A 54,827-nucleotide genomic window follows, 5' to 3' on the forward strand; every position below is an offset into this window, starting at 1 on the left:
TCTGGTGGCCTTAGCGAGGTGGTCCCACGCCTTCCCATCCCGAACAGGACCGTGAAACGCCTTAGCGCCGATGATAGTGTGGCATTCGCCATGTGAAAGTAGGACACCGCCAGACGCCCCATATGCAGAACCCCAGCTCAGACGAGCTGGGGTTTTTGCTTTGCGCGCCCCGCGCGCGACTCCCCAGCCCCGACCGGACCCCGGCGGGGCTTTGGCGTTTATGGGGTATGTCGGCGTAGTGTGAATTCTTGGACAGATTGTCCAGCTTATGTCGTTGCGGGAGATCTGCATTTTTGCAAAAATGCGCGGCAGATATTTTATGCAGCACATATTATTCAAAATGTCGAATGAACCCCTAAGGCGGAAGTCTTGAGCAAATTCAAGGGCGGCGGATGGCTGCTGTTCGGCGCGGTCTGGCTTGCCTGCACGCTGTTTGTGACGGCGCAGTGGGGAGTGAGCGAATATCGCCGCTTGCAGGATGGCTTCGAGCTGGCCGCGCATCAGGCGTACGCCGGCGTGGCCAGACGGCTGGACCAGAACGAATCGGTGCTGACGGCGATCGATGCGCTTCTGTTGTCGCGCGAGCCTTTCGACGCGTCGGCGGTCGGCGCCTTTTCCCGCGAGATGCTTCCCCGCTATCAGCAGTTGTACGCCATCCAGTTTCTCCGCAATGTCGCCGCCGATAATCGGACGGCCTTTCTTCGCGAGATGGAGCAGCGTTTCGGCGAGACTTTCTATATCCGCGATTTCGACGTGGAGGGCCGGCGCAGCTGGCAGCCAGCTCCCGCGCGAGCCCAATCTCTCGTCGTGTCGATGATCGAACCGGACTTGCCGGCCGCCAGCCCCGTCTATGGCTACGACATGCTTGGCGATGCCTATTTCGCTCCCGAGCTGCGGCGGGCGATCTCCGGCGGGCAGAAGGTGTCTTCCCGTCCCTTCGAGCTATATGACGGCAGTGGGCGGGCCTATTTGCTGATGCAGCCCTTGTTCCGGGATTCCGAATCGCCGGGCAGGAGGCGGCTGGCCGGCATGGCGGTGCTGGTGGTGTTCTGCGATCGATTGCTGCAATTGCCGGTCGATGCCAGCCTGCCCAATAGCCTGGATTTGGCTCTGCTGGCCAAGGAGGGGGGGCATGAACTGCTGTATGAGCGGGTTCATCGCGTCGCCGAGCATGATTGGTGGCCGGTCGTCACTAGGCTTGAGGCGAAGCTGCCGCTGAACAGCGAGGCGCAGCCGTTCGTGCTGGGCGTTGCCCAGGATGTCCGCGTCAGCGATCTGGCGCTGCTGCCGTTGTTGCTGAGAGAGCTGTTGCTGACGCTGCTGCTGGCCGCCGCTGGCCTGATCTACTCCCAGCGCATGGCTTTGCGCCGCCAGCGCAGCCTAGCGGACGAGGAGCTGTTTCTGCAGAGCGAGCGAGCATCCGTGACCTTGAACGCGATTCATGACGGGGTGGTGATCCTGCGCCAGGATCGCAGCATCGAAATGGCGAATCCCATCGCCTTGCGACTGGTGGAGATGCCGGCCGACGAGGTGCTGGGCCAGCCTTGCCATGAGGTGTTCCGCCTGCTGGGGGAGCTGGCCTCGGAGTTCGCCGAGGATCCGATAGCCGAATGCTTCCGCACCGGCCAGCCGGTGGAGCTGCAGGAGCGGATGCAGTTGACCACCGCGCGCGGCAAGGTGCACTTCGTCGAGGGCGGGGTCGCGCCGCTGCTGTCCCGCGACGGCGTGCTGATCGGCGTGGTGTGCGCGCTGCGCGACATGGGGCCGCTGCGCCAACGCACGGCCGAGGCGCTGGAGGCCAGCGAGACTCGGGTCAAGGAGCATCTGGAGAAGCTGTCGCACGTGGCGCGGCTGCATACGATGGGGGAGATGGCTTCGGGCATCGCCCACGAGCTCAATCAGCCGCTGACCGCGATTTCCAATTATTGCCAGGCGGCGATGCAGATGCTGGAGGGCGTCGACGACGCGCCGCCGCAGGTGCATTCGGCGCTGAAGCTGGCGGTGGCGCAGGCGGGCCGGGCCGGCGAGATCATCAAGCGGCTGCGCGCGCTGGTCAGCAAGCGGGCGATCGAGACGCGGCTGATCGACATCAACCAGGTGGTGGGCAATTGCATGTTCCTGGCGGAGTACGATCTGCGCGAGCGAGGCATCGAAGTGGTGCAGCTGCTGTCCGGTTACTCCATCCCGGTGATGGCGGACAGCATCCAGCTGGAGCAGGTGGTGTTGAACCTGCTGTCCAACGCGATGGACGCCTTGAAGGATGAGCCGCCGATGAAGCGGCATGTGATCATCCATACCCGGCGCGAGGGGCGGAAGGGAATCCTGGAGGTCAGGGATACGGGGCGGGGCATTACGCCTGACTTGCTGGAAGTGCTGTTCCACCCGTTCTTTTCCACCAAGCCGCACGGCATGGGCTTGGGCTTGTCGATCTGCCAGACCATCGTCGAGCAGTACGGCGGGCTGATCTCGGCCGAAAACATACCGGCCAGCGGCGCCTGCTTCCGGATCGAGCTGCCGCTGGCCCTGCAGGCGGAGCGGCAGCTGAGCTAGCTCAGGATGCGCGCGTCAGCGCGCCGGGGAGGGCGCGCTGGGCGCGCTCTTCGCGCGGCGTGATGTTGAAGTGGTTGCGGTAGGTGCTGGAGAAATGAGGTCCGCTGGAGAAGCCGCAGGCCAGGCCGATCTGGACGATGGATTTGCTGGTCTGCTGCAGCAGTTGCCTGGCGCGGCTCAAGCGCAGCTCCAGATAGTATTTCGACGGCACGGTGCCCAGGTATTGCTTGAACAGCCGTTCCAGCTGGCGCCGGGACACGCCGACGTAATAGGCGATGTCGTCGGTGGACAGCGGCTCCTCGATGTTCGCCTCCATCAGGCTGACCGCCTCGGTCAGCTTGGGCTGGCTGCCGCCGATGCGGGTGGCCAGCGGGATTCGCTGGCGCTCGTTGCCGGGACGGATCCGTTCCATGCTGAACAGCTCGGACAGCTGGGCGATGAATTCGTGGCCTTGCTGCTTTCCCACCAGATCCAGCATGAAGTCGAAGGTGGCGGCGCCCCCGGCGCAGCTCAGGCAGCGGCCTTCGCTCTCGTACAGATTGGACGTGACGATCACGTCCGGGAATTCCTCGGTCAGCCGCGCGATTTCGCGCCAGTGTATCGTCGCGCGCTGTCCCGCCAGCAGGCCGGCGCGCGCCAGCCAGTAGCTGCCGCAGCCTAGGCCGGCCAGGGTCATCTTGTCGGCGTTGCCGCCCCCAAGGGCCTTGCTCAGGTCTTCCAGCGCGAAATCGCTGACGATCTCGTCGGCCAGGATCAGCAGGTAGTCCAGCTTGGGCGCATAGGACAGCGGCAGGTCCACCGCCAGCTTGATGTCGTTGGACAGCTGCACCGGCGCGCCGTCCAGCGACAGCAGCAGCGTTTCGTACAAGCGTTTTTCCGCCAGCAGATTGGCGTGCGTCAGCACCTCGGAGGCGCTGGCGAAGTCGGCCATCGAGGCGTGGGGTAGGAGCAGGAAGCCAAAGCGCAGGGCTTTGCCGGTTTGGGGCGGGTGACCCATGGTGTGATTGTCTGTGTCAGTTGGCAAAAATGCCGCCATGGCAGGCAAGCCTGGCATGGCGGCGTTATCTCGCCCTGCATTGTACGATTTATTTCGGCGGGCCGGCACAAATTGTTGCCGGCCCGCGCGGCCTCATTGCTTGCGGGGCGCGAGGAAGGCCAGATAGCGGCGTTCGGCCCGCTTCATCAGCCAGACCAGGCCGAAGGTGAGGGCCAGGTAGATCAGCGCGGCGGTGAGGAAGGGCTCGAACGGCATATAGCTTTCGCTGTAGATGCGACGGGCGACGCCGGTCAGGTCGGCCAGCGTCACCAGGCCGGCGATCGCGGTGCTCTGCAGCATCATGATCACTTCGTTGCTATAGGCCGGCAGCGCGCGGCGCAGCGCCGACGGCAGCACGATGCGGCGCAGCATCAGCCAGTGGCTCATGCCCATCGAGCGGGCTGCCTCGATCTCGCCCCAGTGGGTGGCGCGGATCTGGCCGGCGATGATCTCGGTGGTGTAGGCGGCGGTATTCAGCGTGAAGGCCAGGATCGCGCAGACGTAGGCGTCCTGCAGATATCGCCAGGCCCAGCTGTCGCGCACCCAGTCGAACTGGGCGAGGCCGTAGTAGATGATGAACAGCTGCACCAGCAGCGGCGTGCCGCGGAACACGTAGCCGAACAGCCAGACCGCGCCCGCCAGCGCGCGGTTCTTGGAGACGCGGGCCACCGCCAGCGGGACGGCCATGGCCAGGCCCAGCAGCAGGGACAGGCCCAGCAGCTCCAGCGTCAGGATCAGGCCGTCGGTACTGGACAGCATCGGGCCGCCGTCATGGGCGCCGAAGAACTCGGGCAGCCGCTCGATAATCAGTTGGGGATCGATCACAGTCCGCTCTCCTTGGCGCCCATCGAATAGCGTTTTTCCAGCCAGTGGAGCAGCAGGTTGGATACGCCGGTCACGGCGAGGAACAGCGCGCCGACGACGACATAGACATCGAACGGCTGCTGGGTGGCGGATTTGGCGGCGTCGGCGCGGTACATCACGTCATTGAGGCCGATCACCGACACCAGCGCGGTGGACTTCACCAGCACCAGCCAGTTGTTGGAGAAGCTGGGCAGCGCGTAGCGCACCATCTGCGGCAGCTGGATGCGGAAGAACACCCGCAACGGAGACATGCCGTAGGCGAGGCCGGCTTCCATCTGGCCCTTGTGCACCGCCATCATCGCGCCGCGGAAGGTTTCCGTCATGTAGGCGCCGAAGATGAAGCCCAGCGTGGCCACGCCGGCGGCGAAGGGGTTGATGTCCGGGCTCTGCCAGCCGAAATAGCCGCAGATGTCGTTGAGCGCCATCTGGGCGCCGAAGAACAGCAGGAACATCCATACCAGGTCGGGAATGCCGCGCACCACGGTGGAGTAGAATTCGGCCAGCAGAGTCAGCGGGCGGGAGTGGCTGGACTTGAACAGCGCGCCGACCAGGCCGAGCGCGACGGACACGACCAGCGAGGTGCCGGCCAGTTTCAGAGTCAGCACGCCGCCTTCGAGGATGCTGGGAAGGTAGCCTTGAAGCATGAAGCAATCTCGGAAAAGGGGATTGCCGACGCCGGCGCGCGGGAGGCGCGCCGGCGTCGTATCGGGTGGTTCAGTTCAGGGCTCAGCCGCCGTAGATGTCGAAGCTGAAGTACTTGTCCTGGACTTTCTTGTAGGCGCCGTCCTTGCGGATCTGGTCGATGGCCTTGTTCAGGCGTTCGACCAGCGCCTTGTTGCCCTTCTTGACGGCGATGCCGCAGCCCGGGCCGAAGTATTTGACGTCGGAGTAATTGGGGCCGACGAAGGAGTAGCCCTTGGCCTGGGCGGTCTTCAGGAATTCCTGCTCGCCGACGGCGCTGTCGACGAACACGGCGTCCACGCGGCCGGACTTCAGGTCCAGGAAGGATTCAGGCGACTTGGCGTAGGACACGATGGCGGCGCCGTTCTTGCCCCAGTTGTCCTTGGCGAACTTCTCCTGGGTGGAGGCGCGCAGCACGCCGATCTTCTTGCCCTTCAGGCTGGCGGCGTCCACCTTGGTGCCGTCCTTGGCCACCATGCGGCTGGCGATGTTGTAGTACTTGTGGGAGAAGTCCACCGCCTTCTGGCGTTCCGGCGTGATCTGCATCGAGGAGATGATGGCGTCGAACTTGTTGGCGTTCAGCGCCGGGATCAGGCCGTCCCAGTCCTGCGGCACGATCTGGCAGGTGACTTTCATCGCCGCGCACAGCGAATTGGCGATGTCGATGTCGAAGCCTTGCGGCTTGCCGTCGGCGCCTTGCTTGGAGAACGGCGGGTAGTTGAGATCCACGCCGATGCGCAGGGTTTCCGCCTGGGCGGACAGGGAGGCGAGCAGGGCGAGGCCGGCGCTTGCGATCAGGGCTTTTTTCATGATGTTGCTTCTACTTCTCTCTCGTTGGCCGCTGGCGCGATGCGCAGGCGGCCGGCTTGTAAACCCCGCACCGGAGGCGACGTTAATGTTCCGATCCGGGCCGTTTTGTGTTCTGAATTGACCAACGGTTTTTGCGATAGCCAACAATAAGCGGCTGATTTGGTCAATCCCCACAAGCAAGTGCGCACATTCTACCTTACTTTTGCGAACAAATGGAAATATCATAAAAATCAACAAGTTACGCGATAATTGTTTGATGATCTACAATGCGTGCTGTTACGAGATTTGTGTAATTGTCCGTCGCTTTGCTGTAAGGTGTCGGCTGGATTTTCGGGCGGCTTATGCGCCTGCGTTGTTGCCTCTGGGATAGGCATGGCGCTTTTTGTGTAAGTGCATGTCGCATTAAGGAAATCCGGCCGGGGTGGCGCTATCTACAATGCCCCGACAACCTCCCTGCTCACAACAAGAGAAGCTAAATGTCGCTTACCAACAAGACCGAACTGGCCAGCCTGATCGCTGATATTCAGGCAGTGGCCGAGAGCAAGCTTTCTTCCAAGGAGACCCAACGACTCGCCGCCTTCTTCCCGATCTATTTCGAAGAGACCGAACACGCCGACCTCAGGCAGTTCTCCTCGCTCGATCTGTTCGGCGCAGGGATGGCGCACTACGAGTTCGCCGGCAAGCGCTCTGCCGGACAGGTCAAGTGCCGCATCTACAACCCCGATTTCGAACGCGACGGCTGGCAAAGCACCCACACGGTGATCGAAGTGGTGAACGACGACATGCCGTTCCTGATCGATTCGATCTCCATGCTGCTGTCGCGCTACAACCTCAATCTGCATCTGCTGGTCCACCCGGTGTTGGCGGTTGCCCGCGACAAGAGCGGCGTGCTGGCCGAGGTGAAGCGCACCGAGGACCGCAGCCTGCCGCTGGAGTCGTTCATCCACGTCCAGATCGACCGCATCAGCGACGCCGAGCTGCTGGCCAAGCTTGAAGCCGAACTCAAGCGCGTGCTGGCCGATATCCGCCTGGTGGTCAGCGACGAGCCGAAAATGCGCGAAGTGCTGGCCGGCATCGGCAAGGACCTGGCCAAGCTGAAGGGCGACCGCGCCGCCGAAGCCAAGGAGGCGGTGGCCTTCCTGGACTGGATGGCCGGCCGCAACTTCCTGTTCATGGGCTATTGCGATTACGACCTGGTCAAGCGCGATGGCAAGGACAGCCTGAAGATCGTCAAGGAATCCGGGCTCGGCATCCTGAAAGAGCAGGGCGACAAAGAATACTCCGCCAGCTTCGAACAACTGCCGCAGGAGCTGCGCGAACTGGCCCACCTGCCGCAATTGATCATCCTGAACAAATCGCAGACCCGCTCCATCATCCATCGTCCGGCCTATGTCGACTTCGTCGGCATCAAGCGTTTCAACGACAAGGGCCAGGTGATCGGCGAGCGCCGCTTCCTGGGCTTGTATACCGCCAGCGCCTACCAGATGTCGCCGAAGGATGTGCCCATCCTGCGCCAGAAGGTGTCCACCGTCGTCAAGAACTGCGACTTCGTCGATGACAGCTACAAGTCCAAGACCCTGGGCTTCGTGCTGGAAAGCTATCCGCGCGACGAACTGTTCGAGATTCCGGCCGAAGTGCTGGCGCCGATCGTCGAAGGCATCGTCAGCCTGCAGGAACGTCCGCGCGTGCGGCTGTTCGTCCGCGCCGACCGCTACCACCGCTATGTCAGCAGCCTGGTCTATGTGCCGCGCGACAGCTTCAGCACCGAAGTGCGGCTGAAGATCGAAAAGGTGCTGATGAACGCCTTCAACGGTGCCAGCGCCGAGTTCAGCGTGCAGATCGGCGACGGCACTCTGGCCCGCGTCCATTACATCATCCGCACCAACGCGCCCAAGCTGCCGGAATTCCACGCGTCCGACATCGAGGCTGAAATCGCCCGCCTGGTGCGCGGCTGGAGCGAAGAGCTGCACCAGCAACTGGTGGAAGCCCACGGCGAAGAGCGCGGCAACGGCCTGTTCAACCGCTACAAGGATGGCTTCCCGCTGGCTTACCGCGAAGAGTTCGCGGTGCGCAACGCGGTGCTGGACGTGCAGCACCTGGAGGCGATCTGCCCCGAGCAGCCGCTGGCGATGAAGCTGTACCGTCCGTTCCACCGCGGCGGCGCGTCGTTCAATCTCAAGCTGTTCCGCGAAGGCGAGCCGCTGGGCCTGTCCGCCAGCCTGCCCATCCTCGAGAACATGGGTGTCAAGGTGCGCGACGAGCACCCGTACTGCGTGAAGCGCAGCGACGACAGCCAGGTGTGGATCAGCGACTTCGGCCTCGACGTCGGCGGTTTCGGCGAGCAGATGGCGCAGGACCAGGTGCAGCAGGACTTCCAGGAACTGTTGTCGCAGGTTTTCGCCAAGCGTTGCGAGAACGACGGCTTCAACCGTCTGGCGCTGGTCGCCGCCCTCGATTGGCGCGAAATCTCGCTGGTGCGCGCGCTGGCCAAGTATCTGCGCCAGGGCGGCCTGACCTTCAGCCAAGCGTACATCGAGCAGTGCGTGGCCAACTACCCGGCCATCACCCGCAGCCTGGTTGAGCTGTTCTACGCCCGCCTGGACCCGGCAGGCTTCGACGATGACAAGGCCGAGCTGCTGCTGGCCGCCGTGCGCGGCATGCTGGACGGCGTGGCCAATCTGGACGAAGACCGCATCCTGAACGGTTTCCTGGCCGTGATTCTGGCCACCCGCCGCACCAACTTCTGGCAGAAGGCGGAAGACGGGCACTTCAAGTCCTACATCTCGTTCAAGCTGGAATCCAACCAGGTTCCGTTCCTGCCGCAGCCGCGCCCGATGTTCGAAATCTGGGTTTACAGCCCGCGCGTCGAAGGCGTGCACCTGCGCGGTTCCAAGGTGGCCCGCGGCGGCCTGCGCTGGTCCGACCGGATGGAAGACTTCCGCACGGAAGTGCTGGGTCTGGTGAAGGCGCAGATGGTGAAGAACTCGGTGATCGTGCCGATGGGCTCCAAGGGCGGCTTCGTCGGCAAGCAGCTGCCGGCGCCGTCCGAGCGCGAGGCCTTCCTGGCCGAGGGCATCGCCTGCTACAAGATCTTCATCTCCGCCTTGCTGGACGTCACCGACAACCTGGTGACCGGCCAGATCATTCCGCCGACCGATGTTCGCCGCCTGGATCCGGATGATCCGTACCTGGTGGTGGCCGCCGACAAGGGCACCGCGACCTTCTCCGACATCGCCAACGGCATTTCCGAAGCCTACGGCTTCTGGCTGGGCGACGCCTTCGCCTCCGGCGGCTCCGCCGGCTACGACCACAAGGGCATGGGCATCACCGCCCGCGGCGCCTGGGAATCGGTGAAGCGCCACTTCCGCCACCTGGGCGTCAACACCCAGGAGCAGGATTTCAGCGTGATCGGCATCGGCGACATGGCCGGCGACGTGTTCGGCAACGGCATGCTGCTGTCCGAGCACATCTGCCTGAAGGCGGCGTTCAACCACCTGCACATCTTCCTCGACCCGACGCCGAACGCGAAGAAGAGCTTCGCCGAGCGCGCGCGCCTGTTCAATCTGCCGCGCTCCAGCTGGACCGACTACAACCGCGAGCTGATCTCCAAGGGCGGCGGCATTTTCGAGCGCAGCGCCAAGTCCATCCCGCTGTCGCCGGAAGTGAAGGCGTGGCTGGAAACCAGCAAGGACAGCATGGCGCCGAACGAGCTGATCCATGAGATCCTCAAGGCCAAGATCGACCTGCTGTACAACGGCGGCATCGGCACCTACGTCAAGGCGTCGACGCAGAGCCACGCCGACGCCCGCGACCGCGCCTGCGATCCGGTGCGCGTCAACGGCAATCAGCTGCAAGCCCGCGTGGTGGCCGAAGGCGGCAACCTGACGTGCACCCAGCTGGGCCGCGTCGAGTTCGCGCTGGCCGGCGGCCGCATCGCCACCGACGCCATCGACAACTCCGCCGGCGTGGACTGCTCCGACCACGAGGTCAACATCAAGATCCTGCTGGGCGCGGTGATGCAGGCCGGCGACATGACGCTGAAGCAGCGCAACGAGCTGCTGGCCGAGATGACCGACGAAGTGGGCCATCTGGTGCTGCGCAACAACGTGCTGCAGACCCAGGTGCTGGCGATCAAGCGTCTGGAAGCCGCGTCGATGCTGTCCACCCATGCGCGCATGATCGCGCACATGGAAAAGACCGGCGAACTGAACCGCGAGATCGAGTACCTGCCGTCCGAAACCCAGATCAACGAGCGCCGCCTCGCCCGCCAGGGCCTGACCGTGCCGGAGATCGCGGTGCTGCTGGCCTACAGCAAGATTTCGCTGGACCAGGCCATCCTGGCCACCGACGTGCCGGACGACAAGGACTTCCTGCCGATACTGGTCAACTACTTCCCGAAACCGCTGCAGCAGCGCTTCGGCAAGCAGATGGAACAGCATCAGCTGCGCCGCGAGATCATCGCCAACCAGCTGGCCAACCAGATAATCAACCGCATGGGCACCACCTTCGTGTTCCGCATGCAGGAGGAGTCGCCGTTCTCCGCGGCCGACATCGCCCGCGCCTGGTGGATCGCCAGCCGCGTGTTCGACGCGGAAAGCCTGTGGGGCCAGATCGAGGCGCTGGACAACAAGGTGCCGGCCGACCAGCAGATGCAGCTGATGGTGCTGGTGCGCACGCTGGTGGAGCGCGTGACCCGCTGGGTGCTGCGCAACAAGCGTCCGTTCGGCTCCGTCAACGCGGTGATCGAGCAGTACGCGTCCAAGGTGCAGAGCCTGCTGGCGCAGCTGCCCAAGCTGATTCCGGCCGCCGACTACCCGGCGGTGGCCGCGCTGGAGCAGCGCATCGCCCACGCGAATCTGCCGCAGCCGCTGACCCAGGTGCTGGCGCGCCTGGAGTTCGCGGTGCCGCTGATGGACATCATCGAGATCAGCGAGGGCAGCAAGCTCAAGCTGGAGCAGGTGGCCGCCAACTACTTCCAGCTCGGCAGCGCGCTGCAGCTGGATTGGCTGCGCGACGCCATCACCGGTTTGCCGCGCGACAACCGTTGGCAGTCGCTGGCCCGTTCGGCGCTGCGCGACGATCTGTACAGCGTGCACCGCAATCTGGCCCGCCAGGCGCTGGAAGGCGTGTCGGCAGCGGACTTCGCCGGTCAGTGGCTGGTCAATCGCCAGGGCGCGGTGGAAATCTGCGGCCAGATGTTCGCCGAGCTGCAGTCGTTCAGCGCGCTGGACCTGGCGATGCTGTCCGCCGGCATGCGCGAGCTGAACAACCATCTGCTGGCCTGATGCCGATGGCCTGAAAATTCCGGTCGCAAGGGCGGAATGAAAAACGCCGCGAGGACTCCTCGCGGCGTTTTTGTTGATATTGCCGGAATATCGGATTTACATCGGTTTTGTAGATTTTAGTAGCTCAGATGTCACTGAAATTGTGTATCTTTGCCGATCTCGACGTCATGCCGTGGCAGCGGCAGGCTTCGAAAGAACAATACACAAGGAGCAAGTGATGAAACTGATTCCGCTGGGCATGACCCTGGGCGCCGCGCTGGCGCTGGGCGGCTGCATGTCCGATTCCTCGTCCGTGAGCGCGACGCGCACCCAGACCGGCGACGAAGCCGCCGCCGGCCAGGTGGCGGTCAAGATGATCGCCTTCAACGATTTCCACGGCAACCTGGAAGCGCCGGGCACGTTGGCCATTCCTGATCCGAACGATGCGAGCAAGACCGTCAAGGTGACGGCCGGCGGCGTCGACTATCTGGCCGCCTGGGTCAAGCAGCTGCGCGCGCAGTCGCCCAACACCGTGGTGGTGTCGGCCGGCGATCTGATCGGCGCCAGCCCGCTGGTGTCCGGCCTGTTCCACGACGAGCCGACGATAGAGGCGATGAATTTGCTGGGCCTGGACATCAACGCGGTGGGCAACCACGAATTCGACGACGGCCAGGATGAGCTGCTGCGGATGCAGAACGGCGGTTGCAAGGCGGGAGGCGGAGATACCACCTGCCAGAACGGCGGCAGCTTCGCCGGCGCCAAGTTCAAGTTCCTGGCGGCCAATGTGCAGAAACAGGACGGCAGCACTTTGTTCCCGGCTTACGAGATCAAGAAGTACGGCAATATTCCGGTCGCCTTCATCGGCATGACGCTGAAGGGCACGCCTGACATCGTGTCGCCCACCGGTATCCAGGGCCTGAGCTTCAAGGACGAGGCCGACACCGTCAACGCGCTGGTGCCCAAGCTGAAGGCGCAGGGCGTGTCCGCGGTGGTGGTGGTTGTGCACGAGGGCGGCTACCAGAGCGGCAACTACAACGAGTGCAAGGGCATTTCCGGCCCCATCGTCGACATCGTCAAGAAACTGGACAAGGCGGTGGGGCTGGTTGTCACCGGCCACACCCACCAGGCTTACAACTGCCAGATCGACGGCCGCACGGTCACCAGCGCCAAGAACTACGGCCAGCTGTTCACCGAGATCAATTTCAAGCTGAGCCCGTCGACGCGGACTTTCGTGCCAGGGTCGATCCAGGCGGTCAATCGTCCGGTGACGCAGGACATCGCGCCGCTGGCCAATATCAGCAGCCTGGTCCAGTTCTATCTGACCAAGGCCGCGCCCATTGCCAATAAGCCGGTGGGCACGCTGGCGGGCGCCTTGACCCGCACCGCCAGCGCGGCGGGCGAATCGACGCTGGGCGACGTGCTCGCGGATTCACAGCTGGATGCGGGCAAGGCGCAGGGCGCAGTGGCGGCCTTCATGAACCCGGGCGGCATCCGCGCCGACCTGGCGCCGGCCGCTGATGGCAGCATCAGCTACAAGCAGATCTATACCGTGCAGCCCTTCGGCAACACCATGATGACGATGACGCTCACCGGCGCGCAGATAGACCGCCTGCTGGAGCAGCAATGGAGCAACCCGTCCCAGCCCAAGATCCTGCAGGTGTCGTCCGGCTTCAGCTACAGCTGGAGCCAGTCGGCCCCGGCCGGCAACAAGGTGGACATCAACAGCATCACGATCAACGGCGTGAAGATCGATCCCGCAGCCAGCTACACGGTGCAGGTGAACAATTTCATCGCCGGCGGCGGCGATGGCTTCACTGTGCTGACCGAGAGCGGCAACCGCGTCGGCGGCGGGGTGGATGTGGACGTGCTGCAAAGCTATCTGGCCAAGCACGCCAACTTGCCGGTGCCGGCGCTGAGCCGCATCGTTCAACTGCCATAATCGATGGGCCTCTCCGCCTGCGGGCAGGCGGAAGGGCTCTGGGCCTGTTCAAAGTCCGGTGAGCGAGGGCGTGGCAAGGCGAAAACAGCTGAAGAGGCGCAGCGCGGATACGGCGCGTGAGATTCCGAGGCTGTTTGCAAAGCCGTGTCGCCGACGCGCGGCAGGCATTGGGCGGGCTTTCAGAAGTAGTCTATCTGGTCGGCGATGAGCGGGGATTCCAGCTTGCCGCCGGCCACCAGCTTCTCAAAGCCGCAGACCTGGTCGCGGCCGTGGCTTTTGGCGTAGTAAAGCGCGCGGTCGGCTTGTTCCAGCAGCTGGTCCGGCAATAATCCGGGGGTAATGCGGGTGTAGCCGATGCTGATGGTGATGCAGCCCGCTTGGGGGAAAACGTGCCGTCGGACCGAGGCGCGGAAGCGCTCCAGCGCGACTTCGGCCGGCTCCGCGTCCCCGCATTCCAGCAGCAGCGCGAATTCTTCGCCGCCATAGCGGAACAGTCCGTCTTCTTCGCGGAAGCTTGCCTGCATCAGCTGAGCCATCAGCAGCAGCACCTCGTCCCCGACCATGTGGCCGAAGCGGTCGTTCACCTGTTTGAAATGGTCGATGTCCAGCAAGGCCAGCATATGGGTGGCCGCGGATTCCGCTTCATGCTGCAAGGAGGCGATCAGGTTATAGAAGCGCAGATCGAACTTGCGGCGGTTGTGCAGCGCGGTCAGCATGTCGCGGTCGGCCTCGAACAGCAGCCGCAGGAAGTTCTCGTGTATCCGCGCCATCGCCAGCAGCATGTCCCGGTTGACGTCGGCGTCCGGACCACAGTGGATGACCACCAGCGAGGTGATGTTGCCCATGCAGTGCAAGGGCAGGCACAGGCCGCTGGGAATGCGCAGCAGCGCCGTGTTGTCGTGATGGGCGTGGCTGAACAGCTCGCGCAGGAACGGGGAAGGGGGCAGCCAGCCGTCGGCCGGGGTTTCGCGGACCTCCGGCTTGCCGGACGCGGCCAGCGCTTCCAGCCGCCGGCAGAGATAGGGCGAGCCGTTGACCCGGCGGCAGGCGAACAGCTCCACTCTGTCGACATGCATCAGCTCCACCAGAGTGGACAGCAGGCTGGACTCCAGCATTTCCTGCTCGCGCTGCGAGGTCAGCTCGACCAGATTGTCGAGCAGCAGCTTGCTTTCATCCTGCTCCGCGGGAGGCGTCGGCATGGCGGGAACTCCTGGAATGGCCGCGATGCGGCGCGTCCGCGCCGCAAGTTCCCAGAATTATAGGCAAGCCGCCGAAGAAAACAGTCCTAGCCGCGACCAGTGCTGCCGAAGCCGCCGGCGCCGCGGTCGGAGGCGTCGAAGTCGTCGACGATATTGAAGCCCACCTGCACCACCGGCACGATCACCATCTGGGCGATGCGCTCCATCGGCTCCAGGCGGAACGGTTCCTGGCCGCGGTTCCAGACCGAGACGAACATCTGGCCCTGATAGTCGGAATCGATCAGGCCGACCAGGTTGCCCAGCACGATGCCGTGCTTGTGGCCGAGGCCGGAACGCGGCAGCAGCATGGCGGCCAGGCCCGGATCGTTCAGGTGGATGGCGATGCCGGTCGGGATCAGCTTGGTTTCGCCCGGCTGGATGCTCATCGTCTCTTCGGTGGCGGCGCGCAGATCCAGGCCGGCCGAGCCGGAGGTGGCGTAAGCGGGCAGGTTGTCGCGCAGGCGCGCGTCCAGGATCTTGACGTCGATTACGGGTTGCATGGCGTTTCCTTGTGATGCGGGGCGGCTAGAAAGCCGCCCGATGGTTGATTCTTCAGCGCTTGGCCAGCAGGGCGGCCAGGTGGCGGACGATGGCGGCGGCCACGTCGTCCTTCGGCATCTGCGGCAGCGGGTGCTCGCCGGCGTTGTCCAGCAGCACCACCTGGTTGTCGTCGGCGCCCATCGCCTGCTGGGCGAGGTTGGCCACCAGCATGGGCAGCTTCTTGCGCCTGCGCTTGGCCTCGGCGAACTCCAGCAGGTTCTGGCTTTCGGCGGCGAAGCCGACGCAGAACGGCGCGGCGGGCAGGCTGGCGACGGTGGCCAGGATGTCCGGGTTTTCTTCCAGCTCGATCGTCGGCGCGGCGGCACCTTTCTTGATCTTGTGCTCGCTGCGGTTCTTCACCCGGTAGTCAGCCACCGCCGCCACGGAAATGAACACATCGCTGCGGCCCACCTCGGTCAGCACCGCCTGTTGCATCTCGGCCGCGCTCTGCACGTCCAGCCGGCGCACGTTCAGCGGCGTCTCCATGCCGGTGGGGCCCGATACCAGCGTGACTTCGGCACCTGCGTCGCGGCAGGCGCGCGCCAGCGCGTAGCCCATCTTGCCGGAGCTGATGTTGGTGATGCCGCGCACCGCGTCTATCGCTTCGTAAGTGGGGCCGGCGGTCAGCAGCACTTTTTTGCCGGCGAGCAGCTTGTCGGCGAAAAAGCCGTGCAGCAGCTCGACGATTTCATGCGGCTCCAGCATGCGGCCGTCGCCGGTCTCGCCGCAGGCCTGGAAGCCGTTGCCGGGGCCGAACACGGTCGCTCCGTCCGCTTCCAGCTGGGCGATGTTGCGCTGGTTGGGCGGGTTTTGCCACATCTGCAGATTCATCGCCGGGGCGACGATCAGCGGGCAGGTCCGCGCCGCGGCCAGCGTCGAGACCAGGTCGTCGCAAGCGCCGTGGGCCAGCTTGAACAGCAGGTTGGCGGTGGCCGGCGCGATCAGGAACACATCGGCGCGGCGCGACAGCTCGATATGGGCCATCGCGTTGCTGGGGCGCGGATCCCACAGATCGGTGTAGACGGTGTGGCCGGACAGCGCCTGGAAGGTGGCGGGCGCGACGAAGCGGGTGGCCGATTCGGTCATCACCACTTCCACTTGGTGCCCGGCCTTGATCAGCTGGCGGGTCAGCTCGGCCGACTTGTAGGCGGCGATGCCGCCGCCGATGCCGAGGAGGATGCGTTTGGCAGTCATCTCTATGGTTTCGAAATCAGCCGTAAACTGGCCATTCTAGCGGATTTGTCCTTTCGGGTGGTCGTGTCGTCGGCAGTTCATGCCAATGTTAATGTCATTGCTTGCTTCTATCTTGTTGGCCTGACCCCACAAACAATGCTATAGCCAGAAGGAGAGCGCGAGATGTCCATCGCCAGTTGGCCCGAGTCCGAGCGTCCGCGGGAGAAGCTGTTGTCCCAGGGCGCCGCGACGCTGAATGATTCCGAATTGCTGGCCATCTTCCTGCGCACCGGCATCAAGGGCGTCAATGCGGTGGAGCTGGCGCGGCGGCTGTTGCAGGACTTCGGCTCCCTCTCGGCGCTGCTGGCCGCGCCGCTGCCGGCGTTCAAGGCCAAGCAGGGCCTCGGGGAGGCGAAATACGCGCAATTGATGGCCTGCACCGAGCTGGCGCGGCGGGCGCTGTCGGAGCAGCTGAAGCTGGGAGACGCGCTGTCGAGTCCGCAGCAGGTGAGGGATTATCTGAGGCTGAGCATAGGCAGGCGGGAGGTCGAAACATTTGTTGTGATTTTTCTGTCGGCACAAAACCGGCTGATCGAAGTCGAAGAAGTATTCAAAGGGACCTTGACCGAGACCCGGGTGTATCCGCGCGAGGTGTTGCGGCGGGCGCTGCGGCACAATGCGGCGGCGCTGATTATCGCGCATAATCACCCGTCGGGCGTCAGCGAGCCGTCCAGCGCCGACCGGGTGCTGACCGACACGCTCAAGCGGGCGCTGGAACTGGTCGATATCAGGTTACTTGACCATTTTGTCGTAACCGGCGGGCACGCGGAGTCGTTCGCCGAGCGTGGCTGGCTGTAGAAGGCGCGTGAGCGCGCGGGGCTTGATGCGATGGCGGTTTGACAGTGCCGCTCCCGATGACGGGGCCCGCGAACAATAACTGTCTGCTTGACCTTTAGTTCTCCACCGCATCATAAGGAGGTCGTCATGAACATCCTGCGTTTGCTGAATGAATCGGATTACATTCAGGTCAACAACCAGTTCGTCAAGCCGGACTTCCACACGGTTTCAGAAGAGTTTTCCGACGACGACGACGTGGTGCTGGAAGCCACGCTGGATGGCCAGGAGCTGGTGTTGACCGTGGCCGACCTGACCGACGCCACGCCGCTGGCCGATGGAGGATTCTGGCTGGAGGGCTTGGGCTACCTCCGTTTCCTGTCGCAGCAGAATCTGCACTGACGTTTCGTCTCCGCATTCCCCGATGGCCCGGCCGACGCCGGGCCATTTCGTTTGGCCGCCGTGGTTTGACCTGCCTCAACTCCGGCACGGGCGGGATGTTCTAGAGTGGCGGCTGTTATTTGCCAGTCATAAATCGGGAGCGTGGAGCGCGTATGCAAAAGTTCAGGATAGGCATGGTGGGAGTGGGAGAGACAGGCACGCCTTTGCTGAAGCAGTTGCTGGATGCGTCGTTCGTCGATCTGGTCGGCGTGGCGGATCTGGATCTGCAGTTGCCGGGCATTCTGCTGGCCAAGGAGCGCGGGGTGCCGGTGACCGATAATTTCATCGAGATCGCCGAGCAGGGCGAGCGCGTCGACATCATCATCGACGTCACCGGGTCCCGCAAGGTCAGGGAGGATCTGCGCCGCTACATGCAGTTTTCCGGCAACACCCATACCGTGATCGTGCACGAGCGCGTGGCCTTGCTGATGCTGTCGCTGGGGGCCGGCCGCTGGGTGGAAACCCGTCATGACGAGCTAAGCTATTGATCTGGAATGTCTGGAATGTGAGGCTGTCCCAGCGATAAGGGAGAGCTGCACGAGGGGATGCGGGAGGCTTGCGCCTCCCGCTTTTTTTATTCTCCGGTCGGCGGCTCTGGCAGGGCCGCGTTCTTGTATGCTGAGAGTGTAGTCCGCGCGGCATGGCGCCGCGGACTATCCTTCATTGCCGTGCAAGGGGAATTAAATGATCAAGCCATCTTCATCCGCCTGGTTGCTGCTATTGCTGCCCGGACTCGCCTTCGCCGCTCTCGGGCAGCGCATCGATTTATCATCCTCAGCTCCTGTCGCTGGCCGTCAGCTGACGGCGGCGGCCATCGGCGCGCCCTATCGCGTGGTACAGGATCAGGATGCAGAAGGAAGGGTGATACGCCAGTATGTCGCCGGCGACGGCACCGTCTTCGCGGTGGCCTGGAGCGGACCGACGCTGCCGGATCTGCAGCAGTTGCTGGGCGATTACTTTCCCGCTTTCCGCCAGTCCCAGCAGGCCAATCGCCGGGGACTGAATGCGCTGCAAGGGCAGGCTGGCGGCTTTGTGGTGCAGTCCCGCGGCAGGCTGGGAGCATTTTCCGGCTTTGCTTGCGACAGCGCGCTGTTGCCGGCCGGCGTGACCGTTGATCAGCTGAAGTGAGGGCTAAACGATGCGCAGAATGATATCGATATGCCTGATGCTGTTGTTGAGCGCCTGCGGCGGTGGCGGCGGGGGAGGAGACAATCTATCCAATGGCAACAATAGCGGCAGCACCGCCTCCAATAGCGTGGCGATGACGGTGGACTCGGGGCCAAGCGGCGTGCAGGGGGCGTTCAACATTCCTTATGTCTCGGTCACCGTGTGCGCGCCGGGCAGCACCAGCAATTGCCAGACCATAGATCACGTCCTCGTCGACACCGGCTCCACTGGTCTGAGGATACTGGGGTCGGCTTTGAACTCTTCGCTGCTTTCCGGACTGGGTAGCCAGCAGGTGAATAGCCGCCAAGTCGTGGAGTGCATGCAGTTTGTCACGAGCATCACCTGGGGCGCGGTCAAACTGGCCGACGTCAAGATGGCGGGCAAGGTGGCGAGCTCGTTGCCGATGCAGGTGATATCGGACCCGGTTTATACCACGGTTCCTAGCGGCTGCGCGTCGCGGGGCACCAATGACGGCACGCTTGCGGGTCTTGAGGCGAATGGGATTCTTGGCGTCAGCCAGGCTCTGCAGGACTGCGGCGGCAGTTGTGCGAACAGCACGTCCAACAGCGTGTATTACTTATGCTCTGGAGCGTCCAGCTGTGTCGGCGGCGCGGTGCCTGTTTCGCAGCAGGTGGCGAATCCGGTGGCGGCGTTCAGCGGCGATAACAATGGCGTGCTGCTGCAGTTGCCCGGCGTGGCTGCAACCGGCGCGGCAACCGCGACGGGCTCGCTGACTTTCGGTATAGGCACGCAGTCGAACAATGCGATTCCCAGCGGAGCGCAGGCTTTTCCAGCCGCCAACTCCGGCTTTGCCATCAACACCAGTTACAAGGGCGTCAGCTATTCCAGTTTCATCGACAGCGGCTCCAATATCCTGTTCTTCCCGGATAGCAGCATAAGCACTTGTACGGTATATGGTTCGACTTGGTTTTGCCCGTCTTCGCAGCAGAATCTGAGCGCGGTGCTGTCCAGCGGCTCCAGCAGCAGCACTGTGAATTTCAGCGTGATCAGCGCGCAGTATCTGACGAGCAATAGTTATGCAGCCATACCCGGGATTGCGGCGCCAGCCACGGGTTCCTTGTCCACCCAATTCGACTGGGGCTTGCCGTTCTTCTATGGGCGCAGCGTGTTCATCGGCTTTGTCGGCGGCAGTAATCCCTTGGGATCCGGACCTATGTATATTTTCTGATCTAGTCCGATCTTGCGGCGCAACAATATCTGATCTATAACGCAATCGTCATCACGATGACATCTCCTCTGTCTTTGTGCTTGAGGATAATGGCAAACAGGCCCGGAACATTCCGGGCCTTTTTTTGTTATATGGGCAGCACGAAATATCAGTTAAGCCGGCATTCGTTCCATGCTACATTTCCATGTCATTTTTATTTCGGAACAAGCGTGAACGCGGCGAAGAAGATACGCCAGTTGCTGGATCAGAGCGAAGAGCCGGAACAGGTGGAGGTGTTGCTGCAAATGGTGGCCGGCTTGCAATTGGGGCAGCCGTTCGACCTGAGGCGGCTGTGCGGGATCGAGCAGTCCTATTTTGAGCTGGGCATGGCGCTATTGAAGGATTGGCACGCCGATCATCACATCGCCGCGCGCAGCAAGCTGGTCGAGTCCATTCTGGCGCGCGACCACGGCCTGCAGCGGCAGCTGTGCCATCTGGACGTCTCGGCCGGCTGACGCTTGCTGTTAGAATGGTCGTCTTTGCGCGACGGAGACGATCATGCTGGCGGATGTGGAACTGGCCAAATCCTATCGTTTGTTGAACCACGGGCCGACGGTGCTGGTGAGCAGCGCGGCGGGCGGCAGGCGCAATGTGATGGCGGCGGCCTGGGCGATGCCGCTGGATTTCGATGCGCCCAAGGTGCTGGTGGTGGTGGACAAGTCCACCTATACCCGCGAGCTGGTCGAGGCCAGCGGCGAATTCGTGCTCAACATCCCGTGCCGCGCCCAGGCGGCGCAGGTGGTGCAGGTCGGCAGCGAGAGCGGCCACGGGCAGGACAAGTTCGCGTCCAGCGGGCTGTCGCCTCTGCCGGCGCAGAAGGTGGGCGCGCCGTTGGTGGGCGGCTGCATCGCCTACCTGGAATGCAGGGTGGTGCAGGAGCCGCATAATCAGCAGCAGTACGATCTGTTCATCGGCGAAGTCGTGGCGGCCCAGGCCGACAACGAAGTCTATAGCGATGGCCGCTGGCATTTCGCCGATGACGCCAAGCGCAGCCTGCATTACATCGCCGGCGGCGCTTTCTTCGCCACCGGCGAAGCGTTCAGCGTGTAAGAAAAGAACCCGTTTACGATCGCAAACAGGCGCCAAGCGCCGTGACTGTGATCCGATAAAAAAAGCCCGCCATCACGGCGGGCTTTTTTGTTGGCGTCGAGGCGCTTACTGCCAATCCACCAGCGCGTACAGCTTCTTGCCGCGCTTGAGCAGCGAGTATTGGCCGAACAGACGCTCGCCGTCGCCGATCGCGTGCTCCAGGCTGTCCACCTTGATGCCGTTGACGCTGACCGCGCCGCTCTGGATGAACGTGCGCGCCTCGCTCTTGGACTTGGCCAGGCCGCCGGCGGCCAGCGCGTCGATCAGGCCGCTGGCGCTCTTGTCCAGGCGGATGGTCGGCAGGCCGTCCTGCGCCAGCTGGGCGAAGTCGTCGGCGGTCAGGCTGGACAGGTCGTTGCTGAACAGGCTGTGGGTGATGCGCTGCGCCGCTTCCAGCGCGGCTTTGCCGTGCACCAGCGCGGTCACTTGCTCGGCCAGGATGCGTTGGCCTTCCGGCTTGCCCTCGCGGGTCTTGTCGGCCTCTTCGATGGCGGCGATTTCGTCCACCGACAGGAAGCTGAAGTAGCGCAGGAACTTGTACACGTCGGCGTCGGCGGTGGAAAGCCAGAACTGGTAGAAGGCGTAAGGCGAGGTCTTGCTCGCGTCCAGCCATACCGCGTTGCCTTCGGTCTTGCCGAATTTGGTGCCGTCAGCCTTGGTGATCAAGGGCAGCGTCAGGCCGTACACCTGGGTCTGATGGATGCGGCGGGTCAGGTCGGTGCCGGCGGTGATGTTGCCCCACTGGTCGGAGCCGCCGATCTGCAGCTTGCAGCCGTGGCGGCGATATAGTTCGGCGAAGTCGTAGCCCTGCAGCAGGCTGTAGGAGAACTCGGTGAAAGAGATGCCCTGATCTTCGCGGGCGATGCGCTGTTGCACGGCTTCCTTCTTGATCATCGCGTTGACCGAGAAATGCTTGCCGATGTCGCGCAGGAACTCCAGCGCGCCCATCTGGCCGAACCAGTCGTAGTTGTTGGCCATGATGGCGGCGTTGCCGCCTTCGAAGGACAGGAAGGGTTCCACCTGTTTGCGGATCTTCTCCACCCAGCCTTCGATGATGTCCGGGGTGTTCAGTTTGCGTTCGGTGGCCTTGAAGCTCGGGTCGCCGATCATGCCGGTGGCGCCGCCCACCAGCGCCACCGGCCGGTGGCCGGCCTGCTGGAAGCGCTTGAGCATGAGAACCGGCACCAGATGGCCGAGGTGCAGGCTGTCCGCCGTCGGGTCGAAGCCGCAATAAAGCGTAACCGATTCCTTGTTCAGCAGTTCTTGCAGCGCGGCCATGTCGGTGGTTTGCGCGATGAGGCCGCGGGCCTCCAGATCCTGAAGAAGGGCGGTTTGCGTCATTTGACTGGGTCTCCAACACGGTAGAAAACAACGGCCCGTTGCGGGGCCGTCAGGGGATGCGGTTCCGACGCCGCTTCGCGTCGCCGGGAAAAACGTCCATCTTAACCGAAAATGGAGCGAATTGCGCCTTTGGGCGTAGAATAGCCATACCCGTAGCATGGGCGGGTTTGCCTGGATGCCGCATTGCGGCAAAATGTCGGGCGGGAAATCAGGAAAGGAAAAAATCGATGTCGCAGCAGGTCAAGGTATGGGATGTCCCCACTCGTTTGTTCCACTGGACGCTGGTGGGATTGTTCTGCGCCATGTGGTACTGCGCCGAGCAGGGCGGCGAATGGCTGCAATACCATATCTATTGCGGCGTGGCGCTGGCGTCGCTGCTGGTGTTCCGTCTGATCTGGGGCGTGATCGGCAGCCAGACCGCGCGCTTTTCCAGCTTCGTGCGCGGTCCGAAAGCCATCCTGCGCTATCTGAAGGGCGAACTGCCCGAGCGCGAAGCGCCGGGCCACAACCCGCTGGGCGGCTGGATGGTGGTGGCCATGTTGCTGGCGCTGTGCGCGCAGGTGCTGACCGGCTTGTTCGCCGCCGATGTGGACAGTTATCTGTATGACGGCCCGCTGGCCAAGCATATCGACAGCGGCTTGGCGGAATCCGCCACCGGCGCGCACAAGCTGCTGTTCAACGGCTTGTTGGGCCTGGTGGCGCTGCACATCGCCGCCATCGTCGTCTACCGGGTGGTGAAGAAGCAGAATCTGGTGGGGCCGATGCTCACTGGCTACAAGAAAATGGCCGGTGAGAAGCCTAGCCTGCGTTTTGCGCACGGCGCGCTGGCCTTGGCGGCGCTGTTGCTGTCGGCCGGCGGCTTGTATTTCGCGCTGCTGCGGTAAGCTCTAGCCGCCATAGTCTGCGGCGTGTCGTTGAAAACGGCTTTCGCTTGCGTGCCGATTGTCAGGTAAACGGCATGAGGCTGCCATCGCGGCGGCGCGTCGGTTGTGCGGCGCGCCGCCGTTGTATTTCAGCTTGTCAGCGGGGCCCCAGGATTTGCCGCAGGCTGCTGGTAGGCGGCGCGCCCTGCACCTTCTGCATGTTTCCCTTTTCATCCTTGAAGAAAATCATCGGCGTGGCGAACGCGCCGAAGCGCTCCATCAGCCGGTGGTTGCTATCCAGCTTGGCCTGGATGGCCGGCGGAATAGCGGCCAATGGTTTGATGCCGCCGCTGGCGTGTTGGCGCTCGTGGCGGTTGAAAGCGGCGGCCGGGTCGCTGTCGCCTAGAATGGCCGCCGCCTTGCCGGGGCTGTCCGGTTTGATGATGCCCACCATGATATGGCGGATTTGCACTTTTCCGGCGTTGACCCAGGGGCGGGCATCATTCCAGAACTTGTTGCAATAAGGGCAGTTGGGGTCGGTGAAGGCGTAGAGCACGCGCGGCGCTTTGCTGTTTCCATCGGCGATCCAGAAACTGCCTTCCAGCTGTTGCCATAGCGCTTGACTGAACTGTTTGTCCAAACCAGCCTGATCCCAAGCCTGCCCTTTGCCGTCCAGCATGGCGCCGACAATGGCCTGTTTGCCGTCGGCGGTGAGGTAGATGGTTTGCGGCCGGCCTAGATAGAGCGCGGCGTAGCCGGTCATGCCGCCGGGAGCGGCGAAGCGGTTCAGGATTTCATAGCCTTGCTGCTCCAGCGCCCGCAGCGGCGCGGGGAGGGGTTTGGCTGGGGCCGCCGGCGCGGGCAGGCTAAGCGGTAAGACCAATAGCGGCAGCAGCCAGTTTCGGAATGTGGCGGTCATCGGGTGTCCTTTGCAGAATGGGGGGCGTCGCGCAGCGCGGCCAGCTTGCTGGCCAGCGTGGCGGCGGAGAGTTCGCCCAAGTGGGTGGCGGCCAGGCGGCCTTGCGCGTTGAAAAACAGGGTGGTGGGCAGCGCGGCGGAGCCGTATTCCGCGCCCAGCGCGCCGGCTGGGTCCAGCAGCACATGCTCCAGCCGCAGCCCTTCCGCTTGCAGGTACTGGCTTACCGCAGCCTTGTCTTCACCCTGGTTGGCGAAGACAAAGCGGATGCCCGGCTCGTTTTTCTGGGCAGCCTGCAGGAGCGGCATTTCGCGGCGGCATGGCGGGCACCAGCTGGCCCACAGGTTCACCACCACGGGATGGCCCTGAGCCAAGGCCGGCAGCGACGCGGGCGCGCCGGACAGGCTGAGCAGGGTTTGATCGGAGAGCGGCGGCGCTTCCTCCCGCGCGAGCCAAGCCTGGGCGGAGGCCCAAACCAGCGCGCCGGCCAGCAACGCCGCCGTGAGCGGCTGGCGCAGGGCGGGCTGCGTCCAGCTGCGCCATAGCGCCACGGCCAAGGCGCCCAGCGCGCCGGCCCACAGCGCAAAGCCGCCGTCGCGCAGGTCCAGCATGCTCCAGGGCTGCGCCCGGTAGGGTTCGAACCAGATGGCGATAAAGCCCAGCCGCGCGGCCAGCGCGCCCCACAGCAGCATGTCGTTGAGGTGGCCGGCCACGCTGATGGCTTGGCGGCGACCGGCCAGCCAGCCCGCGCAATGGGCGGCCAGCAGCGCGGCGGCAGAGGGGATGGCCAGCGGGCCTAAGTGGAAGCTCAGCATGGTCATCCTTGTTCTTTGGCCCGTCTCAGGCGCGCGAGGAACTCATCGGCGCTCAATTTGCCGATGATGCGCTGCGCGCGGCGCTCCTTGCCGTCGGGGCCGATCAGCAGCAGGGTGGGCGGTCCCAGCACCTGGCGCGAGGACATCATCCGGCTGCTGTCGTCGTTGGCGGCGGTGACGTCCGGGCGCAGCAGGCGCATGCCGGCCAAGGCTTGTCGCACGCGGCTGTCGCCAAACACTTCATGCTCGATCTCCTTGCACGCCACGCACCAGTCGGCGTAGTAGTCCACCAGCGTCCATTGTCCCTGGGCGCGGGCGGCGTCCAGTTCCCGCTGCAAGGCGGCGGGATCGCGCAACGTGGTGAAGGCTTCCATCGCAGGGGCCGACGTGCTTGCCCCGGCGGGCGGAGAGAAGGCCAGGGGTTGCAGCGGATTGCCTTGGCCGGCGGCCGCGCCCAGCAGCATGGCGGCAGACCACAGTCCCAGCAAGATGGCGCTGCCGCGCAGCAGCCATTGCCGGCCGCTGGCTTGCCAAGGATGGCTGATGCGGAACAGTCCCGCCGCCACGGCGAACAGCCACGCGCCGGACAGGGCCAGCGCGGCGGCGGCTGGCAGCACCCGCGCCAGGAACCAGATGGCCATCGCCAGCAATACAAAGCCGAAAACACCCTTGACCCGATTCATCCACAAGCCAGGGCGCGGCAGCAGCTTGGGCCCCAGCGCGCCCACTGCGAGCAGGGGAACGCCCATGCCCAGGCCCATCGCCAGCAGCGCCAGGCTGCCCTTGAGCACATCGCCGCTTTCGCTGATGTACAGCAGCGCGCCGGCCAGCGGCGCTGTCATGCACGGGCCCACCAGCAAGGCCGACAACACGCCCATGCCGGCCGCGCCGCCAAGGGTGCCGCCTTGCTGGTGCTGGCTGGCTTGATTGAGACGGTCGCGCAGGAAGGCGGGCAACTGCAATTCGTAGGCGCCGAACATCGCCAGCGCCAACAGGACGAACAGGGCGGCGAACAGGCTCAGCGCCCATGGGGTTTGCAAGGCGGCTTGCAGATTGGCCCCCATGGCGGCGGCGGCCGCGCCCAGCGCGGCGTAGGTCAGCGCCATTGGCAACACGAAGGCCAGCGCCAGCGCGAAGCCGCGCCTGGCGCTGGCGCCGCTGCCGACGATCAGGCTGCTGAGTATTGGCACCATCGGCAGCACGCAGGGGGTGAAGGTCATCAGCAGACCCAGGCCGAAGAAGGCCAGCAGCGCCCAGGCGATGCCCGCTTGCGCCAGCCGGCCGGCCAACGCCTGGTCTTCGCCTTGCGCGCTGGCGGTGAAATTCGGCGCGATATCCGCTTCGCCCCCGGCCGGCGGCGCATCGTTTTGCAGCGTGATCACGCGGCTTTGCGGGGGATAGCACAGGCCGGCCTTGGCGCAGCCTTGCCAGCCTGTGCGCAGCTGGCGCGCTTTCTTGGCTTGCGCCAGCACTTCCAGGCGCTTGAAGTACACTTCCGATTCGCCGAAGAATTCGTCGGAAATAATTTGGCCCGTCGGCATCTCCAGCGAAGGCGCGTCGCCGGTCGGCACGGCTTCCACTTTGATGTTTTTCCGGTACAGATAGTAGCCGTCGCTGATGTCCCAGCTCAGCTTGACCTGGCCGTCGCCCAGCTCGGCCACGCTAAGGCGGAACGCTTGCTCCGGCGGCAGAAAATCGGTTTGCGCGCCGGCGGGCGTGGTCCACGACAGCGTGAGCAGGAGCAGGCTCCAGATTAAGCGCAACATCGGCATCTCCTCATGGTTGGGATGCCGGGAAGCCTGCTGGCGCGGGATTAAGGCAGCGTTAACCGTGGGATAATCCGCCGAGTGCAAGCTTGGCGGCAAGGAGGGCGACATGCGGGTATTGCTGGTGGAAGACAATGAACTGATCGCGCTGGGCATCGCCGCGGGTTTGCGCGCCCATGGCCTGGTGGTGGATGGCGTGGGCACGGCGGCGCAGGCGGAGGCGGCGCTGGCCACGCTGGACGCCGACGCCATGATTTTGGATCTGGGCCTGCCGGACGAAGACGGCATGCGTTTGCTGGCGCGGTTGCGCGCCAAAGGCATCGCCTTGCCCATTTTGGTGCTCAGCGCCCGCGACGGCGTGGCGGACCGGGTGGCCGGGCTGCGCGCCGGCGCGGATGATTATCTGCTCAAGCCGTTTGACCTGGACGAGCTGGTGGCGCGCTTGCACGCCTTGCAGCGCCGCGCCGGCGGCCGCAGCGTGGATGTGATGGAAGACGGCCCCTTGCGGCTGGACCCGCTTCGAGGAGAGGCTTGGCTTGATGGCCAGGCGGTACCGTTGGCGCGGCGCGAGCTGGCGCTGCTGGCGGCGCTGATGCAGGCGCGCGACCGCATCCTGAGCCCGGAGCAGCTCAAAGACCGGCTGTATGACTACAGCGAGGAAATCGAAAGCAATGCGCTCAACGTCCACATCCACCATTTGCGGCGCAAGCTGGGGCCGGAGATCGTGGAGACGGTGCGCGGCTTAGGGTATCGCTACGGGCGGGCCGGAGCATGAGCTTGCGCCTGCGTTTGCTGCTTTTGATCGGCGTGTCGCTCAGCCTGTTGTGGTGCGGGGTGGCGGCCTGGACCTTGCATGATCTGGATCGCCAGCTGCGCCGCACGCTGGATCAGCGGCTGGCGATGTCGGCGCAGATGGTGGCCGGTTTGATGGCGCAGCTGCCGTCGCCGCGCGCGGGGGTGTTGCCAAGCTTTGCCGGCATCCACGCCGGCATCGCCTGCCAGATCGTTTCGGTGCGCGGCGAGGTTTTGCTGCGCACGCCCGGCGCGCCCGAGGTGAAGGCGTCCCGTTTGCCGCTGGGCTACGCCGATCAGCAGATTGGCGGCGTGCATTGGCGCAGTTACACGGTGGAGGCCAATGGCTTGTCGGTGACTACCGCCGACAGGCTGACTGAGCGCGACGCGTTGTTGGCCGCGGTGCGCTGGGCCGCGGCCGTGCCCTTCATCGCCGCGCTGGCCGGCAGCTTGATCGCCTTGTGGTTTGGCGTGCGCCATGGGCTGCTGCCGCTGGAGCGCCTGCGCCAAGCGCTGTCGCGCCGCGCTCCGGATGCCTTGGAGCCGGTCGACTCCCGTAATTTGCCTGGCGATTTGCAGCCCTTGGTCGCCAGCCTGAACGACTTGCTGGGGAAAATGGCTTTGGCGCTTTCGCGTGAAAGGCGTTTGACCAGCGATGCGGCGCATGAACTGCGCACGCCGCTGACGGCGATCAAAACCCATTTGCAAGTGGCGCGCATCACCCAGGGGCATGACGCGCAGACTGCCTTGGAGCGCGCGGAAGAGGGCGCGGACCGATTGCAGAACACGCTCGGCCAGCTGCTTACCCTGGCGCGGGTGGAGGGCGAGTTTGACTGGGAGGACGGCGGCGTGGCCTTGGCGAACGAGGTGGTGGATCTGGCGGCGCGCGACGCCGCGCCGCGCCAACCTGAACGCATCGCCATCGGACCTTTGCCGCAGGCTCAGTTGGCGCTGCCGCAGGCGCTGGCGGTGACGGCGCTGCGTAATTTGCTGGACAATGCCTTGCGTTATTCGCCGCCAGGCTCGCTGGTGCGGCTGAGCGTCTGGAGGGAAGGTGCTTTCCTGAATTTTGAAGTGGCCGATCAAGGCCCGGGCCTATCCGCCGAGTGCATGGCCCGGGCCACGCAGCGGTTCTGGCGCGCGCGCCAGTCGGCGGATGGCGGCAGCGGCCTGGGGCTGGCGATTGTGGCGGCCATCATCGAACGTTTTGGCGGACGGCTGGCGCTGCGCGCGGAAGAGACGGGCGGCTTGTGCGTCATATTGACTTTGCCGGCGTGGGATTGATGTTGGCGGAGCGGCCGCGGGCAAGGTGTGTTGCGCGCGGTTGTCCCGCTCCAAAACCTTGAACAGACTCAAAAACGATCCAAACGACAAAGCCGGCATGTAGCCGGCTTTTTGATTCCCGTCGCGCGGCGCGCTTATTTTTCCGGGCCGCGAAAGGCGTCGTGACAGGTCTTGCAGTTCTGCGCCACCTGGCCGTAAGCCTTCTTGATGGCGGCCAGGTCGCCGGCTTTGGCGACGGTGGCGAGGTTGTCCACCGATTTCAGGAAAACGTCGCGGTCGGCCTGGAACTTGGCCGGCTGGCTCCAGATTTCCGGTTTGGCGCGGCTCTTGCCGGTGACGCTGTTCGCCGGGAAGTGCTTGAACGGTTCCGCGGCCAGCGTCTTCATCGCCTCCGCCTGCTGCTCGAACTTCGCCTTGTCGTAGGGCGCGCGCTCGCGCACCGCCATGCCCATCGGCTCGAAAGATTGCAGCAGCATCTTCTTGAAGGCCTGGCTGCGGATCTCGGCCGGCGTGTCGGCGTGGGCGGCGGGAATGGCGATCGCTGCCAGCAGCAGCGCGGTCAATGTCTTGTTCATGGCGTCTCGAATGGATGGCTATGCTTGTCGAATGCCGGCGCGGCGCGCCGTAAGAGCCTGTTTACGATCTTTCTGCGAGCATCACAGCCCAGCCAACAGGCCAGATGCAAGGCGGAGGGCGTAGGCCTTGGTGATTCCAAGGCCTAGTCTGGCAGCGCGGCTGCAGAAAATGACCGATGCCACAAAAGATCGTAAACAGGCTCTAAGCCGATTATATCGATGACGGCGGGAAATGGGGCCGGGTGGGCGGCCCAAAAGGATCAATCCTTGCGGAAATCCTTGTGGCAGGCCTTACAGGTCTGCTGGGTGGCGCCGAACTGGGCCTTGATCGCGGCCAGGTCGCCGGTCAGCGCCACTTGCTTCAGCTTGGCGGTGGCGGCCTTGTGGTTGTCGATGGCTTTCTGCCAATCGGCGGGCTTGCTCCAGATTTCCGGCTTGGCGTCGGTCTTGCCCGCGCCGCTGCCGGCCGGGAAGTATTGCCAGGGTTGCTGCGACAGCTGTTCCAGCTTGGCGGCCTGCTTGGCGAATTCGTCCTTGTTGTAAGGAGTTTCGCCTTTCACCATCTTGCCCATCTCGCCGACCACCGGCTTGTACTGCTTGAACGCCTCCTTGCGCTGGCTGGCCGGATCGGCGGCGAACGCCTGGCCGGCGATCAGCAGCGCCAGCGACGCCATTAACATCTTTTTCATCGAAAGCTTCCTTTTTTTGGCATGAAAAGACGCCCGCAGCCTATCACAGCGGGCGGACCGTCAAAACCCGCATTATGTAAATGGTTGAATGGTTGTGATGTTATACAGTAACATTCATTCACTATTTAGCCGATGCCTATACATATGGACCCCACCGTCTATCTCGCCGCCGCCGAGCGCCATTGCGCCGCGCGCGGCAGCAAGCTCACTGATCTGCGCCGCCAGGTGCTGGAACTGGTGCTGAACCGCAGCGGCGTGGTCAAGGCCTACCAGGTGCTGGCCGACTTGCAGCAGCAGCGCGGCTCGGCCGCGCCGCCCACCGTCTACCGCGCGCTGGACTTCCTGGTGGAGCATGGCCTGTTGCACAAGGTGGACGCGCTGAACGGCTTCATCGTCTGCGAGCATTTCGATTGCCAGCACGAGAGCCTGATCCTGGTGTGCGAACAATGCGGCCGCGTCAACGAAGTGGACGCCGCCAGCGGCCTGGCCCGGTTGCGCGAGATGGCGCAGGCCGCCGGCTTCGCGCTCAGCCCGCAAAACCTGGTGCTGGCCGGACGCTGCCAGTCCTGTGCCGCCTGAATCTGAAGAAATCATGAACAAGACCAAAGTCAATCTGTTTACCGGCTTTCTGGGCGTAGGCAAGACCACCGCGCTGCGTCACCTGATCGCCAACCGCCCGCAGCACGAGAAGTGGGCGGTGATCGTCAACGAATTCGGCGAAGTCGGCATAGACGGCGCCGCCTTGCTCAACGACGAGCTGGCGGTGGCCGAGATCGCCGGCGGTTGCCTGTGCTGCGTCGCCGGCCCGCAGATGACCGCCACCGTGGCGACCTTGCTGCGCCGCGAGAAGCCGGACCGCCTGCTGATCGAAGCCAGCGGCCTGGCCCACGCCGCCGGCGTCATCGACGAATTGCGCGCCAAGCCCTTGGGCGAAGCGCTGGAAGTGGCCGCGGTGCTGACGCTGGTGGACCCGCGCCAGTTCATTCAGCCCGATTACCACCGCCAGCCGCTGTATCGCGACCAGATTTCGATCGCAGACGTGCTGGTGGCCAACAAGATAGACACCGCCGACATTCCGACCATGGAAGCCTTCCGCGCGCAGGCGGCGGCGCTGTTTCCGCCAAAGTCGCTGGTCGGCGAGGTGCGTGACGGCCAACTGGACGTCGCCTGGCTGGACGCCGAGCTGGCGGCCAAGCCGCGCTACCGTCCGGCGGTGCTGCCTGACAACACGAGCGCGTGGCAATCGGCCGGCTGGACCTTCGAGCCGGAGCTGAATTTCGACGGCGAGCGGCTGACGCGGCTGTTCGACGACCTGCCCGCCAAAGTGCCGGGCCTGGTGCGCGCCAAGGGCGTGTTCCGCGTGCTGGACAGCTGGGTGTGGCTGAACTGGGCGGCCGGGCAGTGGGGCGCCGCTCAAGTGTCCTGGCGCCGCGACAGCCGCTTCGAGCTGATCGCGCCCGAATTCGACGCCGCCGCGGTGGAAGCCTGGCTGAAGGAGTGCCTGGAATGAGCGGACAACATTCGCACGAGCATGGGCACGGCCACGCGCACGAGCCGCACCGGCATGTGACCGCCTCCAATCTGCGACCGCCGCTGAGCCTGCTGGCCATGTCGGCCGGCCAGCGCGTCGCGCTGACGCTGCTGCCGCTGGCTGGCCTGTGGCTGCTGGTGTGGTGGGCGCTGAGGGAGCTGGCATGAGCATCATCCTGAACAATCTGACGGTGTCCTACCAGCGCCATCCGGCGGTGCACCACATCAGCGGCCGCTTCGCCGACGGCGACGCCACCGCGATTTTCGGGCCCAACGGCGCCGGGAAAAGCACCTTGCTGAAGGCGATGATAGGCGCGCTGACACCGGATTCCGGCCATGTGGATCTGAACGGCCACCGCCGCAGCGACATCGCCTACCTGCCGCAGCAGGCGGAGATCGACCGCAGCATGCCGGTCAGCGTGCTGGAATTGGTCGGCACCGGCCTGTGGCACCAGAGCGGCCCCTTCGGCCGAGTGGGGCGCGACGGCATGGCCCGCGCGATCGAGGCGCTGGAGCAGGTAGGGCTGGCCGACTTCGCGCTGAGGCCGATCGCCGCGTTGTCCAGCGGCCAGTTCCAGCGCGTGCTGTTCGCCCGCATCCTGGTGCAGAACGCCAGGCTGATCCTGCTGGACGAGCCCTTCAACGCGGTGGACGCCAAGACCACCGAAGACCTGCTGGGCCTGGTGGCGCAGTGGCGCGGCGAGAAGCGCACCGTGATCGCGGTGCTGCACGACGCGATGCAGGTGAGAGAGCACTTTCCGCACACGCTGCTGATGGCGCGCGAGGTGATCGCCTGGGGCGACACCGCCTCGGTATTGAACGATGACAATCTGCGGCGCGCGGTGGACACCGCCGCCCATTGGCAGTCCCAGGCGCCGGTTTGCGGCCTGGATGGAGTAAGCGCCTGATGCAACATTTGTACGATCTTCTGGTGTCGCCCTTTGTTGAATTCGCCTTCATGCGCCGCGCGCTGGCCGGCTGCCTGGCCTTGGCGCTGGGCTCGGGCCCGATCGGCCTGTTCCTGGTGATGCGGCGGATGAGCCTGATGGGCGACGCGATGAGCCATGCGGTGCTGCCGGGCGCCGCCATCGGCTTCATGTTCGCCGGCCTCAGCCTGCCGGCGATGAGCTTGGGCGGATTTGTCGCCGGCGTGCTGGTGGCCCTGCTGGCGGGTCTTGCCACCCGTTTCACCAGCATCAAGGAGGACGCCAGCTTCGCGGCCTTCTACCTGCTGTCGCTGTCGCTGGGCGTGCTGTTGGTGTCCAAGGGCGGCAGCAATGTCGATTTGATGCACATCCTGTTCGGCTCGGTGCTGGCGGTGGACGACGCCGCGCTGTACCTAGTGTCCGGCGTGGCCACGGTGACGCTGCTGACCTTGGCCGTCATCTACCGGCCGCTGCTGCTGGAGAGCCTGGACCCGGTCTATCTGCGCGCGGTGGGCGCGCGCGGCGCCTGGTGGCATCTGCTGTTCCTGATGCTGGTGGTGCTGAATCTGGTGGCCGGCTTCCAGTCGCTGGGCACGCTGATGGCGGTCGGCCTGATGATGCTGCCGGCGATCACCTCGAGGCTGTGGACCGAGCGCATCGAGGCCATGCTGGCGCTGGCGGTGGGCATCGCCTTCTTCAGCGGCCTGGGCGGCCTTCTGCTGTCCTACCACTTCGAATTGCCGTCTGGCCCCGCCATCATCCTGCTGGCCGGCCTGGTCTATCTGTTGTCCCTGTTGTTCGCGCCGGTGGGCGGGGCTTTGCCGCGCTATATCCGCGCGCGCCACCTTGAATCGTAAGAGTGAGGAAACACGCATGAAGAAGACTTTAGCCGCCTTGCTGCTGCTGGGCATGCCGGCGCTGGCCTTGGCCAAGGTGCCGGTAGTGGCCAGTTTCAGCATTATCGCCGACATGACCCGCGAGATCGGCGGCGACCGAGTGGAAGTGGTGTCGCTGGTGGGACCGGACCAGGACGCGCACGTGTTCCAGCCGTCGCCGGCCGACATCAAGAAGGTATCCGCCGCCAAGGTGCTGGTGACCAATGGCCTGGGGCTGGAGGGCTGGATGACCCGCCTCGACAAAGCGGCCAATTTCCGCGGCGCGATCGTGGTGGCCTCCAAGGGCATCAAGACCCGCCAGGCGCCGGAAGAGGAGCATGCCGACGAGGACCACGGCCATGACCATGGCGACGTCGATCCGCACGCCTGGCACGACCCGGCGCGGGTGCAGACCTATATCAAGAACATCAGCGCGGGGCTGATCCAGGCCGATCCGGCCGGCAAGGCCGAGTACCAGCGCCGCGCCGCCGATTACGCCGCCAAGGTGAAAGCGGTGGACGACTGGGCCAAGCAGCAGTTCGCCGCGGTGCCGGCGGCCAAGCGCAAGATGCTGACCTCGCACGACGCCTTCGGCTACCTGGGCGAGCGCTACCAGCTGAAGGTGCTGGCGATCCAGGGCGTCAGCACCGAGTCCGAGGCCTCGGCCAAGGGCGTCGCGCAACTGACGCGGCAAGTGAGGAAAGAGGGCGTGAAGGCGATCTTCATGGAGAATATGAGCGACGCCAGGCTGCTGAAGCAGCTGTCGGCCGAAGCCAAGGTGCGGATAGGCGGCAAGCTGTACGCCGACGCGCTGTCCGGCCCGAGCGGCCCGGCGGCCAGCTATCTGCAGCTGATGCGCTACAACGTCGACACCATCGTCAAATCATTCCGCTGACAAGCTGAGCCAGCTTCCAGGCGCCGATTCCCGCCACGCCCAGTCCGGCCGCCAGCCGCACTGGGCGTTTTTGCATCCAGCGGCGCAGGCCGTCGGCGAACACGCCCATCAGCAATAGATTGGGCAAGGTGCCCAGGCCGAAGGCCAGCATCATGCCGGCGCCGTTCCAGGCCGAGCCGCTGGCCAGCGCCGAGATCGACGCGCTGTACACCAGGCCGCAGGGCAGCCAGCCCCATGCCGCGCCGACCGCGACCGCGCCGCCGGCCGACCGCACCGGCAGCAGTCGGCCCACCAGCGGCTGAACCCGCCGCCAGACTGGTTGTCCCAGCTTTTCCAGCGTTACCACGGCTTGGGCGAATCCTGCCAGATAGAGGCCCATCGCGATCAGCATCAGATCGGCCAGCGCCGCCAGACCCAGCTGCCAGGCATGGGTGGAGGCCAGGCTGAGCCCGCCAGCGGCCAGTCCGCCCAGCAAGGCGCCGATCAGCGCGTAGCTGGCGACGCGTCCCAGATTGTAGCCGGCCAGCACCCGCCAGCGGGCGTAGCCGGGCGGCTGATGCAGGGTGAGCGCGGCGACGATTCCGCCGCACATGCCGACGCAATGCCCGCCGCCCAGCAGGCCGGCGAGGAACAAGATCCAGAAATTTGTCTCAATCATGCCGCAAGCACTTCAGGAAAGCTCTATGGTAACAGAGGGCATGACAGAGCGGCTTGAACCTGCCGATTTGGCTTGACGACGGGGTTTGCGGCGGTTTGTTCGATTCTTTTTGGCATTGTTGAAACAGTCATTCTACAAAAAAGGTTGAAGATAATTGTTTCGCCTACTGGCCAAAAGTACAGTTTGCAAAGAAAATGGCGGTTTGGGCGAGACAAGAAGGACGGCGCTGTCTATAAGGCGGACGCGGTCCAAGCCCGGAGCCAGGCTGGGATATGGGAGCGACTGCCGCGTAAGGCGGATCGATCCGGCCTGGGCTGCAATGAAAAGGAATGGGGATACATGAGGAACACAATATGGCCAGGTATCTGACACTTGAACGGCTGGGCAAATCGGCCATCATCACGCTTTCCAACCTGCCTGCCAATCTGCTGACGACCGATGGCCTGAACGAGCTGACGGCGACGCTGCAGGCGCTGAATGCGGATGATGACGTGCGTTCGGTGGTGATTACCGGCGCCGGCGACGCGTTTTTTTCCGCCGGAGCAGATTTGAAGCAGTTCGCCGCCGGCGACAAGGCCGCGGCGGATGTGGTGCTGCAGGCTTTCGCCAACGCGCTGCAAGCGATACGCGCCTACCGCGGCGTCACGGTGGCGGCCGTGAACGGATTCGCGCTGGGCGGCGGCCTGGAGTGCGCGCTGGTGTGCGACTACATCATCGCCGAGCGCGGCTCCAAGCTGGGCCTGCCGGAAGCCAAGGTCGGCCTGATTCCCGCCGCAGGCGGCACCAAGACGCTGGCCGACAAGGTGGGCGTGTCCTGGGCCAAGCGCATCATTCTGGGCGGCGAGGTGGTGTCGGCCGAGCAGGCGCTGAAGATAGGCCTGATCGAAGAGGTGGTGGATCAGGGCTTCGCCAAGATCGTCGCGGTCAGCCTGGCCAACAAGGTGGCGGGGCAGGGCCCGCTCGCGGTGGCCGCCGCGCGCAAGCTGATCGAAGACAGTCCCAATCTCAATCTGGACGAGCATCTGAAGCGCGAGCGCGCGGCGACGCTGGGCCTGGTGGGCGGTTCGGAACAACTGGAAGGCGTGGCCGCCTTCCTGGCCAAACGCGCGCCAGGCTGGGCGCAGGACGACGACGACTGAGCCGTCGCCGCTTTGCGAGCCGATATGACGCCAGCCGCCTGCGCGCAAGTTTTGCCGCCGGCGGCTTTGTTTTGGCGGCGTCGGTCATGTTAGCCTAGTCGCCATTTGGCATATTCGGCCGCGGACGCCTGCGGCCGGCATCGCAGGGGAGAACATGGAAATCTACCAGTTGCGCACCTTCGTCACCGTGGCGCAGCAAGGCCACCTGACGCAGGCTGCCGAGCTGCTGCATCTGTCGCAGCCGGCGGTGACCGCGCAGATCAAGGCCCTGGAGGAAGAAGTGGGCATGCAGTTGTTCGAGCGCAGCGCCGGCGGCGTCAGCCTGACCCGGGCCGGCCAGGAGTTGCTGCCGCAGGCGCAGGGCGTGCTGGCCGCCGCGCGCGACATCATCAACCACGCCAAGCAGCTGAAGGGCCAGCTGTCGGGGCAGGCGCGCATCGGCGTGACGCTGATGCCGGACATCCTGAAGCTGGGGCCATGGGTGGCGGCGCTGGCGGACGCCCACCCGCTGCTGGAGGTGAAGCTCACCCATGGCGTCTCGGTGGATGTGCTGAACCTGGTGCGCAAGAAGGAGCTGGACGCCGGTTTCTATCTGGGCAAGAACCCCTATATGAACGTCAGCACCGTGCCTTTGCGGATGCTGAATTTCCGCGTCGCCTTGCCGCCGGCCTGGGCGGGGCAGGCGGCGGAAGGGCGGCTGAAGGAGCTTGGCAAGCTGCCCTGGGTCGGCATCTCGCAGTTTTCCAGCTTGTCCAAGATCACCGCTGAGTTGTGGCGGGAACTCAATATCTCGCCTAAAAAGGTGGCGGAGAGCGATCACTTGTCTGTAATACTGGAGCTGGTGGCCGCAGGCGTGGGCGCGGCTCTGGTGCGCGAGGAAGACGCGCTGGCCTGGGAGGCCGCCGGGCGTATCCGGCTGGTGCCTGATCTGCGCAAGAGCGCCGAGCTGCAGTTTGTCTATCCGGCGGACCGGACCGGCGATCCGGTGCTGGAAACCTTGTTGCGCGAGTTGCTGGCGGTCTGGGAGCTTCCCTGTCCGCAAACGTGAGTCCGGGCGCGCGAGCGCCGTCGAATGAGGAGGCCGCATGGCCAGCGGGATAGTCGGAGCGATGGAAACGTATTGCGGCGCGGTGGAACAGGGGCAGCGCCGCTGGCTGGACGCGCAGCAGGAGGCGTGCAGCTGTTGGCTGTCGTCGATCACGCCGAGCTTCGCCTTGTCGGAAGGGGAGATGGAGCGGCGGATCGATGGAGGATTGCTAGCGGGCGCCTCGATATGGCAGGCCCAGGCAGACATCCAGCGCGGATTGATGCAGGCTGCCGAAAAGCTGTGGACCGAGATGGGACGCAGCATCGCGCGACAGCTGCCCGATGACGGCGCGGCGCCGATCGCGGCGGTGCGCCAGGCGCTTGAGGTGGGCTGCGCTTCCGGCGCCGCCTTGTCCAAAGCGTCGCGGCAGGCCGGGCATTTCGCCGCCACCAATCTTTCCGCCACGCCGCTGAAGGCCGCGCGCGACGTGCGGCGGGTGTTGAGGCAGAGGAAAGCCTGAGACGATTTCACGATTTCCGAGGGCGAGCGTTCTTGTCGGCGTCAACCCAAGGAGAGTGAAAATGAAAGTTCGACTGATCTTCAGCTGCGTTTTGGCGCTGGCCTCCGCAGCTTCGCAGGCTGGCATCGTCTTCGAGAACGGCTGGGACGCGCCAGCCAACAGCAATGTCCAGGCCTATACCCGGCAGGGCGCGGAGACGTACCTGTCGGGTTACAGTGACGACTTGAAGCAGATGATAGAAAAGAGCGCCTGCAAGCTGACTGTGGTCAAGGGGTGCCACCAGCCCAATGACAGGCATTTCACGGTCAAGGGCACGGGATCGGGCAAATCCTGCAAAAGCATCTACGCGGGGTCGGGCAGCGTGCACATTCCTTGCTGATGCTCGCGCCAGAAAGAAGACGGCTCGCGGCGCGCGGGCTGTTTTTTTATCGGCGGAGAATGTCGCAAGAGGCTTGGCGGGATGTCCGTTTGCCGTATCCAATAAGGGGAAAGCATGAAAATCCATGGCGCCTGTCATTGCGGCAATATTTCCTTCGAACTAGACTGGCCCGACGGCTCGGCGATCCCCGCTCGCCGTTGCGGCTGCGGCTTCTGCCGCAAGCATGGCGGCATCTGGACCGCCTCTCCCGCCGGCAGGCTGGAGGTGACGCTGCGCGATCCGCAGCGGGTATCGCATTACCGTTTCGGCACTGGCACCGCCGACTTCCACATCTGTTCCGATTGCGGCGTCGCGCCGCTGGTCACCAGCGAGATCGGCGGCCGCTTGCGCGCCGTGGTCAGCGTCAATGCCTTTGAGACGCCTGGCCTGCCGCTGGGCGATGCCGCCGACGTGTCGTTCGATGGCGAGAGCGAAGCGGAGAGGCTGGCGCGGCGCGCCCGCAACTGGATCCCCGATGTCCGTTTCGTCTGATCGCCTTCCCCTTATCCGGCTGGAGGCCTTTTCGGCCGAGGCCTTGGCCGATCTGGCCGCCGGCAGGCTGCCGGCAAGCCTGGGCCGCCGCTGCGAGGAGGGCGCCTTGCCGCCGCCGGAAGTAGCAAGCCGGGCATTGCGCTTGCTGGCGGCAGGCGTGGCCGAGCGCTGGAGCCTGCCTTACGCGATGGTCGATGAGCGCGGAGCGATTGTCGGCGCTTGCGGTTTCAAGGGAGCGCCCTGTCTGGGGCTGGTGGAGATCGGCTACTCGGTGGCCCCGTCGCGGCGCAGGCGCGGCATTGCCGCCGCCGCCGTGCGGTTGCTGCTGGAGAAGGCTGTCATCCGCGGCGGCGCGCGCCGGGTGCTGGCGCGGATCAATCCGGATAATGCCGCGTCGTCGCGGGTGGCGGACAAACTGGGTTTCGTCCGCGGCGAGGTGGCGCTGGACGATGACGGCGAGCCGTTGGCGCACTGGTTGTGGCCGCCGTCAACTGATTTTTCCCATGATGGAGAAGCGCCATGAAGCTGATCGGCATGCTGGATTCCCCCTATGTTCGCCGCGTCGCGATTTCCCTGCAACTGCTGGGCCTTCCATTCGAGCACCAGCCCTTGTCGGTGTTCAGCGCATTCGACCATTTCCGGCAGATCAATCCGGTGGTCAAGGCTCCCACGCTGATCTGCGACGACGGCACGGCGCTGATGGATTCCACTTTGATCCTGCAGTACGCGGAGTCGATCGCGCCGGGGCGCAGCCTGCTGCCGTCCGATCCGCAACGTTTGCTGCGCAGCCTGCGGGTGACCGGACTGGCGCTGGCGGCGTGCGAGAAGAGCGTGCAGATCGTCTACGAGCGCAAGCTGCGCCCGGAAGACGCGCGCTACCAGCCCTGGCTGGAGCGGATCAGCGGCCAGCTGTTGTCCGCTTTCGGCGAGCTGGAGCGAGAGTTCGCATCCAGTCCACCAGATCTTGGCGGCGAGGCTATCGACCAGGCTGCGCTGACCACCGCCGTCGCCTGGCACTTCTGCAGGCGGATGATTCCGGACTGCGTGCCGGCCGGGGACTACCCGGCGTTGGCCGCCCTGTCCGAGCGGGCGGAGGATCTGCACGCGTTCCGGGCGGCGCCGTTTGGCGATGCCGCGTACCCGGTTCGTTTTTGATGCGCTGCGTCAAATAAAATGACAGTAATGACTATATTTGTTTTGAATATGCTTTTGGCAAATTCATTGCGCTGATAGTATTCGCATTTTGCCCGCCGGTTGCCGTGGAGTGTCTGCCGCGGCTGGCGGGCAATTTAGCGATGGAGCGCGTGATGGAAAAAATCTTGTTGCTGGCCGCATCCTGCGGTTTCGCCGCGGCGGCGCAGGCCGCCGTCGTGCCGGCGGTCAATCTGGAAAGCGCCGGCGTGATCGCCAATGGCAATACCGTCAATCTGTACCGGGTGCCCAGCCTGGACGCGGCGGGCAAGACCCATTATTCGGACGTCACCCTGACTCTGCCGGTGGACAAGAACGGCGCGATCGGCAAGCCGGCGCAGACCGTCAAGCCGTCGGCCAGCCCGCAGGGCTTGCAGTTCGTCGCCGGCAACTACGTCGGCAGCAGCGGCGCCCTGTGCTCGGTCACCACCTCCGCGTTGGTGGATGGGCGCCAGCAAAGCGCGCTCAGCTGCCGTCCGTCCGTCGGCGGCTTCTCCACCGGTTTGGCGGTCAACTGGGTGAGCGGTCCGTTGGCGGGACACCCCTATGAAGTGGATCTGACCAAGGCGGGCATTGATCAGATTGCCGGCCGCTCCGCCTATTCCTGGGGCGTGATCAACGACCGCAGCGGCGGCTGGTACTACTGCTTCACTACCGGCGACATCGTCAGCGCGGTGCAGTCCGGGCGACAGATCGCCCTCAACGTTTACGGCCGAGGCAATACGGTGAAGTGCGGCGATGTGTTCACGCTGACTGCGCCCTGATCCCGTAGCGAGCTCAAAATAAAACGCCGCCGCATTTCACAATGCGGCGGCGTTGTCGTTGGCGCTTGGGGGCGTTACTTCTGATGCGCGCCGTCGGCCACGATGCCGCGCACCTTGGCCACGTCGCCGGCTGCCACCGGACTGGCGGCATTGCCCCAGCTCTGGCGCATATAGGTGAGCACGTCGGCCACTTCCTGGTCGTTCATCTGCTGGGCGTAGCCCGGCATGCTGTATTCCCAGGCCAGGTGGCGGGTGCGGGCGTTGACGCCGCCTTCCAGCACCACGCGGATCAGCGAGGTGGCGTCGCGCGCCATCACCGCCGAGCTGCCGGCCAGCGCCGGCACCACCTTGTCATGCCCCTGGCCGTTGGCCTGGTGGCAGGTGGCGCAGTTCTCGAAGAACAGCGTGGCGCCGGTGCGCACCGGGGCGGCGTCTGCCGCGCCCGCGCCCGGCAGGCTCTTCAGGTAGACGGCGATCGCCGACAGGTCGGCGGTGTTGATGTGCTGGCTGCTGTAGTGTACCACTTCCGCCATCGGGCCGAAGGCCGCGGTGTAGCGGTTGCGGCCGGTTTGCAGGTATTGCACCAGATCGTCGGCCGACCAGCCGCCCAGGCCTTCGCGCGCGTTGCCGGTCAGGTTGCCGGCGTACCAGCCGGCCAGCTGCGCGCCGGTCAGGTAGCCGGGCTTCTTCTCGTTCAGCGCCACTTCCTGGAAGGCGACGCCGCGCGGGGTGTGGCAGGTGCCGCAGTGGGCCATGCCCTGCACCAGGTAGGCGCCGCGGTTCCACTCGGCGTTCTTGCCGGCGTCAGGCTGGTAGCGGCCGTCGTCGTGGAACATCCAGCGCCACAGCGTCAGCGGCCAGCGCATCGACAGCGGCCAGGGAATGTCGCTGTCGCGGTTGGCCTGCTTCACCGGCGCTACGCCATGCATGAAGTAGGCGTACAGGTCGCGCATGTCGTCGTCGTTGATGCGGGCGAACGAGGTGTAGGGCATGGCCGGATACAGCGAATGGCCTTCCTTGGCCACGCCGCGGCGCAGCGCGCGGGCGAAGTCCTCGTAGCTGTAGTCGCCGATGCCGGTTTCCTTGTCCGGCGTGATGTTGGTGGAGTAGATCTTGCCCACCGGGGTGTCCATCGGCAGCCCGCCGGCGTTTTCCTTGCCGCCGGGCGCGCTGTGGCAGGCGATGCAGTCCGACACGCGGGCGAGGTAGGCGCCGCGGCGCACGCCGTCGGTGTCGACATGCGCCAGCGCGGCGCTTGCCGCACAGGCCAGCAGGGCCGCGAGACTCAGGGTTTTCATCAGTTTCATCACGGTGTTCCTGTTAGCTCAGCTCGTTGACGGCGCGCCATGCCTGGTCGATGGCGGCGTGGGTGTACGGGTTCCAGTCGGAGTCGGAGTTGGCGATCGCCACCTTGCCGGCCGGGCGGCGGGCGGTGGCGATGATGCGCTTGGACTCTTCTTCGTCGTCGTACATCGAGTTGAGGAAGTAGGAATAGCCGTGCGACCAGCGGTTGACGGTGATGGCCGCGATGTCGCGGTTGTGGTCGAAGCCGACGGGGCCGAGGATGCGCTGCAGCTGGCTGCGGATCATGTTCTCGTGCTCGGAGAACGGCATAGCCAGCAGCTTGGCGCGGCCCATCTTCCACTGGGTGCGCGGGTCCAGATTGGAGCCGGCGATGGTGGGCACGTAGACCATGTGCAGGCACATCGGCTCCGACGGCTTGCGCGGATGCTGGTAGCCGCCGATGTCCACCGGATAATCCATCTTGATGCGGCTGTACGGCATCGACGGGCAGTACAGCTCGTGCACGCCCAGCTTCATGAAGCTGTCCCAGTTCTTCAGCACCACCTTGGTGTAGACCAGCGGGGCCTTGACGTTCATCGCCAGCGCCTGTTTCTGGTCGTTTTCCAGCTCCGGCATGATGTGCGGGATCATCATGTTGTAACAGGCCATCACCACGTGGCGGCCCTGCACGCGGTGCAGCCTGCCGCCCTTGTCCAGATAGCCGACGTCCACCGGGCCCTTGGCGTTTTCCACGCGCACCACGGTGCTGTTCAGCCGCAGCCGCACCGGATTTTCCGGCAGGTCGAGCTTGCTGTAGTCGAAGCGGGCCAGCACGATGTCGTTCATGTCCTTGCCCGGCGCCACTTGCGGGATCATCTTGCGCACCAGGAGGCGGGCGATGGACGCGTTGCCGTCCGGGAAGTGGTAGATGTACGGGTCGCGCAACTCGGCTTCCGCCTCGGCGCTGATCTTGCCCAGGCCGGCCACGCCGTGGAAGCCCGGCAGGTCCAGGTTGCGCGCGTCCAGCGCCGGCAAGCCGTCGATGCCCACCGCCTGGAAGTCGTTGCTGCGCGACTGGAAGAAGCGGATGGCGGTGGCGCTCAAACCGACGTGGCGGGACAGGTAGGTGCTGTAGCTGATCTTGGCGAGATAAGCCTCGCGCTTGTTCTTGGGCATGTCGCCCAGGTAGTCGCGGGTGCTGGTGTGCAGGGCGATCAGCGCGTCGCGGTCCTTCTTCGACATCGGGAAGTCGTTGATGAAGTCGCGGATCGGGCGCGCGTTCAGGCGCTTGGGATCGATGTCGTCCGCCACCTGCAAATAGGGGTCGCCGCCTACGGTCTTGTCGACGCCGAAGTCTTCCTTGTTGAAGAACACGCCGCGCGACAGCTTGAGGTCGGGATAGAAATTGCGGTGGAAGTGGCTGGCCAGGCCATCGATGTCGATGGTCAGTTCCTTCATCAGCGCCAGCGCTTCCTTGCTGAACACGTGCTTGGGCGACTGCAGCGATTCGGTGCCGCCGTAGCCCAGCATCAGGCGATCGCCGACCTTGAACTCGTTGCGCTTGGCGTGGCCGCCGAAGTCGTCGTGGTTGTCCAGGATCAGCACTTTGGCTTGCGGATGCTTCTTGCGGTAGTAATGCGCGGCCGCGAGGCCGCTGATGCCGCCGCCGACCACCACCAGGTCGTAATGTTCTTCCACCTTGGCGCCGCCCAGGTTGAACGCGTGGTGGGCGCGGCCCAGCTTGTGGGCGTTTTCGAAGGAGCCGTCATGGTTGCCGCGCAGCCCGGTGAGCGAAGGCGGGTAGTAGCTGGCGCTGATCTGTCGGGGTGCGGCACGGAGGATTTCCAGCGGAGTGAGCCCGGCAGCCACCGTCAGCGCAAAACCGTTGAGGAAGTCTCGTCGGGTAATGGACATGGCTTTTCCTGTGTTGTTGTTGGAATAAACCAGCAGCCTCTGCGTGCTGTCTGGCGTTCCATTATAACAAATTGTAAATATAGTTAATTTTTATGCTGCAGGAATGACGAATCGAGGCAGGGAAACGAACAGGCCCGGTTGAACCGGGCCTGGGAGGATGGGATGGGGCCGCGCGGCGGCGGGGTCAGGCCTGGACGATTCTCTTCTTCAACAGGCCCAGCGCCAATGCCGTGACCAGGGTGCCGGCGGCCAGCGCCGCCAGGTAGCTGAGCAGGTGTTCCACCGCGTTGGGGATGGGCAGCACGAACACGCCGCCGTGCGGCACCTTCAGCTGCACGCCCATGGTCATGGAGATGGCGCCGGCCAGCGCCGAGCCTGCCATCAAGGCCGGGATCACCCGGAAGGGGTCGCGCGCGGCGAAGGGGATGGCGCCTTCGCTGATGAAGGCCAGGCCCAGCACCGCGGCGGCCTTGCCGGCTTCGTGCTCGTCGGCGGTGAAGCGGTCGCGGAACAATCGGGTGGCCAGCGCCAGCCCTAGCGGCGGCGTCATGCCGGCCGCCATCACCGCGGCCATCGGCGTGTACACCTGGCTGGCGATCAGGCCGGTGGCGAAGGCGTAGGCCGCCTTGTTGACCGGGCCGCCCATGTCGAAGGCCATCATCGCGCCCAAGAGCGCGCCCAGGGCCAGCGCGCTGCTGCCCTGCATGCCCTTCAGCGCCTCGGTCAGCGCCGACAGCACGGCGGCCACCGGCTGGCCCACCACGTAGATCATCAAGAGGCCGGTCAGCAGCGAGCCCAGCACCGGCAGGATCAGCACCGGCTTAAGGCCGTCCAGATGCTGGCCCAGCTTGATCCGGCGGTTCAGCTCCCGCGTGCCGTAGCCGGCGATGAAACCGGCGACGATGCCGCCGAGAAAGCCCGATCCCAAGCTGGCGGCCAGCATGCCGCCCACCATGCCGGGGGCGATGCCGGGGCGGTCGGCGACGGAATAGGCGATGTAGCCGGCCAGTATCGGCACCATCAGCGCGAAGGCGGACTTGGCGCCGATCTGGAACAGCGACCACGCTAGCGTGCCCTTGTGCGCGTCGTCGAAGGCGTAGATGCCGCCCAGCGCGAAGGCCAGCGCGATCAGGATGCCGCCGGCGGTGACGAAGGGCAGCATGAAGGACACGCCGGTCATCAGGTGGCGATAGGGGCCGTCCTTGGCTTTTTCCTGGCTTGAGGCCTTGGCCGAGCCTGCGCCTTCCCATGGCCGCGCTTCTTCGATGGCGCGGCGGATCAACGCCTTGCCGTCGCCGATGGCGGCCTTGGTGCCGCTCTTGAACAGCCGCTTACCGGCGAAACGGTCCAGTTGCACCTGGGTGTCGGCGGCGATCACCACCAGATCGGCGGCGGCGACTTCGGCGTCGGTCAGCGCGTCCTGCGCGCCGACCGAGCCCTGGGTTTCCACCCGGATCGCGTGGCCCAGCGCCTTGGCGCCCTGGACCAGGCCCTCGGCCGCCATGAAGGTGTGGGCGATGCCGGTGGGGCAGCCGGTGATGGCGACGATGCGCAGCGCGCGTTCGTCCGCCGCCGCGCCTTCCAGCTGCGCGGCCGGATCGGCCAATACCGCGTCCAGCGTGGCGCGGCGCGCGGGCCGCTGTCCGGCGCGGCTGTCGTCGGGACAGTCCACCAGCAGGATCTGGCTGGCGGCCTGCAGGCGATCCGCGTCCAGCGCCGGCTGGCCGTCGATCTCGATGTCTATCCGCTTGCTCTGCCGCTGGGCGGCCTGGCGCAGCGCTTCGGCGGCCAGCCTGGCCTGGGTGCTGCGCTCTCCTGCGCGGATGATGGCGACGATGCTCATGTGTTTCCCCTGTTGCTAAGCGGGCGCGGCTCAGGCCGCGTCCAGGGTTTGCAGGCTGACAGCGGCGGCCAGCTCTCGTATCTGTTGTTCCGGCGGCAGGTGGGGACCGACGCGCTGCAGCTTGGCGGCGGCGAAAGCCACCGCCAGCCTCAGGCTGTCGGCCGCGTCCAGGCCCTGGCGCCGGGCGGCGGCCAGGCCGGCCACCAGCGCGTCGCCGGCGCCCACGGTGCTCAGCGGCCGCTGCGGCGGCAGACTGGCCAGCAGCGCCGCGTCGGCGTCCACCAGCAGCGCGCCTTGTTCGCCCAGCGACACCACCACCCGGCCGACGCCCATCCGCTGCAGGCCACGCGCGCAGCGGACCACGTCGTCCAGGGCTGGCAGCGGGTGGCCGGCCCATTGCGCCAGTTCCTCGCGGTTGGGCTTCACGCAGTCGGGCAGCGCTTCCGGCGGGTTGGCCAGCGCGGCGGCCAGCGGCGAGCCGCTGCTGTCCACCAGCACCCAGGCGCCTTGCCGCTTCAGCCGCGCGCACAGCCGCGCCAGCGCGTCGCGCGGCAGGCCGGGCGGCAGGCTGCCGGCCAGCACGGCCTGATCGCCGGCGCCGACATGGGCGAGGCCGGAGGCCAGCGCTTCCAGCTCGGCTTCGCCGGTTTCCGGGCCGGGGAGGTTGATGTCGGTGGTGTCGCCGGTTTCCAGATCGGCCAGCTTGATGTTGACGCGGCAGGCGCCGGCCACCCGCTGCATGCGGTCATCGATGCGCTTGGCGGCGAACAGTTGCTCGAACGGGCCGCTGTTGTCGCGGCCGAGCAGGCCGTGGACGTGGACCGGCAAGCCCCAGTCTGCCAGGCAGGAGGCGACGTTGACGCCCTTGCCGCCGGCATTGACGTGGGCGGCGCGGGCCAGATTGACCGAACCCGTCCGCAGCGCGTCCAACGTCACGGTCTGGTCCAGCGCCGGGTTGGGCGTGACGGTGTGGATGGCGCCGCTCATGCCAGGGCCTCCAGCAGCTGCCGCACTTCCTCGGCGCTGTCGCAGGCCAGCGCCTGCTCGGCCAGGTCGCGCAGCCTGGCGAGGTTGTGGCGGCGCAGCATCGCCTTCACCGCGGCGATATCGTGCGGGCTCATCGACAACTCGTCCACGCCCAGGCCGGCCAGCACGGCCGCGCCCTGCGGGTCGCCGGCGATGCCGCCGCACACGCCCACCCAGCGTTTGTGGGCAGCCGCGCCCTGCACGGTCTGGCGGATCAGCCGCAGCACGGCGGGATGCAGGCTGTCGGCCTCGGCCGCCAGCTCGGGGTGCTGGCGGTCCATCGCCAGCGCGTATTGGGTCAAGTCGTTGGTGCCGATGGAGAAGAAATCGACATAGGGCGCGAACTGGTCGGCGAGCAGCGCGGCGGCCGGCACTTCCACCATGATGCCGATCGGCACCGGCGGCGCGTCCAGTTCCTTGCGCACGCCTTCGCACAGGCCCTTGAGGCGGGTGATCTCCTTCAGCGAGCTGATCATCGGGAACATGATGGACAAGGGCTTGCCGGCCTTGGCGGCGCGATAGAGCGCGCGCAGCTGCGGCTCCAGCAGCTCGCGGCGGGACAGCAACAGCCGCGCGCCGCGCATGCCGAGGAAGGGATTGTCCTCATGCGGCAGGTTCAGGTAGGGCACCTGCTTGTCGCCGCCGATGTCCAGCGCGCGGACGATCAGCGGCCGGCCTTGCAGCGCCTGCTGCATCGCCAGATAGGTTTTCAGCTGCTCTTCCTCGTCCGGCGCGGCGTCGCGCTCCAGGAACAGGAATTCGGTGCGCATCAGGCCCACGCCCTCGGCGCCGGCGTCCAGCGCGGCGGCGGCCTGGTCCGGGCGATTGATGTTGGCGGCGATCTCGATGCGTTTGCCGTCGGCGGTCTGGCCCGGTTGCTGCCGCTCAGTCTGCTGCTTCTGCTGGTCTTCCCGCTGGCGCTGCTGCCAGGCGCGGGCGGATGCCAGATCCGCGTCGCTGGGGTTCAGGTACAGCCGGCCGGCGTCGCCGTCCAGGATGGCGGGGCTGCCGTCGGCCACATCCAGCAGCGCGGGGCCGGCGGCCACCAGCGCCGGCAGGCCCAGCGTGCGCGCCAGGATGGCGGTGTGGGCGGTGGGGCCGCCATGCGCGGTGGCCAGGCCCTTGACGCGGGTGAGGTCCAGGCTGGCGGTGTCCGACGGCGCGAGATCGGCCGCCAGCAGCAGGGTGTCGGGGCCGAACTCGGCCGGCGCATGGCCTTGCAGCGCGGGGTCCAGCTGGAACAGCACCCGGCGGCCCACGTCGCGCAGGTCGGCGGCGCGGGCGGCCAACAGCGGATTGCCCAGCGCGGAGATTTTCTCCGCCAGCCGCTCCACCGCCTGGTGCCACGACCATTCGACGCCGTGGCCGGCCACCATCAGCTGGCAGCTGAGCGTGATCAGGTCGGTGTCGTTCAAGAGTTCGGCTTGGGCGCGGAAGATGCCGGCTTCGCCGGCGCCCAGCGTCGTCTGGGTGGCGTCGGCCAGCTGCGCCAGCTGCTGGCGGGTGGCGGCCAGCGCCTCGTGTAGCCGGTCGCCGCCTTCGGCCAGGCTGACTGGCCGGTCCGGCACGTGCAGCTGGTGGCTAGCGAGAATGCGCGCGGTGCCGATGGCGACGCCGGGGCTGGCGGCGATGCCGGGCAGGGAGATCAAGGAGCCGGTGGGCTGCCAGCCGGCGGTTTTGCGCGCGCCAGCGGCGCGCTGGGCGGCGATGGCGGCGGCGGTCTGCTCAGCCAGGCTGGCCTCGCGCATCGCCTTCAGCAGCTGGCGCACGCCGTCTTCGGCTTGCGGACCGCGGGCGGAGACGGCGATCAGGTCGCCCTGGCGCAAGCCCAGCTGCAGCAAAGAGATCAGGTTCTTGGCGTCGGCGACGCGGCCGCCATGGCGCACCTGCAGTTGCGCTGGACTGCGCCGGGCGGCTTCCACCCACAGCGCGGCGGGGCGGGCGTGCAGGCCGTTGGGATAATCGAGCCGCCATTCCTCGCCGGTGTCCAGGTCCCGCGCCTCGGCGTCCGGCGGCGGGTTTTCCGGCGCTTGCTCCAGCGCGGCGATCAGGTCGGCGCTGTTCTCGGTGGAGAATAGCGGCAGCAGCCGGGCTTCGTCCTGCAGCAGCCGGGTCAGCTGGCGCAGCATCACCAGATGGTCGTCGGAACGCGCGGCGATCGCGCACAGCAGGTGGGTGCGCTGGCCGGGGTTCCATTCCAGCCCGGCTGGAATCTGCAGGATGGCGACGCCGGTGCGCAGCACCATCGCCCGGTCTTCCACCATGCCGTGGGGGATGGCGATGCCGTTGCCCAGGTAGGTGTTGGCCACCGCCTCGCGGCGCAGCAGGCTGTCTATGTAGTCGGGCGCGATGCAGCCGGCGTCGGCCAGCATGCGGCCGGCCTCGCGGATGGCGGCTTCCTTGCTGGCGGGCTGGCAGCCCAGGCGTATCAGTTGCGGGGTGAGCAGGGCGTCGGACACGGCATACCTCGTTTTTGGGCTCGATATGACTGGCATTGAAAACGATTACATTTTTGCTGTCAATCAGACAGAACTGGTTAAAATCAAACTTGTGGCTCAATTCAGAAAAATGTGGCGATTCCGCGCTTGCCAGCGCGGCATGCGCGGGCGCAACATCGCTTCCGTCAATTGAAAACGATTTCCATAACATGACTACCAGCATCAAGGACGTCGCGCTGCTGGCCGGCGTATCGGTGGCCACCGTGTCGCGCGTGCTGGGCAACGGCCCGGTCAGCGCCGCGCTGCGCGCCAAAGTGGAGGCCGCCGTCGCCCAGAGCGGCTACCGGCCCAACCTGTCGGCGCGCCGGCTGCGCTCGCAGACCTCGCGCACCATAGGCCTGATCGTGTCCGACATCCGCAATCCTTTTTTCACCTCGGTGAGCCGGGCGGTGGAGGATGTCGCCTACCAGGCCGGCATGCGGGTGATCCTGTGCAACACCGACGAGAATCCGGACAAGGAGGCGATGTACCTCCGGCTGATGCAGGAGGAACGGGTGAGCGGGGTGATCTTCGCCGCCACCCGCGCCACCGCCGATTCGCTGGATGTCGCCGGCCTGGGTTTCCCTGTGGTGATGATAGACCGCGCGGGCCCGGCCGCCCGCTGCGACGCGGTGCTGCTGGACAACCGGACAGCGGCGTCCCAATTGGTCGAACATTTGCTGGGCCGCGGCTATCGCCGCATCGGCGGCTTGTTCGGCAATACCAGCAGCACCGGAGCCGAGCGTCACGCGGGTTTCGCCGAGGCGATGGAAAGGGCGGGACTGCCTGCGGCGGCGCGTTTCGTCGCGCCCAGCGCCGAAGCGGCGCAGGCCGAAGCGGCGAAGTGGCTGCGGGAGGCGGGCGCGCCGGAGGCGCTGATCGCCAGCAATGGCCTGCTGTTGCTGGGCGTGGTCAAGGCGGTGCGGGAAGCCGGCGTCGCCGTGCCGGGCCGGCTGGCGCTGGCCGGCTTCGACAACGACAGCTGGACCGAGCTGGCCGATCCCGGCATGACGGTGATCGAGCAGCCGGTCGACGAGATCGGCCGCGCGGCGATGGAAATGTTGCTGGAGCGGCTTGAGCGGCCGGAGCGGCCGCTGCGCAAGGTGGTGCTGGCGGGGCGGCTGGTGGAGCGCGGTTCCAGCCGGGCCCGCGGCTGAGGCGCGCCGCGTTCAGCGCATCGGGCCGGTCAGCCGGGTGACGGTGTCGTCCTTGACGATGAAGTGGTGCCACGCGGCGGCGGCGGCGTGCAGGATGCTCAGCCACAGCAAGACATTGCCCAGCAGTTCATGCAGCTCCTTCAGGCTCTTGCCCAGTTCCGGGCTGTTGGGCATGAAGGAGGGCAGGCCGAGGCCGAACAGGGCCACTTCGCCGCCCTTGGCCTGGATGAAGGCGATGCCCAGGATGGGCAGCGCCAGCATCAGCGCGTACAGCGCCCAGTGCCCGGCATGGGCCAGCAGCTTCATCAGCGAGCTGGGCGCTGGCTCAATGCTGGGCGGCGGGTTGCCCAGCCTCCAGGCCAGCCGGGGCAGCACCAGCAGCAGGACGATCAGCCCGGCCTGGACATGGGCGTAGCCCAGGCCGTTGCGGACCGGGTCTCCCTTGGGGAAGTTGCCTTTCAGCTCGATGAAGACCAGCGCGGCGATCACCGCCAGCGCGCACAGCCAGTGCAGGCCGCGGGCGATTTTGCCGTAACTGTGGGGAGTATTGCGCAACATGTCGGCTCCTGTTGTTTTGATTCGAACATGTTGCAAGCTTAGTCGGTCAATCTTAAGCCGGTCTTAATCCATTTCAATGAGAGGGGCAATGGGCCGGCATGGCGCGCTCTGGTGTTTGCGCGTCCGCTGCGAAAGCGCCGCGGATCACGCCCAGCTTGTCCGCCGGCTGCCAGCCTTCCGGCTTCAGCACCTTGCCGTCGGCGCGGCGCAGCACCTGGCCGTCCACGCATTTGCGCAGATTGGCGTCGTGTATCGCTTCGCACATCGCTTCCAGCGGCAGGCCCTGCGACAGCAAGAGGCCGCATACCACATTGAGCACGTCCACTGCTTCGGCGGTCAGCTCGGCGCGGCTTTGCAGCTGTTGTTCGGGTGATTGCGCGGGCAGCGCGCGGTAGTCGTCCAGCGCCTGCCGGAGCTCGTCCAGCTCTTCGTCCAGCATGGTCTGCCACATCGCCAGCTGCTCGGGCTGGTATTCGGGATGGGAGGGGGAGGGGATGTCGAAGCGCCGCATGAAATCGCGGCGCATCCGGAACAGGTCGCTCATCGATAGACTCCTTTTTGATGCATATATTGTGGAGTCTATCGATTAAATCATCAATATATTGTGATTATTGCGCCTGCAGCGCGGCCAGCGCCTGGAAGTAGTCGGGGAAGGTCTTGGCCACGCAGTTGGGGTCGTTGATGATGACCGGCGCGCCCAGCAGCGAAACCAGCGAGAAACACATCGCCATCCGGTGGTCGTCGTAGGTGTCGATCTCGGCGTTTGGCGTCAGCGCGGCCGGCGGGGTGACGCGGATGTAGTCCGGGCCTTCCTCCACCGTCGCGCCCACTTTGCGCAGCTCGGTCGCCATCGCCGACAGGCGATCGGTTTCCTTCACTCGCCAGCTGGCGATGTTGCGTAGCGTGGTGGTGCCGTCGGCGGCCAGCGCGGCCACGGCCAGCGTCATCGCCGCGTCCGGGATATGGTTGCAGTCCAAATCGATAGCCTTGAGCTTGCCCTCGGCGCGGGCCTCGATCCAGTTGTCGCCGCGGCGCACCGTCGCGCCCATCAATTCCAGTGCCTCGGCGAAGCGCACGTCGCCCTGGATACTGGCCTCGCCCACGCCCTCCACTCGCACCGGTCCGCCGGCCAGCGCGCCGGCCGCCAGGAAGTAGGATGCGCTGGAGGCGTCGCCTTCGACGTAAATCTCTCCCGGCGAGATGTAGTGCTGGCCGCCCGGGATGATGAAGCGCTGCCAGCCGTCGCGCTCGACGCGCACGCCGAAGCGCGCCATCAGGTTGAGCGTGATTTCGATGTAGGGCTTGGAGATCAGCTCGCCCACCACCTCGATCTCGGCCTGGGCGCCGGTCAGCGGCAGCGCCATCAGGAGCGCGGTGAGGAACTGGCTGGAAACGTTGCCCTTCACCTGGATGGGATGGGCGCAGCGCACGTCGGCCGGCGAGATGGCCAGCGGCGGGAAGCCCGGCTGGCCCAAGTAGGCGATGCTGGCGCCGGCGGCGTTCAGCGCGTCGACGAGATCGCCGATCGGCCGTTCGTGCATGCGCGGCACGCCAGACAGCTGGTAGCTGCCGCCCATCAGCGCCAGCGCCGCGGTCAGCGGGCGGAAGGCGGTGCCGGCGTTGCCGAGGAACAGCTCGGCGTTTTTCACCGGGAAGGGGCCGCCGCAGCCGTGGACGCGGAAATCGCGGCTGTCGCCTTGTTGCTCTATCTTCACGCCCAGCAGCTTCAGCGCGCTCAGCATGTGGCGGATGTCGTCGGAATCCAGCAGGTCGCGGACCATGGTGCTGCCGCCTGACAGCGCGGCCAGCAGCAGCGTGCGGTTGGAGATGCTCTTGGAGCCGGGCAGTTTGATGGAGCCGCCGAGGCGGACGCAGGGAGAGAGGTGCAGTTGTTCCATTGAGTGTCGCGCTTGTGTTTTCGGAATGGCGTTGCTTGATGCGTAAGGGACACTGTACCCGCCGCGCACGGCTGCGCGCAAATGGTGCGGCACCACACCATGCCACACCACTTGGGTTACAATGCGCGGTTTGGCCGGCCGGCGGCTGCCGCGACGCGCGGCGGTATCGGCAGGGCCTTGGCAGAATGCAACAGGATCAGATTCCGATGACAGTTCCGGTGATTACCATCGACGGCCCGTCCGCTTCCGGCAAGGGCACGGTGGCGGCCCAGGTCGCCGCGCGCCTCGCCTTCCATTATCTCGACTCGGGTTCGCTGTACCGGCTGCTGGCGCTCCACGCGCGCCGCCGCGGCATCGCCTGGGACGACGAGCCGGCGCTCGCCGAGGCCGCCGCCGGCTTGCCGGTGGAGTTTTCCGACGGCGCGGTGTGGCTGGAAGGCAACGACGCCAGTCAGGACATCCGAGCCGAGGAAATCGGCATCGGCGCCTCCAAGGTGGGCGCGCTGCCGGCGGTGCGCGCCGCGCTATTGCAGCGCCAGCGGGATTTTCGCGAATCGCCGGGCCTGGTGACGGATGGCCGCGACATGGGTTCGGTGGTGTTTCCGGACGCCATGTTGAAGATATTTCTGACCGCCAGCGCGGAGGAAAGGGCGAGTCGCCGTCATAAGCAGTTGATCGGCAAGGGGGAATCTGCTAACCTCGCCCAGATTATGCAGGACATTATCGATCGAGACGCGCGAGACGCGGCCCGGCCGGTAGCGCCGCTGCGCCAGGAGCCGGACGCCTTTTTGCTCGATACCACGGAGCTGACCATAGACCAGGCGGTCGACAAGGTCCTCGTGTGGTTTGAGGAAAAACAGGTTTCCGGCCATTGATTTTTTGTATGGTCGTTTTTGCTGCTTTGCGGAAACGACCTTGTTCCAACCCTAACCCCGCAAGCCGCAAGGCCTGCAACCGAGAGTACGCTTGATGACTACCCTCTCCATGGAAAACTTCGCTCAACTGTTCGAGGAAAGCCTCACCCTGCACGATATGCGCGTGGGCGAAGTGATCACTGCTGAAGTCGTGGCAGTTGATTCCAACTTTGTAACCGTGAACGCAGGCCTCAAGTCCGAGTCCCTGATTCCGGCTGAAGAATTCAAGAACGACCAAGGCGTCGTTGAAGTTGCCATCGGCGACTTCGTTACCGTGGCTATCGACGCGCTGGAAAACGGCTTCGGCGAAACCAAGCTGTCCCGCGAAAAAGCCAAGCGCATGGCCGCTTGGGTTGAGCTGGAAGAAGCTCTGGAAGCCGGCACCATCCTGTCCGGCATGATCAGCGGCAAGGTGAAGGGCGGCCTGACCGTCATGGTCAACGGCATCCGCGCCTTCCTGCCGGGTTCCCTGGTCGACGTGCGTCCGGTGAAAGACACCACCCCGTACGAAAACAAGCAGATCGAGTTCAAGGTTATCAAGCTGGATCGCAAGCGCAACAACGTCGTGGTTTCCCGCCGCTCCGTGCTGGAAGAGACCCTGGGCGAAGAGCGCAAGGCTCTGCTGGAAACCCTGAAAGAGGGCGCAGTCATCAAGGGTATCGTCAAGAACATCACCGACTACGGTGCGTTCGTTGACCTGGGCGGCATCGATGGCCTGCTGCACATCACCGACCTGGCATGGCGCCGCGTGAAGCACCCGTCCGAAGTTCTGGCCGTGGGCGACGAAGTGGAAGCCAAGGTACTGAAGTTCGACCAAGAGAAGAACCGCGTATCCCTGGGTCTGAAGCAACTGGGCGAAGATCCGTGGGTGGGCCTGTCCCGCCGCTACCCGTCCGGCACCCGTCTGTTCGGCAAGGTGACCAACCTGACCGACTACGGCGCGTTCGTGGAAATCGAACAAGGCATCGAAGGCCTGGTGCACGTGTCCGAAATGGACTGGACCAACAAGAACGTACACCCGTCCAAGGTGGTTCAAGTTGGCGACGAAGTGGAAGTCATGATCCTGGAAATCGACGAAGACCGTCGTCGTATCTCCCTGGGCATGAAGCAGTGTCTGGCCAACCCGTGGAACGAGTTTGCCGACAACTTCCACAAGGGCGACAAGCTGAAGGGCGCGATCAAGTCCATCACCGACTTCGGCGTGTTCGTTGGCCTGCCGGGCGGCATCGACGGCCTGGTTCACCTGTCCGACCTGTCCTGGAACGAAGCTGGCGAAGAAGCCGTGCGCAAGTTCAAGAAGGGCGACGAGGTTGATGCCGTGGTTCTGTCCATCGACGTGGAAAAAGAACGCATCTCCCTGGGCATCAAGCAGCTGGAAGGCGATCCGTTCAACAACTTCGTTGCGATGAACGACAAGGGCGCCCTG

At 65.3% G+C, this 54,827-nt stretch carries 53 protein-coding genes and 1 rRNA gene (1 of these 54 running past the window's edge); 32 read left to right on the forward strand and 22 right to left on the reverse strand.

Features of this window, described 5'->3' with window-relative positions; all coding sequences use genetic code 11:
- Window positions 1-115: ribosomal RNA gene (gene rrf, locus ACX17K_RS09680) — 5S ribosomal RNA — on the forward strand.
- Window positions 116-369: 254 nt separating this feature from the next.
- Window positions 370-2,550, forward strand: a complete 2,181-nt coding sequence (locus tag ACX17K_RS09685) for an ATP-binding protein (protein WP_493774625.1) — start codon at window positions 370-372, stop codon at window positions 2,548-2,550.
- 1 nt (window position 2,551) lies between these two features.
- Here the strand turns inward: ACX17K_RS09685 and ACX17K_RS09690 are convergent, their stop codons facing one another.
- The 4 genes from ACX17K_RS09690 to ACX17K_RS09705 form a co-directional block, all read right to left on the reverse strand.
- Window positions 2,552-3,547 carry a GlxA family transcriptional regulator gene (locus tag ACX17K_RS09690; RefSeq protein WP_021475743.1) on the reverse strand — a complete coding sequence of 332 codons (996 nt, stop codon included), beginning with the start codon at window positions 3,545-3,547 and terminating at the stop codon, window positions 2,552-2,554.
- A 132-nt stretch (window positions 3,548-3,679) separates the two neighbouring features.
- A complete protein-coding gene (locus tag ACX17K_RS09695) occupies window positions 3,680-4,411 on the reverse strand; it encodes an ABC transporter permease (RefSeq protein WP_493774626.1) in 732 nt (243 codons plus the stop codon).
- Window positions 4,408-5,094: an ABC transporter permease gene (locus tag ACX17K_RS09700; RefSeq protein ID WP_021475741.1), complete on the reverse strand. Its 687-nt coding sequence runs from the start codon at window positions 5,092-5,094 to the stop codon at window positions 4,408-4,410. Before ACX17K_RS09700 ends, ACX17K_RS09695 begins: the two co-directional genes overlap by 4 nt.
- A gap of 82 nt (window positions 5,095-5,176) precedes the next feature.
- Window positions 5,177-5,941, reverse strand: coding sequence for an ABC transporter substrate-binding protein (locus ACX17K_RS09705; RefSeq protein WP_493774627.1), 765 nt, complete (start codon window positions 5,939-5,941; stop codon window positions 5,177-5,179).
- A 476-nt stretch (window positions 5,942-6,417) separates the two neighbouring features.
- On the opposite strand from ACX17K_RS09705, the gene ACX17K_RS09710 reads away from it, so the two are divergent.
- Window positions 6,418-11,226: an NAD-glutamate dehydrogenase gene (locus ACX17K_RS09710; protein ID WP_493774628.1), complete on the forward strand. Its 4,809-nt coding sequence runs from the start codon at window positions 6,418-6,420 to the stop codon at window positions 11,224-11,226.
- A 217-nt stretch (window positions 11,227-11,443) separates the two neighbouring features.
- Window positions 11,444-13,144, forward strand: coding sequence for a bifunctional metallophosphatase/5'-nucleotidase (locus ACX17K_RS09715; RefSeq protein WP_493774629.1), 1,701 nt, complete (start codon window positions 11,444-11,446; stop codon window positions 13,142-13,144).
- 179 nt (window positions 13,145-13,323) lie between these two features.
- Here ACX17K_RS09715 and ACX17K_RS09720 read toward each other — a convergent pair whose 3' ends face one another.
- From ACX17K_RS09720 to coaBC, 3 genes are all read right to left on the reverse strand, one after another.
- Window positions 13,324-14,343, reverse strand: coding sequence for a GGDEF domain-containing protein (locus ACX17K_RS09720; protein WP_231154947.1), 1,020 nt, complete (start codon window positions 14,341-14,343; stop codon window positions 13,324-13,326).
- A gap of 86 nt (window positions 14,344-14,429) precedes the next feature.
- Entirely contained in the window at window positions 14,430-14,882 is a 453-nt protein-coding gene (dut, locus tag ACX17K_RS09725) for a dUTP diphosphatase (RefSeq protein WP_493774630.1), read from the reverse strand.
- Between the two features lie 52 nt (window positions 14,883-14,934).
- Window positions 14,935-16,116: a bifunctional phosphopantothenoylcysteine decarboxylase/phosphopantothenate--cysteine ligase CoaBC gene (coaBC, locus tag ACX17K_RS09730; RefSeq protein WP_493774631.1), complete on the reverse strand. Its 1,182-nt coding sequence runs from the start codon at window positions 16,114-16,116 to the stop codon at window positions 14,935-14,937.
- 162 nt (window positions 16,117-16,278) lie between these two features.
- Between coaBC and radC the strand changes: the two genes are divergently transcribed.
- The 7 genes from radC (at window position 16,279) to ACX17K_RS09765 (ending at window position 20,815) form a co-directional block, all read left to right on the forward strand.
- A complete protein-coding gene (gene radC, locus ACX17K_RS09735) occupies window positions 16,279-16,953 on the forward strand; it encodes a RadC family protein (protein WP_231161466.1) in 675 nt (224 codons plus the stop codon).
- A 126-nt stretch (window positions 16,954-17,079) separates the two neighbouring features.
- Window positions 17,080-17,331 (forward strand): hypothetical protein, encoded by a 252-nt coding sequence (locus ACX17K_RS09740; RefSeq protein WP_021475733.1) that lies wholly within the window; start codon window positions 17,080-17,082, stop codon window positions 17,329-17,331.
- Window positions 17,332-17,483: 152 nt separating this feature from the next.
- Window positions 17,484-17,858: a Gfo/Idh/MocA family oxidoreductase gene (locus ACX17K_RS09745; protein ID WP_031295776.1), complete on the forward strand. Its 375-nt coding sequence runs from the start codon at window positions 17,484-17,486 to the stop codon at window positions 17,856-17,858.
- Window positions 17,859-18,054: 196 nt separating this feature from the next.
- Entirely contained in the window at window positions 18,055-18,498 is a 444-nt protein-coding gene (locus ACX17K_RS09750) for a DUF2844 domain-containing protein (RefSeq protein WP_493774632.1), read from the forward strand.
- Window positions 18,499-18,535: 37 nt separating this feature from the next.
- Window positions 18,536-19,726, forward strand: coding sequence for a DUF3443 domain-containing protein (locus ACX17K_RS09755; protein WP_493774633.1), 1,191 nt, complete (start codon window positions 18,536-18,538; stop codon window positions 19,724-19,726).
- 209 nt (window positions 19,727-19,935) lie between these two features.
- Window positions 19,936-20,220, forward strand: coding sequence for a hypothetical protein (locus ACX17K_RS09760; protein ID WP_221665282.1), 285 nt, complete (start codon window positions 19,936-19,938; stop codon window positions 20,218-20,220).
- A gap of 43 nt (window positions 20,221-20,263) precedes the next feature.
- The gene (locus ACX17K_RS09765; RefSeq protein ID WP_493774634.1) at window positions 20,264-20,815 is read left to right on the forward strand and encodes a flavin reductase family protein; all 552 of its coding nucleotides are present in this window, start codon (window positions 20,264-20,266) and stop codon (window positions 20,813-20,815) included.
- 105 nt (window positions 20,816-20,920) lie between these two features.
- On the opposite strand, the gene tyrS is transcribed toward ACX17K_RS09765, so the two are convergent.
- Window positions 20,921-22,195 carry a tyrosine--tRNA ligase gene (gene tyrS, locus ACX17K_RS09770; RefSeq protein WP_493774635.1) on the reverse strand — a complete coding sequence of 425 codons (1,275 nt, stop codon included), beginning with the start codon at window positions 22,193-22,195 and terminating at the stop codon, window positions 20,921-20,923.
- Window positions 22,196-22,422: 227 nt separating this feature from the next.
- On the opposite strand from tyrS, the gene ACX17K_RS09775 reads away from it, so the two are divergent.
- Window positions 22,423-23,079 (forward strand): cytochrome b/b6 domain-containing protein, encoded by a 657-nt coding sequence (locus ACX17K_RS09775; protein WP_493774636.1) that lies wholly within the window; start codon window positions 22,423-22,425, stop codon window positions 23,077-23,079.
- 136 nt (window positions 23,080-23,215) lie between these two features.
- Here ACX17K_RS09775 and dsbG read toward each other — a convergent pair whose 3' ends face one another.
- From dsbG to dsbD, 3 genes are read right to left on the reverse strand one after another with little or no spacing between them, the layout of a single operon-like run.
- The gene (dsbG, locus tag ACX17K_RS09780) at window positions 23,216-23,977 is read right to left on the reverse strand and encodes a thiol:disulfide interchange protein DsbG (RefSeq protein ID WP_493774637.1); all 762 of its coding nucleotides are present in this window, start codon (window positions 23,975-23,977) and stop codon (window positions 23,216-23,218) included.
- The gene (locus tag ACX17K_RS09785) at window positions 23,974-24,795 is read right to left on the reverse strand and encodes a TlpA family protein disulfide reductase (RefSeq protein ID WP_493774638.1); all 822 of its coding nucleotides are present in this window, start codon (window positions 24,793-24,795) and stop codon (window positions 23,974-23,976) included. The genes dsbG and ACX17K_RS09785 overlap by 4 nt, the downstream gene beginning before the upstream one ends.
- Window positions 24,792-26,555, reverse strand: a complete 1,764-nt coding sequence (gene dsbD / locus ACX17K_RS09790) for a protein-disulfide reductase DsbD (protein ID WP_493774639.1) — start codon at window positions 26,553-26,555, stop codon at window positions 24,792-24,794. Before dsbD ends, ACX17K_RS09785 begins: the two co-directional genes overlap by 4 nt.
- 109 nt (window positions 26,556-26,664) lie before the next feature.
- Here dsbD and ACX17K_RS09795 point away from each other — a divergent pair, with 109 nt between their 5' ends.
- Window positions 26,665-27,330 (forward strand): response regulator, encoded by a 666-nt coding sequence (locus ACX17K_RS09795; RefSeq protein WP_343479309.1) that lies wholly within the window; start codon window positions 26,665-26,667, stop codon window positions 27,328-27,330.
- Window positions 27,327-28,631, forward strand: a complete 1,305-nt coding sequence (locus ACX17K_RS09800) for an ATP-binding protein (protein ID WP_493774640.1) — start codon at window positions 27,327-27,329, stop codon at window positions 28,629-28,631. Before ACX17K_RS09795 ends, ACX17K_RS09800 begins: the two co-directional genes overlap by 4 nt.
- Window positions 28,632-28,765: 134 nt before the next feature.
- On the opposite strand, the gene ACX17K_RS09805 is transcribed toward ACX17K_RS09800, so the two are convergent.
- Complete coding sequence (locus ACX17K_RS09805; protein WP_493774641.1) at window positions 28,766-29,206, reverse strand: c-type cytochrome; 441 nt, start codon at window positions 29,204-29,206, stop codon at window positions 28,766-28,768.
- Between the two features lie 260 nt (window positions 29,207-29,466).
- The gene (locus tag ACX17K_RS09810; protein WP_343479306.1) at window positions 29,467-29,895 is read right to left on the reverse strand and encodes a c-type cytochrome; all 429 of its coding nucleotides are present in this window, start codon (window positions 29,893-29,895) and stop codon (window positions 29,467-29,469) included.
- Between the two features lie 144 nt (window positions 29,896-30,039).
- Between ACX17K_RS09810 and ACX17K_RS09815 the strand changes: the two genes are divergently transcribed.
- Genes ACX17K_RS09815 through ACX17K_RS09840 form a run of 6 tightly spaced genes read left to right on the forward strand, consistent with a single transcriptional unit; the run spans window position 30,040 to window position 34,121 of the window.
- Window positions 30,040-30,474, forward strand: coding sequence for a Fur family transcriptional regulator (locus tag ACX17K_RS09815; protein ID WP_021475718.1), 435 nt, complete (start codon window positions 30,040-30,042; stop codon window positions 30,472-30,474).
- Between the two features lie 13 nt (window positions 30,475-30,487).
- Window positions 30,488-31,405, forward strand: a complete 918-nt coding sequence (locus tag ACX17K_RS09820; protein ID WP_493774642.1) for a CobW family GTP-binding protein — start codon at window positions 30,488-30,490, stop codon at window positions 31,403-31,405.
- Window positions 31,402-31,593: a hypothetical protein gene (locus ACX17K_RS09825; RefSeq protein WP_114072719.1), complete on the forward strand. Its 192-nt coding sequence runs from the start codon at window positions 31,402-31,404 to the stop codon at window positions 31,591-31,593. The genes ACX17K_RS09820 and ACX17K_RS09825 overlap by 4 nt, the downstream gene beginning before the upstream one ends.
- Window positions 31,590-32,333, forward strand: coding sequence for a metal ABC transporter ATP-binding protein (locus ACX17K_RS09830; RefSeq protein ID WP_493774643.1), 744 nt, complete (start codon window positions 31,590-31,592; stop codon window positions 32,331-32,333). Before ACX17K_RS09825 ends, ACX17K_RS09830 begins: the two co-directional genes overlap by 4 nt.
- On the forward strand, window positions 32,333-33,208 hold the full coding sequence (locus tag ACX17K_RS09835; protein ID WP_021475714.1) for a metal ABC transporter permease: 876 nt from the start codon (window positions 32,333-32,335) through the stop codon (window positions 33,206-33,208). Before ACX17K_RS09830 ends, ACX17K_RS09835 begins: the two co-directional genes overlap by 1 nt.
- Window positions 33,209-33,224: 16 nt before the next feature.
- Window positions 33,225-34,121 carry a metal ABC transporter substrate-binding protein gene (locus ACX17K_RS09840; protein WP_493774644.1) on the forward strand — a complete coding sequence of 299 codons (897 nt, stop codon included), beginning with the start codon at window positions 33,225-33,227 and terminating at the stop codon, window positions 34,119-34,121.
- Here the strand turns inward: ACX17K_RS09840 and ACX17K_RS09845 are convergent.
- Window positions 34,105-34,779 (reverse strand): sulfite exporter TauE/SafE family protein, encoded by a 675-nt coding sequence (locus ACX17K_RS09845; RefSeq protein ID WP_493774645.1) that lies wholly within the window; start codon window positions 34,777-34,779, stop codon window positions 34,105-34,107. The genes ACX17K_RS09840 and ACX17K_RS09845 overlap by 17 nt on opposite strands.
- Window positions 34,780-35,132: 353 nt before the next feature.
- Here ACX17K_RS09845 and ACX17K_RS09850 point away from each other — a divergent pair, with 353 nt between their 5' ends.
- From ACX17K_RS09850 to ACX17K_RS09885, 8 genes are all read left to right on the forward strand, one after another.
- The gene (locus tag ACX17K_RS09850; protein ID WP_493774646.1) at window positions 35,133-35,918 is read left to right on the forward strand and encodes an enoyl-CoA hydratase; all 786 of its coding nucleotides are present in this window, start codon (window positions 35,133-35,135) and stop codon (window positions 35,916-35,918) included.
- Window positions 35,919-36,072: 154 nt separating this feature from the next.
- Window positions 36,073-36,966, forward strand: a complete 894-nt coding sequence (locus ACX17K_RS09855) for a LysR family transcriptional regulator (RefSeq protein ID WP_493774647.1) — start codon at window positions 36,073-36,075, stop codon at window positions 36,964-36,966.
- Between the two features lie 37 nt (window positions 36,967-37,003).
- Window positions 37,004-37,465 carry a hypothetical protein gene (locus ACX17K_RS09860; protein ID WP_493774648.1) on the forward strand — a complete coding sequence of 154 codons (462 nt, stop codon included), beginning with the start codon at window positions 37,004-37,006 and terminating at the stop codon, window positions 37,463-37,465.
- Between the two features lie 61 nt (window positions 37,466-37,526).
- Window positions 37,527-37,844, forward strand: a complete 318-nt coding sequence (locus ACX17K_RS09865; protein WP_493774649.1) for a hypothetical protein — start codon at window positions 37,527-37,529, stop codon at window positions 37,842-37,844.
- Between the two features lie 114 nt (window positions 37,845-37,958).
- Window positions 37,959-38,375, forward strand: coding sequence for a GFA family protein (locus ACX17K_RS09870; RefSeq protein WP_493774650.1), 417 nt, complete (start codon window positions 37,959-37,961; stop codon window positions 38,373-38,375).
- Entirely contained in the window at window positions 38,359-38,898 is a 540-nt protein-coding gene (locus ACX17K_RS09875; RefSeq protein WP_493774651.1) for a GNAT family N-acetyltransferase, read from the forward strand. The genes ACX17K_RS09870 and ACX17K_RS09875 overlap by 17 nt, the downstream gene beginning before the upstream one ends.
- Window positions 38,895-39,530 (forward strand): glutathione S-transferase family protein, encoded by a 636-nt coding sequence (locus ACX17K_RS09880; protein WP_493774652.1) that lies wholly within the window; start codon window positions 38,895-38,897, stop codon window positions 39,528-39,530. Before ACX17K_RS09875 ends, ACX17K_RS09880 begins: the two co-directional genes overlap by 4 nt.
- A gap of 152 nt (window positions 39,531-39,682) precedes the next feature.
- On the forward strand, window positions 39,683-40,330 hold the full coding sequence (locus ACX17K_RS09885) for a hypothetical protein (RefSeq protein WP_493774653.1): 648 nt from the start codon (window positions 39,683-39,685) through the stop codon (window positions 40,328-40,330).
- A 74-nt stretch (window positions 40,331-40,404) separates the two neighbouring features.
- Here the strand turns inward: ACX17K_RS09885 and ACX17K_RS09890 are convergent, their stop codons facing one another.
- From ACX17K_RS09890 to ptsP, 5 genes are all read right to left on the reverse strand, one after another.
- Complete coding sequence (locus tag ACX17K_RS09890; protein WP_493774654.1) at window positions 40,405-41,637, reverse strand: c-type cytochrome; 1,233 nt, start codon at window positions 41,635-41,637, stop codon at window positions 40,405-40,407.
- A gap of 13 nt (window positions 41,638-41,650) precedes the next feature.
- Window positions 41,651-43,528, reverse strand: a complete 1,878-nt coding sequence (locus ACX17K_RS09895; RefSeq protein WP_493774655.1) for an NAD(P)-binding protein — start codon at window positions 43,526-43,528, stop codon at window positions 41,651-41,653.
- A 184-nt stretch (window positions 43,529-43,712) separates the two neighbouring features.
- Window positions 43,713-45,371 carry a PTS fructose transporter subunit IIC gene (locus ACX17K_RS09900; protein WP_493774656.1) on the reverse strand — a complete coding sequence of 553 codons (1,659 nt, stop codon included), beginning with the start codon at window positions 45,369-45,371 and terminating at the stop codon, window positions 43,713-43,715.
- A gap of 30 nt (window positions 45,372-45,401) precedes the next feature.
- Window positions 45,402-46,358 (reverse strand): 1-phosphofructokinase, encoded by a 957-nt coding sequence (gene pfkB, locus ACX17K_RS09905; RefSeq protein WP_493774657.1) that lies wholly within the window; start codon window positions 46,356-46,358, stop codon window positions 45,402-45,404.
- Window positions 46,355-48,856, reverse strand: coding sequence for a phosphoenolpyruvate--protein phosphotransferase (gene ptsP, locus ACX17K_RS09910; protein WP_493774658.1), 2,502 nt, complete (start codon window positions 48,854-48,856; stop codon window positions 46,355-46,357). Before ptsP ends, pfkB begins: the two co-directional genes overlap by 4 nt.
- Window positions 48,857-48,881: 25 nt before the next feature.
- Here ptsP and ACX17K_RS09915 point away from each other — a divergent pair, with 25 nt between their 5' ends.
- Entirely contained in the window at window positions 48,882-49,028 is a 147-nt protein-coding gene (locus ACX17K_RS09915) for a hypothetical protein (RefSeq protein ID WP_493774659.1), read from the forward strand.
- Window positions 49,029-49,044: 16 nt separating this feature from the next.
- Window positions 49,045-50,031, forward strand: a complete 987-nt coding sequence (locus tag ACX17K_RS09920) for a LacI family DNA-binding transcriptional regulator (protein WP_493774660.1) — start codon at window positions 49,045-49,047, stop codon at window positions 50,029-50,031.
- 12 nt (window positions 50,032-50,043) lie between these two features.
- On the opposite strand, the gene ACX17K_RS09925 is transcribed toward ACX17K_RS09920, so the two are convergent.
- The 3 genes from ACX17K_RS09925 to aroA form a co-directional block, all read right to left on the reverse strand.
- The gene (locus ACX17K_RS09925; RefSeq protein WP_231154919.1) at window positions 50,044-50,589 is read right to left on the reverse strand and encodes a cytochrome b; all 546 of its coding nucleotides are present in this window, start codon (window positions 50,587-50,589) and stop codon (window positions 50,044-50,046) included.
- A gap of 73 nt (window positions 50,590-50,662) precedes the next feature.
- The gene (locus tag ACX17K_RS09930; protein WP_493774661.1) at window positions 50,663-51,133 is read right to left on the reverse strand and encodes a pyrophosphohydrolase domain-containing protein; all 471 of its coding nucleotides are present in this window, start codon (window positions 51,131-51,133) and stop codon (window positions 50,663-50,665) included.
- 64 nt (window positions 51,134-51,197) lie between these two features.
- Window positions 51,198-52,487: a 3-phosphoshikimate 1-carboxyvinyltransferase gene (gene aroA / locus ACX17K_RS09935; protein WP_493774662.1), complete on the reverse strand. Its 1,290-nt coding sequence runs from the start codon at window positions 52,485-52,487 to the stop codon at window positions 51,198-51,200.
- 206 nt (window positions 52,488-52,693) lie between these two features.
- Here aroA and cmk point away from each other — a divergent pair, with 206 nt between their 5' ends.
- Together cmk and rpsA are read left to right on the forward strand one after the other, a co-directional pair.
- Window positions 52,694-53,362, forward strand: coding sequence for a (d)CMP kinase (cmk, locus tag ACX17K_RS09940; RefSeq protein WP_104947595.1), 669 nt, complete (start codon window positions 52,694-52,696; stop codon window positions 53,360-53,362).
- 94 nt (window positions 53,363-53,456) lie between these two features.
- Window positions 53,457-54,827, forward strand: partial view of a 30S ribosomal protein S1 gene (rpsA, locus tag ACX17K_RS09945; protein ID WP_463087894.1) — the 5' portion only. Its footprint extends 324 nt past the window's final position; 1,371 of the gene's 1,695 nt are visible here — the first part of the coding sequence; its start codon is at window positions 53,457-53,459; its stop codon lies off the right edge, out of view.

The organism is Chromobacterium sp. INPA-IVC, assembly GCF_059047085.1.

Excerpts from the sequence above, each read along its gene's own strand:
- ACX17K_RS09920 (WP_493774660.1), top strand. The coding sequence starts at position 49,045 with ATGACTACCAGCATCAAGGACGTCGCGCTGCTGGCCGGCGTATCGGTG.
- ACX17K_RS09880 (WP_493774652.1), top strand. The coding sequence starts at position 38,895 with ATGAAGCTGATCGGCATGCTGGATTCCCCCTATGTTCGCCGCGTCGCG.
- ACX17K_RS09855 (WP_493774647.1), top strand. The coding sequence starts at position 36,073 with ATGGAAATCTACCAGTTGCGCACCTTCGTCACCGTGGCGCAGCAAGGC.
- pfkB (WP_493774657.1), bottom strand. The coding sequence starts at position 46,358 with ATGAGCGGCGCCATCCACACCGTCACGCCCAACCCGGCGCTGGACCAG.
- ACX17K_RS09715 (WP_493774629.1), top strand. The coding sequence starts at position 11,444 with ATGAAACTGATTCCGCTGGGCATGACCCTGGGCGCCGCGCTGGCGCTG.
- ACX17K_RS09860 (WP_493774648.1), top strand. The coding sequence starts at position 37,004 with ATGGCCAGCGGGATAGTCGGAGCGATGGAAACGTATTGCGGCGCGGTG.
- ACX17K_RS09845 (WP_493774645.1), bottom strand. The coding sequence starts at position 34,779 with ATGATTGAGACAAATTTCTGGATCTTGTTCCTCGCCGGCCTGCTGGGC.
- ACX17K_RS09885 (WP_493774653.1), top strand. The coding sequence starts at position 39,683 with ATGGAAAAAATCTTGTTGCTGGCCGCATCCTGCGGTTTCGCCGCGGCG.
- radC (WP_231161466.1), top strand. The coding sequence starts at position 16,279 with ATGTCCATCGCCAGTTGGCCCGAGTCCGAGCGTCCGCGGGAGAAGCTG.
- ACX17K_RS09765 (WP_493774634.1), top strand. The coding sequence starts at position 20,264 with ATGCTGGCGGATGTGGAACTGGCCAAATCCTATCGTTTGTTGAACCAC.
- ACX17K_RS09930 (WP_493774661.1), bottom strand. The coding sequence starts at position 51,133 with ATGAGCGACCTGTTCCGGATGCGCCGCGATTTCATGCGGCGCTTCGAC.
- tyrS (WP_493774635.1), bottom strand. The coding sequence starts at position 22,195 with ATGACGCAAACCGCCCTTCTTCAGGATCTGGAGGCCCGCGGCCTCATC.
- ACX17K_RS09895 (WP_493774655.1), bottom strand. The coding sequence starts at position 43,528 with ATGTCCATTACCCGACGAGACTTCCTCAACGGTTTTGCGCTGACGGTG.
- coaBC (WP_493774631.1), bottom strand. The coding sequence starts at position 16,116 with ATGACTGCCAAACGCATCCTCCTCGGCATCGGCGGCGGCATCGCCGCC.
- dsbD (WP_493774639.1), bottom strand. The coding sequence starts at position 26,555 with ATGTTGCGCTTAATCTGGAGCCTGCTCCTGCTCACGCTGTCGTGGACC.
- ACX17K_RS09865 (WP_493774649.1), top strand. The coding sequence starts at position 37,527 with ATGAAAGTTCGACTGATCTTCAGCTGCGTTTTGGCGCTGGCCTCCGCA.
- ACX17K_RS09830 (WP_493774643.1), top strand. The coding sequence starts at position 31,590 with ATGAGCATCATCCTGAACAATCTGACGGTGTCCTACCAGCGCCATCCG.
- ACX17K_RS09795 (WP_343479309.1), top strand. The coding sequence starts at position 26,665 with ATGCGGGTATTGCTGGTGGAAGACAATGAACTGATCGCGCTGGGCATC.
- dsbG (WP_493774637.1), bottom strand. The coding sequence starts at position 23,977 with ATGACCGCCACATTCCGAAACTGGCTGCTGCCGCTATTGGTCTTACCG.
- ACX17K_RS09710 (WP_493774628.1), top strand. The coding sequence starts at position 6,418 with ATGTCGCTTACCAACAAGACCGAACTGGCCAGCCTGATCGCTGATATT.
- ACX17K_RS09840 (WP_493774644.1), top strand. The coding sequence starts at position 33,225 with ATGAAGAAGACTTTAGCCGCCTTGCTGCTGCTGGGCATGCCGGCGCTG.
- ACX17K_RS09740 (WP_021475733.1), top strand. The coding sequence starts at position 17,080 with ATGAACATCCTGCGTTTGCTGAATGAATCGGATTACATTCAGGTCAAC.
- ACX17K_RS09815 (WP_021475718.1), top strand. The coding sequence starts at position 30,040 with ATGGACCCCACCGTCTATCTCGCCGCCGCCGAGCGCCATTGCGCCGCG.
- ACX17K_RS09800 (WP_493774640.1), top strand. The coding sequence starts at position 27,327 with ATGAGCTTGCGCCTGCGTTTGCTGCTTTTGATCGGCGTGTCGCTCAGC.
- ACX17K_RS09705 (WP_493774627.1), bottom strand. The coding sequence starts at position 5,941 with ATGAAAAAAGCCCTGATCGCAAGCGCCGGCCTCGCCCTGCTCGCCTCC.
- ACX17K_RS09690 (WP_021475743.1), bottom strand. The coding sequence starts at position 3,547 with ATGGGTCACCCGCCCCAAACCGGCAAAGCCCTGCGCTTTGGCTTCCTG.
- ACX17K_RS09820 (WP_493774642.1), top strand. The coding sequence starts at position 30,488 with ATGAACAAGACCAAAGTCAATCTGTTTACCGGCTTTCTGGGCGTAGGC.
- ACX17K_RS09750 (WP_493774632.1), top strand. The coding sequence starts at position 18,055 with ATGATCAAGCCATCTTCATCCGCCTGGTTGCTGCTATTGCTGCCCGGA.
- ACX17K_RS09900 (WP_493774656.1), bottom strand. The coding sequence starts at position 45,371 with ATGAGCATCGTCGCCATCATCCGCGCAGGAGAGCGCAGCACCCAGGCC.
- ACX17K_RS09745 (WP_031295776.1), top strand. The coding sequence starts at position 17,484 with ATGCAAAAGTTCAGGATAGGCATGGTGGGAGTGGGAGAGACAGGCACG.
- ACX17K_RS09775 (WP_493774636.1), top strand. The coding sequence starts at position 22,423 with ATGTCGCAGCAGGTCAAGGTATGGGATGTCCCCACTCGTTTGTTCCAC.
- ACX17K_RS09825 (WP_114072719.1), top strand. The coding sequence starts at position 31,402 with ATGAGCGGACAACATTCGCACGAGCATGGGCACGGCCACGCGCACGAG.
- ACX17K_RS09755 (WP_493774633.1), top strand. The coding sequence starts at position 18,536 with ATGCTGTTGTTGAGCGCCTGCGGCGGTGGCGGCGGGGGAGGAGACAAT.
- ACX17K_RS09875 (WP_493774651.1), top strand. The coding sequence starts at position 38,359 with ATGTCCGTTTCGTCTGATCGCCTTCCCCTTATCCGGCTGGAGGCCTTT.
- ACX17K_RS09835 (WP_021475714.1), top strand. The coding sequence starts at position 32,333 with ATGCAACATTTGTACGATCTTCTGGTGTCGCCCTTTGTTGAATTCGCC.
- ACX17K_RS09785 (WP_493774638.1), bottom strand. The coding sequence starts at position 24,795 with ATGACCATGCTGAGCTTCCACTTAGGCCCGCTGGCCATCCCCTCTGCC.
- ACX17K_RS09810 (WP_343479306.1), bottom strand. The coding sequence starts at position 29,895 with ATGAAAAAGATGTTAATGGCGTCGCTGGCGCTGCTGATCGCCGGCCAG.
- ACX17K_RS09720 (WP_231154947.1), bottom strand. The coding sequence starts at position 14,343 with ATGCCGACGCCTCCCGCGGAGCAGGATGAAAGCAAGCTGCTGCTCGAC.
- dut (WP_493774630.1), bottom strand. The coding sequence starts at position 14,882 with ATGCAACCCGTAATCGACGTCAAGATCCTGGACGCGCGCCTGCGCGAC.
- aroA (WP_493774662.1), bottom strand. The coding sequence starts at position 52,487 with ATGGAACAACTGCACCTCTCTCCCTGCGTCCGCCTCGGCGGCTCCATC.
- ACX17K_RS09925 (WP_231154919.1), bottom strand. The coding sequence starts at position 50,589 with ATGTTGCGCAATACTCCCCACAGTTACGGCAAAATCGCCCGCGGCCTG.
- ACX17K_RS09700 (WP_021475741.1), bottom strand. The coding sequence starts at position 5,094 with ATGCTTCAAGGCTACCTTCCCAGCATCCTCGAAGGCGGCGTGCTGACT.
- cmk (WP_104947595.1), top strand. The coding sequence starts at position 52,694 with ATGACAGTTCCGGTGATTACCATCGACGGCCCGTCCGCTTCCGGCAAG.
- ACX17K_RS09805 (WP_493774641.1), bottom strand. The coding sequence starts at position 29,206 with ATGAACAAGACATTGACCGCGCTGCTGCTGGCAGCGATCGCCATTCCC.
- ACX17K_RS09870 (WP_493774650.1), top strand. The coding sequence starts at position 37,959 with ATGAAAATCCATGGCGCCTGTCATTGCGGCAATATTTCCTTCGAACTA.
- ACX17K_RS09890 (WP_493774654.1), bottom strand. The coding sequence starts at position 41,637 with ATGAAACTGATGAAAACCCTGAGTCTCGCGGCCCTGCTGGCCTGTGCG.
- ACX17K_RS09850 (WP_493774646.1), top strand. The coding sequence starts at position 35,133 with ATGGCCAGGTATCTGACACTTGAACGGCTGGGCAAATCGGCCATCATC.
- ACX17K_RS09915 (WP_493774659.1), top strand. The coding sequence starts at position 48,882 with ATGACTGGCATTGAAAACGATTACATTTTTGCTGTCAATCAGACAGAA.